We start from the raw sequence: 54,645 nt of genomic DNA on the forward strand, positions 1-54,645 counted from the left end.
ACCTCGGCGGCGGCGACGCCCTCGGGGTAGGGCAGGTCGGCCTCGACGACCAGCGCGCGGCGCAGGGGGATCGAGAACGCCACCCCCAGCCAGCCGCCGATCAGGCAGACGAGGCTCGTCTCCCAGAACGGGAAACCGTGCCAGTGGCCGATCAGCACGAGGCCGGGCAGCACCAGGATGACGTTGCACAGCGTGCCCGCCGCCGAGGCCTGGGTCTGGACGATGTTGGTCTCCAGGACCCCCGCCCCGCCCACCGCCCGCAGCGCCCCCATCGCGATCAGAGCCGCCGGGATCGAGGACGAGAACGTCATCCCCGTCTTCAGACCCATGTAGACGTTGGCCGCCATGAACACGACGGTGACCGCCGCCCCGAGAGCGATCCCGCGCGCGGTGATCTCCTGCCCCGCCCGGGAGCCGGTCCGGCCCGCGGCGACCTCGTTCCTCGCGTCCATCGCGTCCCCGTCACCCGATGATCCGCCGCCCGGCGAGCGGACGCCCCGTCGCGCCCGCAGGACACCACGTCCGGGCAAGCGCGACAATGCGGCGGCCGGACCACAGAGCGCGGCGGGTCTTGGCGCGGCGGGACTTCGCGCGGCGGGACTCGGCGCGGCCCCTGTACCATTTTCACGTGCATTCCGACCGGCACGGGCATCCCCTCGGGCGCCGCGCGCCCTAGCTCGGCTCACGAGGGCTCGCCGCGGGATCGGAGATCCGGGGGGCCAGAGATCCGGGAGCCGCCGATGTCCCGCGCCGCGCACACCAGCCTCGTCCTTCTGCTCACCCTGTTCGCCGGGGCCCCCGCCGCCCAGGCGGCGGGGGAGGGCACCCGCTACACCGCCACCCTCACCGCCGGCAGCGAGGTGCCACCCGCCGAGTCCAAGGGCACCGGCTCGGTGACAGCGACCTACGATCCCGCCAGCAAGCGGCTCTCCTGGACCGGCCGCTACGAGGGCCTCACCGGGCCGACGACCGCCGGCCACTTCCACGGCCCGGCCGCGGCCGGCGCGAACGCGGGCGTGCTGGTGCCGGCCGACGTGAAGGCCAGCCCGTTCTCGGGCGAGGCCACCCTCGACGACGCCAAGGCCGCCGATCTTCAAGCGGGGAAGATGTACTTCAACATCCACACCGCGGCGAACCCGAAGGGCGAGATCCGCGGGCAGGTGGAGGCGGCCCGCTGAGGCCCTCGACAGGCCGCGCGCGCGGTTGCAGGACGGGGCCTCCACCCGCGCGGGAACCCGACGACCGATGAAGCAGACCGAGGCCATCATCGCCTGGACCCCCGCGCGCTGGTCCGAGTTGCGGCCGGAGACGGCGGGGCAGGTCGCCGTGCTGCCGGTGGCGGAGGCCGAGGCGGCCAAGCGCTACATGATACGGTCGGGCGCGAGTTCCGCCGCGCTGCGGACGCTCCCCGAGGAGGCGCGCATCGCCCGCCTGTTCATCGACTTCCAGACGCTGGTGGTGCGCGACGGCATCGACCCGCAGGCCGCGCACCGGGCCTTCCTGCAGATCGACGAGTACCGCTACCGCATCGCCCCCGACACCGAGGGCGCGGAATTCGAGGATCCGCCCGAGGACGATTGAGACGCGTCCCATCCGACGCACCACCGGAGTGAGGCCATGCCCGTATCCAGACGCACCCTCCTCGCCGCGGCGGCCCTGGCGCCGCTCGGCGCCCGCGCGGCCCGCGCCGAGGAACCGCTGATCCGCCGGTCGATCCCGTCGAGCGGCGAGACCCTGCCCGCGATCGGCATCGGCACCTCGCGGCGCTACGAGGTGGCGCCGACGCCCGAGGCGGTCGCGCCGCTGAAGGCGGCGGTGGAGACCTTCGTGCGGCTCGGCGGCTCGGTGATCGACACCGCGCCGAGCTACGGCACCGCCGAGGACGTGCTCGGCGTGATATTCTCCGAGACCGGCCTGCGCGACCGGGTGTTCCTGGCGAGCAAGGTCGACACGCGGGGCCGCGCCGACACGCTGGCGCAGTTCGAGCGCTCGCTGAAGCGGCTGCGCACCGATCGCCTCGACCTCGTGGCCGTGCACAACCTGATCGACACGGCGGAGAATCTCGCCGTGCTGCGCGACCTCAAGGCCCAGAAAAAAACCCGATACGTCGGCGTGACAGTCTGGCGGGACGGGCAGCTCGACGACCTGGAGGCGACGATGCGCCGGGAGACGCTGGACTTCATCCAGGTGAACTACGCGATCGACAACCGGACGGCGGCGGAGCGGGTGCTGCCGCTGGCCGCCGACAAGGGGATCGCGGTGATGATCAACGTGCCGTTCGGGCGCGACCGGCTGTTCAAGGCGGTGCAGGGCAAGGACTTGCCGCCGGTGGCCAAGGAGATCGGCTGCGCGAGCTGGCCGCAGTTCTTCCTCAAGTACGTCCTCGGCAACCCGGCCGTGACCTGCCCGATCCCCGGCATGGCCAAGGTCTCATACGTCGAGGACAACGTCGCCGCCGCCCGCGGCAAGCTGCCGGATGCCGCGCAGCGCAAGCAGATGGAGGCCTTCATCGATGCGGTCTGATCTCTTTCCGACGACGCGCCGCGCGGCGCTCGCCTTGGCGGCCGGCCTCGTCCTCGCGAGCGCCCCGGCCCAGGCGCAGGAGGGTCCCAAAAAAATCCGGATCGGGGTGATCGGGGCCGGCAACATCGGCGGCACGCTGGGCACCCTCTGGGTGAAGGACGGGCACGAGGTGATGTTCGCCTCCCGCCACCCCGAGACGCTGAAGCCGCTGGTCGACGGGCTCGGGCCCAAAGCGAAGGCCGGCACGCCGGAGGAGGCGGTCCGGTTCGGGGATGCCGTGTTCCTGGCCGTGCCCTACAAGGCCTATCCCGAGCTGTCGAAGGAGATCGGCCCGGCGCTCAAGGGCAAGGTGGTGCTCGACGCCGGCAACGCGACGCAGCGCCGCGACGGCCCCCTCTACGACGAGGCCAAGGCCGACGGCATCGGCGCCACCACGGCCAAGTACTTCCCGGGCGCGCGGATCGTGCGCGCCTTCAACGCGGCGAACTACAAGGTGTTCGAGAAGGCGGGCGCCAACGGCGGGCGGGACCGCGCCGGGGGCCGGATGGGCATCCCGATCGCCGGCGACGACCCGGAGGCGCTGAAGGTCGCCGAGGGGCTGGTGCGCGACGCAGGGTTCGATCCCGTCGTGGTCGGCCCGCTCAAGGACGCGGACAAGTTCGCGATGGGCTCGCCCGGCTTCGGCCACGACGTCACAGCGCCGGAACTGCGCAAGACGCTCGGGCTCGCGCAGTGACCGGACGCGAGCGGGTGCCCGTTGCGCTCCCTCCCCCCTCTGCGGGCCACCGTGTCCACGGATCTGTCGATGACGGCTGCGACGCGCTCTCCTCCCCCCTGTGGGGAGGAGTCGGAGGTGGGGGTGGTTCCGGATCGAGCGGGGCGGCGCCTCCTGCACCACCCCCACCCCTGGCCCCTCCCCACAAGGGGGAGGGGAAGCGCGCCGCGGTTCGACGACAGATCCGGAGCCGATGGGTGAATCTGGTAGCCTCCGCGGGGGAGGGTCCCCTGCGCCGCAAGAGGGGAAGGGGATTTGCGGCGCTGGGCTTCACGGCGCGTGCCTGATCCCGCCCCCCCGCGCGGCCGCCTCGCCAGGCTGATCGACCTGCATCCCGGGGAGGGGCCGGCGCTCGCGTGGTCCTGGGCCTACATCTTCTCGATCCTGGCCGCCTACTACGTGCTGCGACCGATCCGCGACCAGATGGGCGTGGCCGGCGGCCTCGAGAACCTGCCCTGGCTGTTCACCGCGACGCTGGTGGGCATGCTGGCCCTCAACGTGCCGTTCGCGTGGCTGGTGAAGCGGATGCCGCGGGCGCGGTTCGTGCCGCTGACCTACCGGTTCTTCGCCGCCAACATCCTCGTCTTCGCGGGCCTGCTCTACGGCGCGCCGCCGGATTGGGACGTGTGGATCGGGCGGGGATTCTTCGTCTGGCTGTCGATCTTCAACCTGTTCGTGGTGTCGATCTTCTGGGCGACGATCGTTGACGTGTTCTCGAACGCGCAGGGCAAGCGCCTGTTCGGCTTCATCGCCGCGGGCGCGACGCTGGGCGCCATCGCCGGCTCGGCCACCACCGCCGGGCTCGCGCGGAACGTGCCGACCTGGGGGCTGATGCTCTGCGCGGTCGTGCTGCTCGAAGCGGCCGTGTTCTGCATGCGCGGGCTCGCCCGGCTGTCGCACCAGCTCCACGAGGTGCCGGGCGCCGCCGGGGAGCGGGGGGAGAGCACCATCGGCGGCAGCGTCTGGGCGGGCATCACCCGGACCCTGTCCTCGCCCTACCTCCTGAACATCGCGCTGTTCCTGCTTCTGTTCTCGGTCACCTCGACCTTCCTGTATTTCGAGCAGGCGGGCATCGCCAAGCGCAGCTTCCCCGACCGGGCATCGCAGACGGCGTTCTTCGCCTCCGTCGACCTCGCGGTGAACGTGCTGACGCTCGGCGTGCAGCTCTTCCTCACCGGCCGCATCGTCAACCGTCTCGGCGTGGGCGTCACGCTCGCCCTGCTGCCGGCCTTCAGCGTGCTGGGCTTCGCCGCGCTCGCGGTCACGCCGACGATCGCGGTGATCGTCGCCTTCCAGGTGCTGCGCCGGGCCGGCAACTTCGCCATCGCCCGGCCGATCCGCGAGGTGCTGTTCACGGTCGTGCCGCGGGAGGACCGCTACAAGTCCAAGGCGTTCATCGACACGGTGGTGTACCGGCTCGGCGATCAGGTCGGCGCGTGGTCGTTCACCGGCATCGGCGCGCTGGGCCTCGGCGCGGCGGGGGTGGCCGGGGCAGCGGTGCCGCTCTCGGTCCTGTGGCTCCTCAACAGCCTGTGGCTCGGGCGCGCGCAGGAACGGCGGCGGACGGCGCAGGAGGACGAGGCCGGGGCGGTCGATCCGCCGGCCGCGCGGCCTGAAGCGTCCCGGTAGGGCCGGTCAGCGGCGCCGACGGACCGGGACGGGAATCGGCTGGGGTGCGGGCCGGAACAGGGCGAAGAGCCCCGCCCGGACGGTCGGGATGCCGAGCGCCGCGCAGAGGGCGGCGAGCGGGCCGGCGGTCGCGAGGACCGTCGCGGTGAGATCCGTCATGGCTCTGGCCCTCCGAAAGGGTCGGTCCAGCCTGTGCGGCCAGGGTTAACGAAGCGTTACCGTCGATCGTTAACGGACGGTTTACCGGGCCGGTGCGAGGTCGGCGGACCCGCCCCGGGCCAGGGAGCCGCGCGATGACGTCAGACCGGCCTGCCCCCCGGATCCGCCCCTTCGGTCGCCCCCTTGGACTCCCCCTTGGCCGCCCCCTTGCCCGCCCTGCGGCGCTCGGTCTGCTGCTCGCCCTCGGTGCGCCGGCCGCGGCGCAGGAGGTGCTGGTCCTGCGGATCCGGCCACAGCCCGACCCGGTCGAGGCTGCGCGCGCCGCCCGCGAGGCGGTCTGGGCCCGCAGCCAAGCGCGCGCCCGGGCGGCGATCGCCTCGGTCTGCACCGGCTGCCTCGCGCCCTGGCAGCCGCCGGAGGCCGCGATCAAGCTGCGAGAGCCGGCACCCGAGGGCCGCGTCGCGGCACTCGCCGATCCTGCGCCGCGACCGCCGACGGGGCTTGAACCCGACCCCGACCTTGGGGCATCCGAGCCGACCTCCGAACCATCCAGCCGCGAGAGGCATCCATGACGCAAGCGCACCCGACCAGCGGCGCCGAGCCGGACGTCGACTGCCCCGTGACCCTGGAGACGCTCGGTGCGGTCTACCGCGCGGACGAGTACGACCTGCCCGAGATCCTGGCCCGGATCCCGGCGCTGAAGCGCGCGCAGCTCGCGGCCTACCTCTACGGCAAGAGCCACATGCACCAGCTCGGCCTCAAGGTCGCCCGCGCCTGCGAGCGCGAGGATCTGATCCGCGCGGCCGGCGAGATCGGCTCGGTGATCCACGGGCAGGCGCACATCAAGAAGACCCGGCCCGCGCCCGACCCGGCGGAGGCGCTGACCCGGCACAAGCCGATGCCCGGCCAGAAGAAGGTCAGCCTCGCCGGTGCGGCCGCCAAGCCGGCGATCAGCCTCGGCGGATCGGCCAAGGTGCGCAACTTCGACTGACGCGGCGGCGGCCCGGGACACCCCCGGGCCGGCCCGGAGCCGGGGCGCTTCAGGTCGTTGTTATCGCAGGGGGTTTCCCGGAACCCAGCTTCCCCTTTCCCCCATCTTGCTCTAAGCGCTCGGGATGAACACCGACCACGACAAGATCCTGATCGTCGACTTCGGCTCCCAGGTCACGCAGCTCATCGCGAGGCGCGTCCGGGAGGAGGGGGTCTACTGCGAGATCGTGCCCTTCACGAAGGCGGAGGCCGCCTTCCGCGAGCAGCGGCCGAAGGGCGTGATCCTGTCGGGCGGGCCCGAATCGGTCACCGTCGAGGCGAGCCCGCGGGCGCCGCAGCTCGTGTTCGACGCGGGCGTGCCGGTCTTCGGCATCTGCTACGGCCAGCAGACGATGGCGGCGCAGCTCGGCGGTGCGGTCGAGGGCGGGCACCACGCCGAGTTCGGACGGGCCGAGATCGAGGTCCTGGCCGAGTGCCCGCTGTTCAGCGGCGTCTGGCACACGGGCGAGCGCTATCCGGTCTGGATGAGCCACGGCGACCGGGTGACGAAGCTGCCGGAGGGCTTCACCACGGTGGCGATCTCGAAGAACGCCCCCTTCGCCGCGGTGGCGGACGAGGCGCGGGGCTACTACGCGGTGCAGTTCCACCCGGAGGTGGCGCACACGCCGCACGGCGCGCTGCTGATCCGCAACTTCGTGCGCGACATCGCCGGCTGCTCGGGCGACTGGACGATGGGCGCCTACCGCGAGGAGGCGATCCAGAAGATCCGCGAGCAGGTCGGCTCCGAGCGCGTGATCTGCGGCCTGTCGGGGGGCGTCGACTCGGCGGTGGCCGCGGTGCTGATCCACGAGGCGATCGGCGACCAGCTCACCTGCGTGTTCGTCGACCACGGCCTGCTGCGCCTCGGCGAGGCCGAGCAGGTCGTGGCCTTGTTCCGCGACCACTACAACATCCCGCTCGTCCACGTCGAAGCCTCGGGGATGTTCCTCTCGGCGCTCGAAGGCGTCAGCGACCCGGAAGTCAAACGGAAGACGATCGGCCGCCTGTTCATCGACGTGTTCGAGGCGGAGTCGAGGAAGATCGGCGGGGCGGCGTTCCTGGCGCAAGGCACGCTCTACCCGGACGTGATCGAGAGCGTGTCGTTCACCGGCGGTCCCTCCGTGACCATCAAGAGCCACCACAACGTCGGCGGCCTGCCCGAGCGGATGAACATGCGGCTCGTCGAGCCGCTGCGCGAGCTGTTCAAGGACGAGGTGCGGGTGCTCGGGCGCGAGCTCGGCCTGCCGGAGGGCTTCGTCGGCCGCCACCCGTTCCCCGGTCCCGGCCTCGCCATCCGCTGCCCCGGCACGATCACGGCCGAGAAGCTCGACGCGCTCCGGAAGGCCGACGCGATCTACCTCGACGAGATCCGGCAGGCCGGGCTCTACGACACGATCTGGCAGGCCTTCGCGGTGATCCTGCCGGTGAAGACCGTGGGCGTGATGGGCGACGGCCGCACCTACGACCACGTCTGCGCGCTGCGCGCCGTGACCTCGGTCGACGGCATGACCGCCGACTTCTACCCGTTCGACATGGCCTTCCTCGGCCGGGTGGCGACCCGGATCATCAACGAGGTGAAGGGCATCAACCGGGTGACCTACGACATCACGTCGAAGCCGCCGGGCACGATCGAGTGGGAGTAGACGACGGAGGCCGGCTCGATCCTCGCGGACGGGAACCGCTCCGCCCGCAGGGAGGAGCCGCCCTCATCGATCGGCGCGAAGTGGGTTGATCGCGGAGACCCCGGCGAAATCCTTCGCGTTGTCGGTGACGACGACACATCCGTTCGCCTCCGCGATGGCGGCGACGATCGTGTCGAGGGCGCTGCGGGGCTTCCCCGCCACCCTGCCATCGGCCATCAGGCGTGCCCAGATCAGCGCTGCCGCCTCGTCGAAGGGTAGGATTCGCCCCGCGAACAGGGCTTGGGGTCCTTCGGCGCCCTGGAACCACGTTTCCAGCGCGGAACGTTTCTTTCCGGCCGGCAGATCCAGAATGCCGCGGCGCAGCTCCGCGACCGTCAGCGCGCTGATGTAGAGGTCTTCGTCGTTCTGCTCGGCCATCCAGGTCAGCAGAGCTGCCGAAGGCGTGACCTTGGTGACGTTGCTGAGGATGTTGGTGTCGAGCAGGTAGCGCATCAGAGATCGACGCTTCGCCCGCTCCCCTCCGGGCGCGCGACGTCGAGGTCGGCTCCGACCAGCGGCGAACGGCGGAGCGCCGCCAGGATGCCGCCCTTGCGCGGCGGCTCGCCAGCGATCGATCGGCTCAGGACGTCGCGCAGGTGGACAGCCTCGGGCCCGTCCTCGGCCAAGCGGCGGGCCAGGGAACGGATCAGATCGCGATCCGCATCGCGGCCCATCACCTCGAACCGCGCGAGGCCGCGCGCGCCGAGGCGGGCACGATAGTTGGTGACGGCGCGCTTCTGCGACGTGCCCATCGCGGCCCCCGGTTCTCTCCAGGAATATGTCCGGTGATCGCGAGGCGTTCAAGCGCCGCGGCGCCGGATCCGTTCACCCGCATCGGCGAGGTCGCGGGGACCTACCCCCCGCACAGAGCCGGCTCCAGCGCCTTCATCGTCGGCCGGAACGCACCGAGATGCAGCCCGTCGCGCAACGCGCCGGGTTTGGCGAAGCCGGTGTCGCCATCGCGCAGATCCGCGAACGGATCGGCGAAGGTGCAGCCGAGCCGGCCGCACAGGGATTGGAGGCGCCGCGAGTAGTCGCCGACCGCGGCGGCGTCCATGAGTTTGCCGATCTCCCGCCCGACCGGGGGGAGGGCGGTGACGACGACCCGGCCGCTCACCGTCTGGAGGCCGCGCACGATTCGCTCGGCGGACGCCTCGAACCGCGCCGCGACCTCGGGAGAGCGCGGCGCGTTCTTGGCCAGGATGTCGTTGGTGCCGATGGTCAGCGAGGCCGCCCGCGGATGGACCCGGAAGGTCAGGCGCGCGAGGTCGTCGGCGTAGGCGGCGGCCGTGGCGCCGCTGACCCCGCCGTTGACGACCGGCCACCCGCAGGGTCGCTGGTCGCTCGGCTGAAGCTCGGTCTGCGAGTCGCCGGCCAGGAAGACGGCGTCCGGGGGCGCCTCGTCGAGGTGCACCTGCACGGTGATCAGCCGCATCCCGGCATAGGCGCGCGCGTCCACCGGCGGGCGGCGCAGGACCCAGACGAGCCCCCCGCCGACCGCGCCACCGAGCCCGACCAGAACCGAGCCGACGAGCCCGATCACGAGAAGGCGGGTCACGGCTCGGCCCCGGCCCGGTCGACACGGGCATCGGGCCGGGCGTCGGTGGAGGCGAAGTAGGGCTTGATGTCGAGGAGCGGCGTGCCGTCGAGGCAGTCGAGGCCGCGCACCCGCAGGGTGTCGCCGTCCCGGCCCAGCAGCTCGACTACCGACAGGGCGATGGGGTTCGGCCGGGCGGGGGAGCGCAGGGAGAAGGTGCCGCGCGGCCCGTCGGCGTGGCGGGGGCGCTGCACCACGAGGCCGCGGGTGGCGTGCGCCATCCAGTAGAGCAGGATCAGGTGGGTGCAGCCGGTGACGTTGCGCAGGGCCGGCGCGTAGGGCGGGTCGACCGCGACCGTGCAGACGGCGTCCGAGCCCAGGCCGTTCTTCGGGCACGCGGCGCGGTCGATCCACGGGGTGCGCAGGCGGCCGATGAAGTGGAGGCCGGCATCGAAGCGCTCCGGCAGTGCCGCCGCTTCCTCGCCGGGGCGCAGCCCGAACGTGTGGTCCCCGGCCATGCCGCCCCGCTCCGATCCCACGGGCGCTTTCGGCCATGCGGGGCGGATCTGCAAGTCTCGCCGCCTCGCGCCCGTCCCGCCATCGGTGTAGAGCCCGCGGGAACTGACCGGAGGGACCATGGTCGAGCGCGAATTGCGGCCGATGCAGGCGGTGCCGGACGTGGACACCGCGATCGAGCGCCTGATCGCGCTCTACGCCGAGGCGACCCGGGCCCTGCGGGAGGCCCTGGAGCGCTACCTCGACGGCGGCCCGCCGCCGGACGCGGCCGAGCGCCTCGCCTTCCGCTACCCCGAGCTGCGGGTGACCTACCGCCCGGAGGGACCGCTGCCGCTGCTGCGGCGGGCCACCGCCAAGCTCCAGGCCGGCGGCGCCTATGCCACCACCGTCACCCATCCGGAGGTCTTCCGCGACTACCTCGCCCGGCAGCTCGAACCGCTGGTGAGCGATTACGGCGTCGCGCTCGAAGTGGGCGTGAGCGCTCAGGAGATCCCGTACCCCTACGTGCTGGAGGCGGGGCTGGACCCGGGCGGGCGCCCCGTCGACGGCGCCGAACTCGCCACGTGGTTCCCGGTGCCGCTGCTCTCGGTGGTGGGCGACGAGATCGCCGACGGGTCCTTCCCCGTCGTCGAGGGCGAGCCGCGCCCGCTGGCGCTGTTCGACGCGGTGCGGGTCGACTACTCGCTGCGCCGCCTCGTGCACTACACCGGCTGCGACTGGCGCGACGTGCAGCCCTGGATCCTGCTGACGAACTACCACCGCTACGTCGATCAGTTCGTCCGGCACGGGCTGGAGCGGCTGGCCTCGGGTGAGGCGGGCTTCGAACGGCTGGTGCTGCCGGGCGGGATCGCCGTCACCCGGGCCGAGGCGGCCTCCGCCGACCCGGCGGCGGTGATCGCCGCCTCGCCCTGGCACCGGCACCAGATGCCGGCCTACCACCTCGTCGCCCGCGGGCCGGACGGGGCGATGCAGGGCACGAGCCTCGTCAACATCGGCGTCGGCCCCTCGAACGCCAAGACGATCACCGATCACCTCGCGGTGCTGCGCCCGGATTGCTGGCTGATGGTCGGCCATTGCGGGGGCCTGCGCCAGTCGCAGACGATCGGCGACTACGTGCTGGCCCACGCCTATTTCCGCCGCGACCGCATCCTCGACGAGCTGGTGCCGCCGGACGTGCCGGTGCCGGCGCTCGCCGAGGTACAGGTGGCGCTCCAGGCCGCGGCCGCCGCCGTGACCGGCGAGCGCGACGACGCCCTCAAGCGGCGCCTGCGCACCGGCACCGTGGTGACCTACGACGATCGGAACTGGGAGCTGCGCTTCACGCAGGAGCGGCGGCGCATCAATCAGTCCCGCGCCATCGCCGTCGACATGGAGAGCGGCACCGTGGCCGCGCAGGGTTACCGCTTGCGCGTGCCCTACGGCGCGCTGCTCTGCGTCTCCGACAAGCCGCTGCACGGCGAGATCAAGCTGCCCGGCGCGGCCAACGCCTTCTACGACCGGGCCGTGTCCGAGCACCTGCGGGTCGGCCTCGCCGCCCTCGACGCGCTGCGCGCCGACCGGCAGGGGTTGCACTCGCGCAAGCTGCGCAGCTTCGACGAGCCGCCGTTCCGGTGAGACGTCGCACAACCCTGCGGCGTAAAGGCCTGCTTATACCCGGGGATCATCGCGTCCGGTCGCGGAGTTGGACGGGGACTTTCCTCTCGCGACAACGGATTCAACCATGACGAAACGTCTGGCTCTCGCATCGACCGCGGTGCTGGCCGCACTCGCCTTCGCCCCGACCGGCGCCGACGCGCGCGGCCTCGGCGGCGGCTTCCATGGCGGCGGGTTTCACGGGGGCGGCTTCCACGGAGGCGGCTTCCGGGGCGCCGGTTTCCGCGGGGCCGGCTTCGGCGGCGGCTTCCGCAGCGGCGGGTTCGGCTACCGCGGCGTCGGCTTCGCCAATCGCGGCTACGGCCGCGGCTTCGCGGGCCGGGGCTTCGGCTACAACCGCGGCTTCGGCTACGGCCGGGGGTACGGCTACCGGCGCGGTGTCGGCTACGGGCTCGCCGGCGTCGGCCTGGGGCTCGGCCTCGGCTACGGCCTGAGCAACGTCGGCTACGGCGGCTACTACGGCGACGGGGTCTACGGCGCCGGCTACGACGGCGGCTGCGGCTATAGCTGGGGCGGGCCGGTCCCGGCCTATTGCGGCGGCGCCTACGGTTACCCGTACTGATCCTGCCTCGGGCCGCTCGGTGCCTGGGAACCCGGCCGCAGCGGCGGCCGGGTTCGCGCCTCACCCGGCGGCCGTCCGCCCCCCGCGGCCTTCGCCGTTCGCGAAGGCTGCGTGCGCGACTCCCGTCTTGCGAACCGTTCCAGTCCGCCCAGGATGCGCCGGTTCTTTCGGGGGTTGGAGAGCGTCATGGGCGGGGAGGCGGCGATCCTGGCGACGGCCGCCGTGCTCGTGCTCTGCATGGGTTTGTGGGCGAGCGCGCTCCTGCCGGAGATCGTCACCGCGCTCGCCTTCTTCGGCCTCGCGATGCTGCTGCGGCTCGGCAGCGCCGCCACCGTCTTCTCCGGCTTCTCGGCCTCGGCCTTCTGGCTGGTCCTGTCCGGCCTCGTCGTGGGCCAGGGCATGACGCGCACCGGCCTCGGCGCCCGGATCGCCCGGATGCTGGCGACGCGGCTGTCGGGCTCCTACGCCACCTTCATCGCCGGGCTGGTGGTCCTGAGCGTCCTGCTCGCCTTCGTGATGCCCTCCAACATGGGTCGGATCGCCCTGATGATCCCGGTGACGCTGGCCCTGTGCGACGCCTTCGGCCTCGCCGCGGGGCGGCCGGGGCGCGTCGGCGCGGTGCTGGCGGTGGGGGTCGCGACCCCGGTCCTGTCGGCCGCGATCCTGCCCGCCAACGTGCCGAACCTCGTGATGGCCGGCTCGGCGGAGACGCTGCTCGGCCTGCACCTCTCCTACCTGTCCTACTTCGTCCTGCACGCGCCGGTGCTCGCGGGCGTGAAGGGCGTGCTCCTCGTCGCCCTCGTCCTGCGCCTGTTTCCGGACCGGCTGGAGCCGGGCCACGACGCGCCGCCGGCCCTGCCGCCGCTGTCGGGGGCCGAGCGGCGGCTCGCCGTCGTGCTCGCTCTCACCCTCGCCCTGTGGATGACCGACAGCCTCCACGGGATCGCCCCGGCCTGGGTCGGGCTCGCCGCGGCAGTCATCTGCCTGCTGCCGCGCGTCGGCGTGCTGCCGCCCGAGGCGTTCGGGCAGGTGAACATGCGGGTCTGCTTCTACATCGCGGCGCTGCTCGGTCTCGTCGCGCTGGTGAACGAGACCGGGCTCGGCGCGCGCCTCGGCCACGTCCTGCTGGCGCTGGCGCCGCTCGCGCCGGGCGCGCCGGCCCAGAACTTCGCGACGCTCACCGGCATCAGCACGGCGCTGACCCTGCTCGTCACCGCGAATGGGGCGCCGGCCCTCTACACGGCGCTCGCGGGCGACATGATCGGCGCCAGCGGCCTGTCGCCGCTCGCCGTCGTCTCGGCGCAGGTGATCGGCTACTCGACCCTGTTCTTTCCCTATCAGGCACCGCCGATCGTGCTCGCGAGCGAACTCGGCGGGGTGCGCCTCGCGGAGGCGACCCGGCTGACGCTCGGCTTCGGCCTCGCCTCGCTGATCGTGGCCGCGCCGCTCGACTACGCGTGGTGGCGCCTGCTGGGAGCGCTCCAGTGACAGAAATCGAAAACCCTCACATCGCCGCTCTCTACCGCGCCGCGGCATGCCGCATTGCGGTTGGCCGGGGCACGCACTAGCGCTACCAGATTAGAGACGGTCCAGTTCGCACCTGCGAGGCACGAGAACCCGATGGCACCAACCGCCCGCCCGACAGTGGCCCAACCGCTCTCGCCCCATCTCCAGATCTACCGCTGGACCTGGACGATGGCGATGTCGGTCGTCCACCGGATCACCGGCACGGCGCTCTACGGCGGCACCGCCCTGGTGGCGATCTGGCTCGTGGCGCTCGCCGCCGGCCCGGCCGCCTACGGCTGGGTCGCGGGCTTCTTCGGGTCGTGGCTCGGGCGGCTCGTGCTGTTCGCCTACACCTGGGTGCTTCTGCACCACATGCTCGGCGGCATCCGCCACTTCGTCTGGGATGCCGGGGCCGGCTTCGACCGCGCCCAGCGCCTCAGCCTCGCCCGCCTGACGCTGATCGGCTCGGTGAGCCTCACCGTCGTGGTCTGGGCGGTCGCCCTCCTGGTCCGCTGAGGAGATCCGAGATGGCCAAGGAAGAGATCCGCCAGGACACCCGCGTCTCCATCCGCACGCCCCGCGCCCGGGTGCGCGGTCTCGGCGTCTCGCATCACGGGGCCGGGCACTGGTGGCTCCAGCGGCTCACCGCCGCCGCCAACGTGGTGCTGATGCTGGCCTTCGTGGTGATCGTCGCCCGCATGTCCGGTCGCGGCTTCGTCGAGGCGCGCGCGCTGGTGGGCAGCCCGTTCGTGTCGATCGTCCTGATCCTGGCGATCCTGTCGGTGACGATCCACATGCGTCTCGGCATGCAGGTGATCATCGAGGACTACGTCCACGCGCCGGCGACCAAGATCGCGGCGGTATTTGCAAACAATGTCTACGCGGTCGTCGTGGCCGTGGCCTGCCTGTACGCGGTCCTGCGCGTCGGCTTCGGCCAGCCCGTCTGAACCGCCAAACGTTTGTCATGACGCGCTCTCCCTCGCCGAACCGGCGTCCGCCTCGGCGGAGAGCGCTCTAGATCCAGGGGAAGCCGATCATGGCCGCCAACGGAACCAACGGCAGCGGGCCTGCCTACACCATCCACGACCACGCCTTCGACGTGGTGATCGTCGGCGCCGGCGGCGCCGGCCTGCGCGCCACGGTCGGCTGCTCCCAGGCGGGCCTGCGCACCGCCTGCATCACCAAGGTGTTCCCGACCCGCTCGCACACGGTGGCGGCGCAGGGCGGCATCTCCGCCTCGCTCGGCAACATGGGGCCGGACGACTGGCGCTGGCACATGTACGACACCGTCAAGGGCTCGGACTGGCTCGGCGACCAGGACGCGATCGAGTACCTCGTGCGCAACGCCCCCGCCGCCGTCTACGAGCTGGAGCACTGGGGCGTGCCCTTCTCGCGGACCGCGGAGGGCAAGATCTACCAGCGCCCGTTCGGCGGCATGACCACCGATTACGGCAAGGGCACCGCCCAGCGCACCTGCGCGGCGGCCGACCGGACCGGCCACGCCATGCTCCACACCCTCTACGGGCAGGCGGTGCGCAACAAGACCGACTTCTTCATCGAGTACTTCGCCCTCGACCTGATCATGGACGAGGAGGGCCGCTGCCGCGGCGTCATCGCCCTCGACCAGGCGACCGGCGAGATCCACCGCTTCCGCGCGCAGATGACGGTGCTGGCCACCGGCGGCTACGGCCGCGCCTACTTCTCGGCCACCTCCGCCCACACCTGCACCGGCGACGGCAACGCCATGGTGCTGCGCGCCGGCCTGCCGCTCCAGGACATGGAGTTCGTGCAGTTCCACCCCACCGGCATCTACGGCGCCGGCTGCCTGATCACGGAAGGCTCGCGCGGCGAGGGCGGCTATCTCACCAATTCCGAGGGCGAGCGCTTCATGGAGCGCTACGCGCCGTCGGCCAAGGACCTCGCCTCGCGCGACGTGGTCTCCCGCTCCATGACCATGGAGATCCGCGACGGCCGCGGCGTGGGCAAGAACAAGGACCACATCTACCTGCACCTCGACCACCTCGACCCGAAGATCCTCCACGAGCGCCTGCCCGGCATCTCGGAGAGCGCGAAGATCTTCGCGGGCGTGGACGTGACGAAGGAGCCGATCCCGGTCATCCCGACCGTGCACTACAACATGGGCGGCATCCCCACGAACTATCACGGCGAGGTGCTGACCCTGAAGGACGGCAACCCCGACACGGTGGTGCCCGGCCTGATGGCGATCGGCGAGGCCGCCTGCGTCTCGGTGCACGGGGCCAACCGCCTCGGCTCGAACTCGCTGATCGACCTCGTGGTGTTCGGCCGCGCCGCCGGCAACCGCTGTGCCGAGATCGTCGAGCCGAACGGCCGCGCCCAGGAACTGCCGAAGGGCGCCACCGACAAGGCGCTCGCCCGCCTCGACCGCTTCCGCTACGCCGACGGCGGCACGCCGACCGCGGCCCTGCGCGCCGAGATGCAGAAGACGATGCAGAACAACTGCGCCGTGTTCCGCACCGGCGAGGTGCTGGAGGAGGGTCGCGGCCTGATCCACAAGGTCTGGAACGCGGCCGCCGACGTGAAGGTGACCGACCGCTCGCTGGTGTGGAACACCGACCTCCTGGAGACCCTCGAGTTCGACAACCTGATCGGCCAGGCGGTGGTGACGATGGAATCGGCCGCCAACCGCACCGAATCCCGCGGCGCCCACGCCCGCGAGGATCACCCGGACCGCGACGACAAGCAGTGGATGAAGCACACGCTGAGTTGGCTCGGCGGCGACGGGCAGGTGTCGATCGACTACCGGCCGGTGCACACCTACACCATGTCGAACGAGATCCAGTACATCGAGCCGAAGGCGCGGGTGTACTAAGCCCGCCGAGGTGGCCCGCCACGAGGGTCGCCGCTGCGCGCCCGGGAGATCGCGATGATCACCATCGAGTCGGACGATGATGTCGCTGAGACGGCGAGAGATGTCTCACGCATCACACGCAGGGCCGGCGTGATGCAGGGCAAGGCCTGCATCCGCGGCATGAGGGTCACGGTCGGGATGATCCTGGGAAACCTCAGCGGTGGCGCGACGATCGAGGAACTTCTGAGGCTCTATCCCTACCTTGAGCGCGAAGACATCAGCCAAGCGCTCGCCTACGGCGCGTGGCTCGCTTCGGAGCGCGAGAACCAGCTCGACCCAGTCAGGTGAGGGTCATCATCGACATGAACCTGTCGCCGGAATGGGTGAACTACCTCGAAGATGCAGGCTACGAGGCCGTGCACTGGTCCAGGGTCGGACGGGAGAACGATCCCGACGAAGCGATCATGGCCTGGGCAACGGCCTATGACCACGTCGTGCTCACCGGCGACCTCGATTTCGGAGAAGCCTTGGCACGAACCGGACGAGCGCGTCCGAGCGTCATCCAGATTCGGTCGCGCGACACGCGCCCAGCCCTCATCGGAGCCGCCGTCATTGATGAGGTGCGCCAAGCCGAGATCGACCTCCGATCCGGAGCGCTCCTCACCATCGGCTCCAACCGCACCCGCCTCAAATCCCTTCCGCTGAAGACCTGACCATGGCCCAGTTCTCCCTCCCCAAGAACTCGCAGATCTCGCCCGGCAAGTCCTGGCCGGCGCCCGCGGGCGCGAAGAACCTCCAGACGTTCCGGATCTACCGCTGGAACCCGGATGACGGCCAGAATCCGCGGATCGACACCTATCAGGTCGATCGGGACGATTGCGGCCCGATGGTTCTCGACGCGCTGCTGTGGATCAAGAACACGGTCGACGCGACGCTCGTCTTCCGCCGCTCCTGCCGCGAGGGCATCTGCGGCTCCTGCGCGATGAACATCGAGGGCCAGAACGCGCTCGCCTGCACGATGGGCATCGACGAGTGCAAGAGCCCCGACAACGCCCTGCCGGTGCTCACCCGCAAGGACAAGGACGGGGCGATCCGGATCTACCCGCTGCCGCACATGCCGGTGCTGAAGGATCTGGTGCCCGACCTCACCAACTTCTACGCCCAGCACGCGGCGATCGAGCCGTGGCTCCAGACCGAGACCCCGGCCCCCGAGAAGGAGTGGCGTCAGACGCCCGAGGACCGCGCCCGGCTCGACGGCCTCTACGAGTGCATCCTGTGCGCGTGCTGCACCACGAGTTGCCCGAGTTACTGGTGGAACGGCGAGAAGTTCCTGGGGCCGGCGGCGCTGCTCCAGGCCTATCGCTGGCTGATCGACTCGCGCGACGAGAACACCGGCGAGCGGCTCGACAACCTGCACGATCCGTTCCGGCTCTACCGCTGCCACACGATCATGAACTGCGCCAACACCTGCCCGAAGAGCCTGAACCCGGCCAAGGCCATCGCCGAGATCAAGAAGATGATGGTCGAGCGCACGGTCTGATCCGTCGGCGCCGGTGAGGCTTCCCCGCCACACCGGACCGAAATGCCGCGCTCCGGCGGAGCGCGCCTTGCGGGCAGCGCATTTGGGACCGAGGCATCGAGGCGGGTGCGGGACCTGCGCCCGCCCACGCTGACCTGCAAGTGGACCGATGCCGCGCCCGAGCCTGTCGACCCTCGCCGTCCTCTGCCTGAGTGCCGCGCTCGGCGCCTGCGCCTCGGCCCGCACCGACCCTCCGCGCACCCGTGCGGCCGCGCCCCGCATCGACTACGACGCGCCGGTGGCGGCCGTGCCGTCGGGCACCGTGACGGCGGCGCCGCTCGCCCCACCGCCGGGCGTCGCGGCGAGCCCCGACACGCCGCCCCCCGGCCCGCAGGCGGCCCTGTCGCCCCCGGCACCGACGGTCGTGCCCGAGCCCGTCGTGGCGCCGCCGCCCGCGCCCCCCGTGGTGACGACCGGGCGCTCGGCGGTGGTCGGCACCTGGGACGCCAAGGACCCGACCGGCGCGAGTTGCAAGGTCACGCTGTCGAGCGCGCCGGCGCTCGACCTGTACAAGGCCTCCGCCGCGGGCTGCGCCAACCGCGACCTCGCCCGGGTCTCGGCCTGGGATTTCCGCGACGGCGAGGTCTACCTCTACCAGCCGGGCGGCACCGTCGCGGCGCGCCTGCGCCAGGGCGGCGGCTCCCTGGACGGGGCGCTGACCAAGTCGGGCGCCTCGCTCGCTCTGGTGCGGTAGCTCCGGGTTTCGGACGGGCGCGGAGCCCCGCGCCTCGACGCGCGGCCCGTTGAACACACCGTGCGCATGGCCGTGCGGCGTCGCGTGCGCTTGGCCGCCGGGGATCGACGCTTAGATCAGCGGCTCCCGGCCGGACACCCCCGCACACGATGTTCCTGAACTGGCTCGAGCGCCGCATCGACCCGTTCGCGCCCTTCGACGCGGGGCGGATGCCGCCGAAGACCGTGACCGGCTTCGCGTGGTTCTACCTGCGCCCGATCCGCGGCGCGCTGCTCGCCCTGTTCGTCATCGCGGTGATCGCCGGCACGGTGGAGGCCTCCCTCTACCTCGTGATGCGCTGGTTCATCGACCTGCTGGGCACGGCCGACCGCGCCACCCTGCTCGCCGACCACGGCGTCGGGATCGGCCTCGCCCTCGTCCTCGTGGCGGTGGTGCGCCCGGTGGCGATCTGGGCACACGAGGTGCTGTCGAACCAGCTCGTGGTGCCGCAGGCGACCAACCAGATCCGCTGGCGCGCCCACCTCTACACGCTGGGCCACGCGCTCTCGTACTTCCAGGGCGACTTCGCGGGCCGGCTCGCCAACCGGGTGGTGCAGGTCGGCACGGCGGTGCGGGAACTCGCCGTCGTGTTCATCGACACGCTGCTCTACGTGGCGATCTACGCCGTCACCGCGGTCGGGCTGTTCGGTACGATCTCGCCGTGGCTCGCCCTGCCGGTCGTGATCTGGATCGCCGCCTATGCCGGGCTGACCGCGTGGTTCGTGCCCCGCGCCCGCGCCCGCTCGCACGCCACCGCCGACACCCGCTCGGCGCTGATCGGCCGGGTGGTCGACAGCTACACCAACATCCTCACCGTCAAGCTCTTCGCACGCGACCGCGAGGAGCGCGCGGCGGTGCGCGACGCGGTCGAGACCCACACGAGCGCCTACCTCCACCAGTTCCGGCTCGTGACGCTCACCACCACCGTGCTCGGCGCGCTCAACAGCGCCCTGCTGATCGCGATGGCGGTCGCATGCCTCGTCCTGTGGCAGCGCGGCGGCATGACCACGGGGGAGGCCTCGGCCGGCCTCGCCCTGGTGCTGCGCCTGATCGCCATGTCGGGCTGGGTGATGCAGACCGTGCGCGGCGTGTTCGAGAACGTCGGCGTCATCCAGGAGAGCATGCAGACGATCGCCCGGCCGCACGCCCTCGTCGACGCCCCCGACGCCGAGCCCCTGCGGGTCACGGGCGGGGAGATCCGGTTCGAGCGGGTCGGCTTCCACTACGGGCGCGACGACGCCTCGATCATCGCCGACTTCTCGCTGACGGTGCGGGCCGGCGAGCGGGTCGGACTGGTGGGCGTCTCGGGGGCCGGCAAGTCGACGCTGGCCTCGCTGCTCCTGCGCCTGCACGACGTCGAGAGCGGCCGCATCCGCGTGGACGGGCAGGACATCGCGGGGGTGACGCAGGCCTCCTTGCGCGAGGCGATCGCGATGGTCAGCCAGGACACCTCGCTGCTGCACCGCTCGATCCGCGACAACATCGCCTACGGCCGGCCGGACGCGAGCCGGGAGGCGGTGGAGCGCGCGGCCCGCCTCGCCCACGCCGACGGGTTCATCGCCGACCTCGTCGACCACAAGGGCCGGCGCGGCTACGACGCCCATGTCGGCGAGCGCGGCGTGAAGCTCTCCGGCGGCCAGCGCCAGCGCATCGCCATCGCCCGGGTGATCCTCAAGGATGCGCCGGTGCTGATCCTCGACGAGGCGACCTCGGCGCTGGACAGCCAGGTCGAGGCCGCGATCCAGGATTCCCTCGACGCGCTGATGGCCGGCAAGACCGTGCTCGCCATCGCCCACCGCCTCTCGACCATCGCCGCCCTCGACCGCCTCGTGGTGATCGACGCGGGCCGGATCGTGGAGGAGGGCACCCACGCCGAGCTGGTCGCCCGCGGCGGCCTCTACGCCGGCCTGTGGGCGCGCCAATCCGGGGGCTTCCTGGGCGACGGGGCGCGCTACGAGGACGCGGCCGAGTAGGCGGTCCCGCCGCGGTGCGGGCGTGCAGAAACGTCACGCGCGCGCGCCGCGACCGAAACGGGCCGGCGGATGCCGGTGGACGCCCCCGGACCGGCTTGACTCCGAGCGACCGCCCGCCGCATTGCACAGTTTAGAACGATAGTGCTGTGCTCCCGCCGACCGCACCCGCGAAGTGCGCCTCGGACGGCCGCAGCCGCCCGCGTCTGGAGTGCAGAGACCTTGGCGAACACCTCCGCCGCCGCCCACGCCGCTGCCCCCGAAGGCAGCCGCCGCGACTTCCTGTTCCTCGCGACCGGCGCCGGACTGGCGGTCGGCGCCGCCGCCGTCGCGTGGCCGCTCGTCTCCTCGATGGCGCCGGACGCGGACGTCATCGCCGCGGGCGCCCCGATCGAGGTCGATCTGACGCCGATCCAGGATGGGCAGATCATCAACGTGTTCTGGCGCGGCAAGCTCATCTTCGTGCGCAAGCTGACGGGCAAGGAAGTGACCGACATGAAGGCGGTGCCGGTCTCGGCCCTGTCCGATCCGGCCGCGTTCGACACCCGCGTCAAGAACGGCCACGACCAGTGGCTCGTCGTCTACGGAAACTGCACGCATCTCGGCTGCGTGCCGATCGGTCACTCGGGCAATTTCGAGGGCTGGGCCTGCCCCTGCCACGGCTCGCAGTTCGACGCGGTCGGGCGTGTCCGACGCGGCCCGGCGCCGACCAACCTGCCGATCCCGCCCTACGCCTTCCAGACGGATGCCAAGATCCGGATCGGCGAGACCGGCGGCGGCAAGGCAGCGGCCTGAGGCAGAGGGAGTCAGGGAGACATGAGCGGAACCGCCAGCACCTACGTACCGAAGAGCCGCGTCGCCAAGTGGTTCGAGGCGCGGCTGCCGATCGCCGGACTCGTCCACTCGTCGTTCGTGGCCTATCCGGTCCCGCGCAACCTCAACTACTTCTGGACCTTCGGCGCGATCCTGTCGGCCTTCCTCGGCATCCAGATCATCACCGGTGTCTGGCTCGCGATGCACTACGAGCCGTCGGCGACGGGAGCGTTCAACTCCGTCGAGAAGATCATGCGCGACGTGAACTACGGTTGGCTGCTGCGCTACGCGCACGCCAACGGCGCGTCGATGTTCTTCGTCGCTGTGTACGTGCACATGTTCAGGGCGCTCTATTACGGGTCGTACAAGGCCCCGCGCGAGGTACTCTACATCCTCGGCGTCGTCATCTATCTGCTGATGATGGCCACCGCCTTCCTCGGCTACACCCTGCCGTGGGGCCAGATGAGCTTCTGGGGCGCCACCGTCATCACCAACATCCTCGCCGCGATCCCCGTGGTCGGCGACACCATCCAGACCCTGCTCTGGGGCGGGTACTCGGTCGGCAACCCCACCGTGAACCGGTTCTTCTCGCTGCACTACCTGCTGCCCTGGATGATCGCGGGCGTCGTCGTCCTGCACGTCTGGGCTCTGCACGTGACCGGCCAGAACAACCCCGCCGGCATCCCGATCAAGTCGGGCAAGGACGCGGTGCCGTTCACCCCTTACGCAACGGTGAAGGACGTGTTCGCCACCGTGGTGTTCATGATCCTGTTCGCGTGGTTCCTGTTCTACATGCCGAACTACCTCGGCCACGCCGATAACTACATCCAGGCGAACCCCGCGGTGACGCCCGCGCACATCGTGCCGGAATGGTACTTCCTGCCGTTCTACGCGATCCTGCGCGCGGTGCCCTCGAAGCTCGGCGGCGTCATCCTGATGTTCGCGGCGGTGATCATCCTCGCCTTCGCGCCCTGGCTCGACACGTCGCGGATCCGCTCGTGCAACTACAGGCCGATCTACCGGCAGTTCATGTGGGTGTTCCTGGGCGTGTGCCTGCTGCTCGGCTGGCTCGGCTCGCAGCCGCCGGACGGGGGCTACGTCCTCGCCGCCCAGGTCTGCACGGTCTACTACTTCGCCCACTTCCTGGTTGTGATGCCGCTCTGCGGGCTGTTCGAGACGCCGAAGCCGCTGCCGGGTTCGATCCTGGAGAGCGTGACCGGGCCCGGCAAGCAGGTCGGGGGTGCCGGGGTGCCGATGGGCGCGGCGGCCGCGCCGACGACCAAGGGTTGAGGCGGGACGCGTTCGGATGACCATGACCCTCACCCGCTCGACCCTCCTCGCCGCCGGCATGGCGGCCCTGCTCCTCGGCGGCGCCCCGGCCTCGGCCGAGGACGCCCACGGCGGCCCGATCCCGGAGCGCGTCAAGTGGAGCTTCGCCGGCGTGTTCGGCCGGTTCGACACGGCGCAGCTCCAGCGCGGCTTCCAGGTCTACAAGGAGGTCTGCTCCTCCTGCCACTCGATGAAGCTCGTCTCGTTCCGCAACCTCGGGCAGGAGGGCGGGCCGAACTTCTCCGCGCCGCAGGTGAAGGCGCTCGCCGCCACCTATCAGGTCAAGGACGGCCCGAACGACGCGGGCGACATGTTCGAGCGTCCGGGCCGCCCGGCCGACACCATCCCGCCGCCCTTCCCGAACGACCAGGCGGCGGCGGCGGCCAACGGCGGCAAGGCGCCCCCGGACTTCTCGGTGATCGCCAAGGCGCGGACCTTCTCGCGCGGCAACCTGACCTTCCTGTACGACTGGCTGCCCATCGTCGGCTATTCCGAGCAGGGGCCGGACTACATCCACGCGCTGCTCAAGGGCTACACCGAGCCGCCGAAGGGCTTCGAGATGCCCGAGGGTGGCCACTACAACGCGTATTTCCCGGGCCACATCATCGCGATGCCGCCGCCGATCTCGGACGGGCAGGTCACCTACGCCAAGAACGACAAGGGCGAGCCGGTGGTGCCCGAGACGATCGATCAGTACTCCAAGGACGTCTCAGCCTTCCTGATGTGGGCCGCCGAGCCGCACATGATGGACCGCAAGGCTCTGGGCTTCCGGGTGATCCTGTTCCTGATCGTGCTCTCGGGGCTGCTCTACTACGTGAAGAAGAAGATCTGGTCGGACGTGGGCGGCGAGGTCCACGGCTTGCAGCCGGAGCTGCACAAGACCTACTGATCCGGGCACAGGACCGATCGGCATCCGGGCCTCCCTCGCGGGAGGCCCGTCTTTTTTGGGTCTGTGCCGCGTGCTACCGCGGGACCGGTGCGCGGCTCAGGCGAGCGCGCGGAGGCGGAAAGAGTTCGGCATGACCGCAGCGGTGCTCGGGGTGATGGGCGGCTCCGGCGTCTACGATCTGCCGGGGTTGGAGGACGTGCACGAGGAGCGCGTCGCGTCCCCCTGGGGCGAGCCCTCGGACGCCCTGCGGATCGGCCGGATCGGCGGGACGAACGTGGTGTTCCTCGCCCGGCACGGGCGCGGGCACCGCTTCTCGCCGTCGGGCATCAACTACCGCGCCAATATCGACGCCATGAAGCGGATGGGCGTCACCGACCTCGTGGCGCTCTCGGCCTGCGGCTCGTTCCGGGACGAGTTGCCGCCCGGCCTGTTCGTGCTGATCGACCAGTTCGTGGACCGCACCCACGGCCGCGCCTCCTCCTTCTTCGGCGACGGCTGCGTGGCGCACGTGTCGCTGGCCCATCCGGTCGGCCCGGGCCTCCAGAAGCGCATCGGCGCCGCGGCCGCGGCCGAGGACATCCCGGTGCACCGGGGCGGCACCTACGTCTGCATGGAGGGGCCGCAATTCTCGTCGCTGGCCGAGTCCCGGGCCTACAAGGCGCAGGGCTTCGACGTGATCGGCATGACCAACATGCCCGAGGCCAAGCTCGCCCGCGAGGCGGAGATCACCTACGCGACGATCGCGATGGTGACCGACTACGATTGCTGGCACCCGGGCCACGACGCGGTCGACGTGGCGGCGGTGGTGGCCGTGGCCCGGGCCAACGCCGACAAGGCCGCCCGCCTCGTGGCGCGGCTCGCCCGAGACTTCCCCGCCGAGCGCGAGCCGTGCCCGGCGGGCTCGCACCGGGCCCTCGACGGCGCGATCATGACCGCCCCCGCCGCCCGCGACCCGGCGCTGCTGGCCAAGCTCGACGCCGTCGCGGGACGCGTCCTCGGCGCCTGACCTGGACGCGCACTGCGGGGGCGGACCGGCTTCCACTTCGCCGGCCCGCGCTCTAGAAGGCACGCGCCCCCGGCCGCAAACCACGCGAAGTCCAGAGAAAAATGCGCAGCGCCAGCATCAGCCGGAAGACCGCCGAGACCGACGTCAGCGTCTCGATCTCGCTCGACGGCACCGGCACGGCGGCGGTCGCCACCGGGATCGGCTTCCTCGATCACATGCTGGAGCTGTTCGCCCGCCACGGCCTGTTCGACGTGGAGGTGAAGGTGGACGGCGACCTGCACGTCGACCAGCACCATTCCGCCGAGGATTGCGGCATCGCTCTGGGGCAGGCCTTCGCCCGGGCGCTCGGCGACAAGCGCGGCGTGACGCGCTACGCGGACATCCACCTGCCGATGGACGAGGCGCTGACGCGCGTCTGCGTCGACATCTCCGGGCGGCCGTTCCTCGTGTTCCGCACGCAGTTCCGCGTGGAGAAGATCGGCGGGTTCGACACGGAGCTGGTCCGGGAGTGGTTCCAGGCCTTCGCGATGAATGCCGGGCTGACGCTCCACGTCGAGACGCTCTACGGAGACAACGCCCACCACGTCGCCGAGAGCTGCTTCAAGGGGCTGGCCCGCGCCTTGCGGACGGCCGTCGCCGTCGATCCCCGGGAGGAGGGCCGCGTGCCCTCGACCAAGGGCACGCTGTAAGGGAGCGGCCGCCATGCGGACACGGATGCGCAGCTACACGCTCCACATGCCCGCCGAGTCCCGGCCGGGCGACGCGCACGGGCTCGACCGGGCGATCCTCGTGCCGGACGGCTTCGTGTGGCCGGCCTTCGCCTTCAGCGTGTTCTGGTTCCTCTATCATCGCCTCTGGGTCGCGGCGCTGATCGTCCTCGCCGGGCTCGCGGCGCTGGCGTCGGCCGGCTACGCGCTCGGGCTGCCCACGGTCGCGGGCGCGGCGGTCAGCCTGCTGGCCGCGTGGCTGATCGGGCTGGAGGCGTCGAGCCTGCGGCGCTGGACTCTGGCCCGGCGCGGCCGCCCGGCCCGCGACGCGGTGGTCGCCGCCAACGCCGAGGAGGCCGAGGCCCGCGCCATCACCCGCTGGCTCGCCGGCGCCGCCGCGGTGCCGGACCCGCGCCCGCCCGCCTTCCCGAGCGGCCCGACCCGGGGGATGGAGCCGGTGGTCGGCCTGTTCCCGGCCCGCGAGGGCGGCCGCTGATGACCTCGCAGACCGTCGCGATCATCGATTACGGCTCTGGCAACCTGCACTCGGCGGTGAAGGCGTTCGAGCGCGCGGCGCGCGAGGCCGGGCTCGACGGCACCCGCATCCGCCTGACCGCAGACCCGGAGGTGGTGGCCGCCGCCGACCGGATCGTGCTGCCGGGCGTCGGCGCCTACGCCGATTGCCGGGCGGGCCTCGACGCGGTGCCGGGCATGGTCGAGGCGATGGAGAGGGCCGTGCACGGGGCCGGCCGGCCGTTCCTCGGCATCTGCGTCGGGATGCAGCTCCTCGCCACCCGCGGCCTCGAATACGTCGAGACCCCGGGCCTCGGCTGGATCCCCGGCGATGTCGGCCCGATCCGCCCCAGCGACCCGGCCCTCAAGATCCCGCATATGGGCTGGAACACCCTGTACCCGGTCCGCAGCCACGCGCTGTTCGCCGGCATCCCCGTGGGGGAGGGCGGGCTGCACGCCTACTTCGTCCACAGCTACGCGCTGGATCCGGCCCGACCCGACGACGCGGTGATGCGCGCCGAGTACGGCGGCCCGGTCACGGCGGCGGTTGCCCGCGACAACGTCGCCGGCACGCAGTTCCACCCGGAGAAGAGCCAGCGGCTCGGCCTCGCCCTCATCGCCAACTTCCTCCACTGGCGTCCGTGACCGGCCCCGCGGCCCACGAACACGAAAGACGACCCGCGTGATCCTGTATCCGGCGATCGACCTGAAGGAGGGCCGCTGCGTCCGCCTCGTCCAGGGGGACATGGACCGGGCCACGGTGTTCGGCGACGATCCGGCGGCGCAGGGCGCGACCTTCGAGGGGCAGGGCTTCCCCTGGCTGCACGTGGTCGACCTCGACGGCGCCTTCGCCGGGGCGCCGCGCAACGCCGAGGCGGTCGAGGCCATCCTTGCCCGGGTCGGCATCCCGGTGCAGCTCGGCGGCGGCATCCGCGACATGAAGACCCTCGACGGCTGGCTCGCCAAGGGCGTAGCCCGGGTGGTCATCGGAACCGCGGCGGTGCGCGACCCCGGCTTCGTGCGCGAGGCCGCCCGGCGCCACCCCGGCCAGGTCGCGGTCGGCATCGACGCCAAGGACGGGCGCGTGGCGGTGGAGGGCTGGGCGCAGACCTCCAGCATGACCGCGGAGGAGCTGGGCCGCCGCTTCGAGGACGCGGGGGTGGCCGCGATCGTCTACACCGACATCGCCCGCGACGGCATCCTCAAGGGCCTCAACGTCGAGATGACGCTGGCGCTCGCCCAGGCCGTGTCGATCCCGGTGATCGCCTCGGGTGGGCTGGCCTCGATCGACGACGTGCACCGCCTGCTCCAGCCGGACTGCGCGCTGATCGCCGGCGCCATCACCGGCCGCGCGCTCTACGACGGCCGCATCGACCCGCGGGCGGCCCTGGCCGCGATCGCGGCGGCGCAGCGCCCGGCCCCGTGATAGGATCGCGGCGGCGAGAGAAGCGCCGCGGGAGGCTGCGATGAGCGCGAAGGCAGCGGTCCGGCCGGAACCGGCCCCGACGGCCTACGAGGACGACTTCTACACCTGGACGCAGGAGCAGGGCGCGCGCCTGCGGACGGGGGATTTCGCGAGCCTCGATCTCGAGAACCTCGCCGAGGAGATCGAGAGCTTGGGCAAGGGCCAGTTCGCGAGCCTCGCGAGCGCGCTGCGGATCGTGCTTCTGCACATGCTGAAGTTCGATCATCAGCCGGCGCGGCGGACACGAAGCTGGGCGGTCTCGATCGCCACGCACCGCAAGCATATCGTCGCGGAGCTCAAGGATAGCCCCGGCTTGAAGAGCCGTATCGCCGAAGCGGTCGAGCGCGCCTACGACAGAGCCCGCATCGAGGCTGCCGGCGAGACAAAGCTTCCGTTGAAGCGCTTCCCCGAGATCTGTCCCTACACGACCGAGGAGATCATGAACCGGCCGTTCGCGATCGATCCCGACGCCTGAGCGAGAGGCTCGACCCGTGCTCAAGACCCGCATCATCCCCTGCCTCGACGTGAAGGACGGCCGCGTCGTCAAGGGCGTGCGCTTCGAGGCCCTGCGCGACGCGGGCGATCCGGTCGAGGCGGCCAAGGCCTACGACGCGGCCGGCGCCGACGAATTGTGCTTCCTCGACATCACCGCGAGCCGCGAGGCCCGCGGCACCCTGCTCGACGTGGTGAGCCGCACGGCGGAGGCCTGCTTCATGCCGCTCACCGTCGGCGGCGGCGTGCGGGGCGTCGAGGACGTGCGCGCCCTCCTGCTCGCGGGCGCCGACAAGGTCGCGATCAACACCGCCGCGGTGAAGGACCCGGACCTCGTCGCCCGGGCGGCGGAGAAGTTTGGGGCGCAGTGCATCGTCGTGGCGATCGACGCCAAGCGCGTCTCGGGCCCCGGCGAGCCGGCGCGGTGGGAGATCTTCACCCACGGCGGCCGGGACCCGACCGGCACCGACGCCGTCGCCTTCGCCCGGCTGGTGGCGGAGAAGGGCGCGGGCGAGTTGCTCGTCACCTCCATGGACCGGGACGGCACCCGCTCCGGCTACGACCTCGGCCTGACCCGGGCGATCTCGGACGCGGTCGCCGTGCCGGTGATCGCCTCGGGCGGGGTCGGCGGCCTCGACGACCTCGTGGCCGGCGTCGCCGAGGGGGGCGCGAGCGCGGTGCTCGCCGCCTCGATCTTCCATTTCGGGCAGGCCAGCATCGCGCAGGCCAAGGCCCACATGGCCGAAGCGGGGCTGGCGATGCGCCTCGACGGCGCGGGGGGAGCGCGCGCGTGACCGATTTTTTTCTCACCAACGCGGCGCTGCTCGATCCCGCCACGGCCCGCGAGGCCCCCGGCGCACTGCTGGTCCGCGACGGTCTGATCGCCGACGTCGCCTGGACCGGCGACCCCGGGACGCCGGCAAACGCAAAAGAAATCGATTGCGGCGGGCGGGTGCTCGCGCCGGGGCTGATCGACATGCGCGCCTTCGTCGGCGAGCCGGGGGCGGAGCACCGCGAGACCCTGGCCTCCGCGAGCGCGGCGGCCGCCTCCGGCGGCGTCACCACGCTGGTCTGCATGCCCGACACCAACCCGGTCATGGACGGGCCGGCGATCGTCGATTTCGTGCTGCGCCGCGCCCGCGACACCGCGAGCGTGACCGTGCTGCCGGCCGCCGCCGTCACCAAGGGGCTCGCCGGCAAGGAGATGACCGAGTTCGGCCTGCTCCAGGAGGCCGGGGCGGTCGCCTTCACCGACGGCCTGCGCGCGGTGGCCAACGCCCAGGTGATGCGCCGGGCGCTCACCTACGCTCGCGATTTCGGCGCCCTGATCATGCAGCACGTCGAGGAGCCGACGCTTGCGGCCGAGGGCGTGATGAACGAGGGCGAGCTCGCCTCCCGCCTCGGGCTGATGGGCATCCCCCGCGAGGCCGAGACGGTGATGCTGGAGCGCGACATCCGCCTCGTGCGGCTGACCGGCGCCCGCTACCACGCGGCGATGATCTCCTGCGCCGACTCGGTCGAGATCGTGCGGCGGGCCAAGGCGGACGGCCTGCCCGTGACCTGCGGCGTCTCGATCAACAACCTCGTGCTCAACGAGGGCGATATCGGCCACTACCGCACCTTCTGCCGCCTCTCGCCGCCCTTGCGCGACGAGGCCGACCGCCACGCGGTGGTCGCGGCGCTGAACGAGGGCGTGATCGACGCGGTGGTCTCCGACCACAACCCGCAGGACGTGGAGACCAAGCGCCTGCCGTTCGCCGAGGCCGCCGACGGGGCGCTCGGGATCGAGACCCTGCTCGGCGCCGCCCTGCGGCTCGTCCACACCGGCGACATCGCCCTGCCGCGGCTGCTGGCCGCGATGACCGCGAACCCCGCGCGGATCCTGGGCCGGGCGGCCGGCCGCCTCGCGCCAGGCGCCCCCGCCGACCTCGTGCTGATCGACCCCGACCTGCCCTACGTCCTCGACAAGCGCCGGCTGAAGTCCCGCTCGAAGAACTCGCCCTTCGACGAGGCGCGGCTCCAGGGCGCGGCGGTGCTGACGCTGGTGGGCGGGCGGATCGTCCACGCGGCCGACGACGTGGCGAAGGCGGCCTGACGGCGCCTTTCCGGGCGCGGATTCCCGACGCCCCGCATTACGGCTAAGGTGGAGGCGCGTCAGTCCGGGGCCGCGCAGTGGAACCCGGGGTGACGGGGCGGGGGCAGCGGCGGAACGATCGGCCGGCCATCCGCGCGTCCCGAGCCCGAGGCCCCGATGACACCCGCCGACCTCCTGACGCCCGCTGCCCTCGGCGGCCTCGTGCTGGGCTACCTCCTGGGGTCGATCCCGTTCGGGCTGATCCTGACCCGGTACGCCGGGCTCGGCGACGTGCGCGCCATCGGCTCGGGCAATATCGGCGCCACCAACGTCCTGCGCACCGGCCGGAAGGGCCTGGCCGCGGCGACGCTGCTGGGCGACGCCCTCAAGGGCACGGTCGCGGTGCTGGTCGCCCGGCAGCTCGGCGAGGGGCCGGCGCTGGCCGCCGGGCTCGGGGCCTTCCTCGGCCATCTCTTCCCGGTCTGGCTCGGGTTCAAGGGCGGCAAGGGGGTCGCGACCTTCATCGGCGTGCTGCTCGCCTTCAGCCCCCTCGCGCTCGTGGCCTTCGCCGCGATCTGGCTCGGGCTCGCCTTCGCCCTGCGCTACTCGTCGCTCGCCGCGCTCGCGGCCTCCGCGGCGACGCCGGCGGTGCTCTGGGCGCTGGGCGCCCCCGACAAGGCGCTGCTCTTCCTCGTGCTCGGCGCGCTGCTCTGGTGGAAGCACGCCCCCAACATCCGCCGGCTCGCCGCGGGCACCGAGGGGCGGATCGGCCAGAAGGGATAGGGCGACCGATGCCGGCGCCGTCCGCCCCCATGCGGCTCACCGAATCCCAGCGCCTGGACTGGCTGCGGCTGATCCGCACCGAGGGCGTCGGCCCGCGCACCTTCCGCGGGCTGATCAACCGCTTCGGGGGCGCGGCCGCCGCCCTCGACGCCCTGCCGGGCCTGACCCGCCGCCAGGGCCGGTCCGTGACCCCGCCGAGTCGGGCGCAGGCCGAGGACGAGATGGCGGCGCTCGCCCGCCTCGGCGGCCGCTTCCTGGCGATGGGGGAGGGCGACTACCCGCACCTGCTGCGGATGACCGACGCCGCCCCGCCGCTCATCGCCCTGCGCGGCGAGGCGGCGGGGCTCGCCCGGCCCGCGGTCGCGATCGTCGGCTCGCGCAACGCCTCGGCGAACGGCCTCGCCTTCACCGAGCGGCTGGCCCGGGGCCTCGGCGAGGCCGGGCTCACGATCGTCTCCGGCCTCGCCCGCGGCATCGATGCCCGCGCCCACAAGGCGAGCCTGACCACCGGCACCGTCGCGGTGATGGCCGGCGGCCAGGACCGGATCTACCCGGCCAACCACGCCGCCCTGGTCGACGCGATCCTCGACGCGGGGGGCGCCGTGCTCGCCGAGATGCCGATGGGCTGGGAGCCGCGCGGGCGCGATTTCCCCCGCCGCAACCGGATCATCTCCGGCCTCGCCTACGGCACGATCGTGGTCGAGGCGGCGCGCCGCTCGGGCTCGCTGATCACCGCCCGCTACGCGCTGGAGCAGGGGCGGGAGGTCTTCGCCGTGCCGGGCTCGCCCCTCGACCCGCGGGCGGAGGGGACGAACGACCTGATCCGCCAGGGCGCGACCCTGGTGGCGGAGGTCGCCCACATCCTCGACGCGGTCGGCCCGCTCATCGAGCGCGGACCGGATGCCGAGGCCGCCCCCGCCCGGGACCGGCCGGACTTCGCCGACCAGCCCGATTTCTGGGACGAACTCGACCTCGACGGCGGTGCCGCACCCGCGCCCGCCGCCGACTCCGCCGAGCCTGAACCGGAAGCACAGGACGACCGCGCCCGGGTGCTCGCCCTGCTCGGTCCGAGCCCGATCGGCACCGACGAGCTGGCCCGCACCGCCGCGGTGAGCGTGCGCGTGGTGCAGACCCTGCTGCTGGAGCTGGAACTCGACGGCCGGATCGAGCGGCACGGCAGCGGCGCCGTCTCCCTCGTGGCCCGCTGAGCGGCCCTCACGCCGGGTCGTCGTCCCCGTCGCCCAGGTTGCGCATCACGTCGAGGCAGCCCTGGAGGATGTAGGCGGCGGCGAGCTTGTCCACGAGTTCGCCGCGGCGGGCGCGGGAGGCGTCGGCCTCGATCAGCGCCCGCGTCACCACCGCCGTCGACAGCCGCTCGTCGAAGAACGTCACCGGCAGCGGCAGGATCGGGGCGAGGTTGCGCACGAAGGCGCGGGTCGACTGCACCCGCGGCCCCTCGCTGCCGTCCATGTTGAGCGGCAGGCCGAACACGAGGCCGCCGACCGCGTGCGTCCGGCACAGGGCGGCGAGGCGGGCGGCGTCGGGGGTGAACTTCACCCGCCGGATCGTCTCCAGCGGGCTCGCGATCTGGCGGCCGAGATCGGACAGGGCGAGGCCGATCGTCTTGGTGCCGAGATCGACCCCGATCAGGCGGGCGCCGCCCCGCGAGGCGGCGGCGAAGGCGCGGATCTCGTCCCTGTTCATCGCGCCCCGCCTACGCGAGGCCGGCCCGGCGCGCCAGCAGTCCACAGGGTTAACCACATCCGCACGCGGCCTCGGCTGCCGCGGGAGCCGAAAGTGGCTAGGCTGGTTAACGTTTCGTTAAAGCCCGCTCCGGGGACTGTCGTGCCGGCTGTTTTCCAGACCGCTAACCGTGCCGCGACCGCGCGCGACCGGGCCAGGGCCCGCAGGCAGCGCTGGATGCTGCTCCTGGCTTTCGAGATCCTGGTGTTCGGCTTCGCCCAGGCCGCGTTCCAGCCGGTGCGTCGGCCCGGGATCACCGTGGAGCAGACGGTGACGCCGAACCACGTCGTCACCTGAGTGCCCGCGTTGCGGCGCCTCGGAGCGCGGTGCTATAGCCCGGCCGGCCGCGGGAGGTGGTTCCGCGCCGGGACGAATGGGACGGCATGTCGGTCGACGAGAAGACAGTCCGGCGGATCGCGCACCTCGCGCGGATCGCGGTCACCGACGAGGAGGTCGGGCCGCTCGGAGCCGAGCTGAACGCGATCCTCGCCTTCGTCGAGCAGCTCGACGCGGTCGACGTGTCCGGCGTCGAGCCGATGACATCGGTCCTGCCGATGGCGATGAAGAAGCGCGAGGACGTCGTCACCGACGGCGGCCGGGCCGACGACGTGGTCGCCAACGCGCCCGAGACCGAGGACAACTATTTCCTGGTGCCGAAGGTCGTCGAGTAGGCGGCCCGGTCCGGCCCCCGATCGGGGCCTTTCGCAGGCAGGCGCGCGAGCGCGCGGGGACTTTGAGAAGCGTGAGCAGCCCGAACGAACTCACCCTGGCCGAGGCGCGCGACGCCCTGAAGGCCAAGCGGCTCTCGGCCCGCGAGCTGACGCAGGCGCATCTCGACGCGATGGCGAAGGCGCGGGCACTCAACGCCTACGTCCTGGAGACGCCGGACCGGGCGCTCGCGATGGCCGGCGCCTCGGACGGCAAGATCGCCGCGGGCGAGGCGCGCCCGCTGGAGGGCCTGCCGCTCGGCATCAAGGACCTGTTCTGCACCCACGGGGTGACGACCACGGCCGGCTCGAAGATCCTGGAGACCTTCGAGCCGCACTACGAATCGGCCGTCTCCGCGAATCTCTGGCGCGACGGCGCGGTGATGCTGGGCAAGCTCAACCTCGACGAGTTCGCCATGGGCTCGTCGAACGAGACGAGCGCCTACGGTGACGTGGTCTCGCCCTGGCGGCGCAACGGTTCGGACGCCAGGCTCGTCCCCGGCGGCTCGTCCGGCGGCTCGGCGGCGGCGGTCGCGGCGCGGCTGTGCCTCGGCGCCACCGCCACCGACACCGGCGGCTCGATCCGCCAGCCCGCCGCCTTCACCGGCACGGTCGGCATCAAGCCGACCTACGGCCGCTGCTCGCGCTGGGGCACGGTGGCCTTCGCCTCCTCGCTCGATCAGGCCGGCCCGATCGCCCGCACGGTCCGCGACTGCGCGATCCTGCTCGGCTCGATGTCCGGGCCGGACCCGCGCGACACCACCTGCGCCGACCTGCCCGTGCCCGACTTCGAGGCGGCGGTCGGCCGCGGCGTGAAGGGCCTGACCATCGGCATCCCGCGGGAGTACCGGGTCGACGGCATGCCGACCGAGATCCAGGCGCTGTGGGACCAGGGCGCCGCGTGGCTCAAGGAGGCCGGCGCGACCATCAAGGACATCTCGCTGCCGCACACGGCCTACGCGCTGCCGGCCTACTACATCGTCGCCCCGGCCGAGGCGTCCTCGAACCTCGCCCGCTACGACGGCGTGCGCTACGGCCTGCGCGTGCCCGGCGCCAACATCGCCGACATGTACGAGAAGACCCGCGCGGCGGGCTTCGGCCGCGAGGTGAAGCGGCGGATCATGATCGGCACCTACGTGCTGTCGGCAGGCTACTACGACGCCTACTACGTGCGCGCCCAGAAGATCCGCACGCTGATCCGGCGCGACTTCGAGGCCGCCTACGCGGACGGGGTCGACGCGATCCTCACCCCCGCCACCCCGTCCTCGGCCTTCGGCATCGGCGAGAAGGCGTCCGCCGACCCGGTGGAGATGTACCTCAACGACGTGTTCACGGTGACCGTGAACATGGCCGGCCTGCCCGGGATCAGCGTGCCGGCCGGCCTCGACGGGCAGGGGCTGCCGCTCGGACTCCAGCTCATCGGCCGGCCCTTCGACGAGGAGACGCTGTTCGCCACGGCGCAGACCATCGAGGCGGCGGCCGGGCGGATCGCATTGCCCGGAGCGTGGTGGGCATGACCGTCCCGTTCTATCCCTGGACCGTCTGGATCTGGGCGGCCTTCGACCCCGCCCTGATCGTGGTGGCGCTCTATCTCGGCTGGACGGCGAGCCAGTTCGGCAAGACGTTCATCGCGGCGATCGCTGCCTTCGCCATCGCCGTGCTGTTCTCCTACGTGGTGACGGCGGCGGGTATCCCCTGGCCGGCACCGATCACCCATGACGGGCCGACCTTCTTCTCCGTCCGGGCGGTGGCGGCGCTGCTCTGGGCGATGCTGGGCTTCGGGGCCCGGCGGGTCGTGCGGCGCCGCGCTTGACCCCCGCGGGCGGCGGCTCCTAACTGAACGCCGCGACAGCGCCCGATCCCACCCACCGCCTCATCCTGAGGTGCCCGCGTCAGCGGGCCTCGAAGGAGGGCTCCAGGGATCGCGGCGGCTTCTGGAGGCCTCTTATCGAGGCGGCGCGCGCCGCGCCTCGGGATGAGGCGGTGGACTGGACCCATCGGAAAGAGCCGGCCCGGACGACCATGAACGCATCTGTCGACCCCAAGAAGCTGATCAAGGGCGGCCTGCACGACTGGGAGGTGATCGTCGGCATGGAGATCCATGCCCAGGTGACCAGCCGGGCGAAGCTGTTCTCCGGCGCCTCGACCGCCTTCGGGGCCGAGCCGAACGATCACGTCTCCCTCGTCGACGCGGCGATGCCGGGCATGCTGCCGGTGATCAACGCCGAGTGCGTGTCGCAGGCGGTGCGGACCGGCCTCGGCCTCAAGGCCCAGATCAACCTGCGGTCAGTGTTCGATCGGAAGAACTACTTCTACCCGGATCTGCCGCAGGGCTACCAGATCTCGCAGTACAAGGACCCGATCGTCGGTGAGGGCGAGGTGACCGTCGACATGGCCGACGGCACGACGATCACCGTCGGGATCGAGCGGCTGCACCTGGAGCAGGACGCCGGCAAGTCGCTCCACGACCAGGACCCGACCCGCAGCTTCGTCGACCTCAACCGGTCCGGCGTCGCGCTGATGGAGATCGTGTCGCGGCCGGACCTGCGCTCGTCGGAGGAGGCCAAGGCCTACGTGACCAAGCTGCGCACCATCCTGCGCTATCTGGGCACCTGCGACGGCGACATGGAGAAGGGCAACCTGCGCGCCGACGTGAACGTCTCGGTGCGCCGCCCCGGCGACCCGCTCGGCACCCGCTGCGAGATCAAGAACGTCAACTCGATCCGCTTCATCGGGCAGGCGATCGAGACCGAGGCGCGCCGCCAGATCGCCATCCTGGAGGACGGGGGGTCGATCCAGCAGGAGACCCGCCTGTTCGACCCGGGCAAGGGCGAGACGCGCTCGATGCGCTCCAAGGAGGAGGCGCACGATTACCGCTACTTCCCCGATCCGGACCTGCTGCCGCTCGAATTCGATCAGGCGTACGTCGACGCCCTCGCCGCCGGGCTGCCGGAGCTGCCGGACGCCAAGAAGGCCCGCTTCGTGGGCGATTTCGGCCTCAGCGCCTACGACGCGGGCGTGCTCGTGGCCGAGCGGGCGTCGGCCGACTACTACGAGGCCGTGGCGCGCGGGCGCGACGGCAAGGCCGCGGCGAACTGGGTGATCAACGAGCTGTTCGGCCGCCTCAACAAGGAGGGGCTGACGATCGAGGCGACCCCGGTCTCGGCCGATCAGCTCGGTGCCATCGTCGACCTGATCGGCGAGGGGGTGATCTCCGGCAAGATCGCCAAGGACCTGTTCGAGATCGTCTGGACGGAGGGCGGCGACCCGCGCGCCCTCGTCGAGGCGCGCGGCATGAAGCAGGTGACCGACACCGGCGCCATCGAGGCGGCGGTGGACGCGATCATCGCCGCCAACCCCGACAAGGTCGAGCAGGCCAAGGCGAAGCCGACGCTGCTCGGCTGGTTCGTCGGCCAGACGATGAAGGCGACCGGCGGCAAGGCCAACCCGGCGGCGGTCAACGCGCTGCTGAAGGAGAAGCTGGGGATCGAGGGATGAAAGCGCCCGGCCGTCGCTTACCTTGTTGGCGACGCACGCCCATCCTATCGTCGCGCAGCGTGCGCCTGACGCAGGCTCGGAACCGCCGATGTCTCACATCCAGTTGATCGAGAAGGCCGTCCTCCCGACGTCCCTGTGGCTGACGTTCTGGGACCTCGGTGAGCAGAGCCAGATCTCGATGGAGATCGCCGCGCCGACCGAGATCTACGAGGTTGGTGCGGTCTTCAGCCTCGACCGGGATGCCAAGTTCGAGCGGCTGGCATTGAGGCCGGTGTCCGACGGCGACGTGTCGGCGTCACTGCGCCAGCATCTCCTGATCCCGTTGCCGGCGCGTGTGCCGCGCCAGGATCATCCGATTGTGCAGAAGTCCGTGTCCATCCGCGAAACGAGCGATGCCACGACGCGCGTCCACGCAGGGCTGATCAGCTTGATCGGCTGAACGCCGGTGATCGAAACACCGATCAATCGAGCCCAGGCTGCGCAGTGCCGTCCGTCTCCGGGAAGTCTCGGCGCGCTCTTCACACTCTGCGCCGTCAGTTTCGAAGGACGAACGTTCTCGCTGAACGTCGCCGATATCCGAGCCGGGGATGTCATCATCCAGAGCCGGCCGTCGATCGACCAACTGAATCCTGTTTACCGCTATCAGCGTCTGCTGTTTGGCGCAGACGTGGCTCGGTGGACGCATTGCGGGATCATCGACGAGAATCTTACGGTCTGGGATGCGATGCCCGGCGCCCATGTCAGGTCGCGTCCACTCCGTGTACTCCTGAGCGAGTCTCACAGACTCAAGATCGTGCGGCCCGTTATTCCGCCAGCGCCGGTCGGGTTGCGAACGTCTCTCCTGCAATTTTCCAATCACCAGTACAGCGTCTTCAGCGTCGAAACCGTCGGCCGGCTGGGTGCACGGCTCGCGCGCGCCGGACCTTGGCCGAACCCCGCCACGAACGACGGAACGGTCATGTGCTCACTGTTCGTCTCCGACGTCCTGCGCCGATCGACACGGCATGGGTTTTTCCGGCAACTGCCTATCGCAGTTCCGGCCGACTTCGCGACGGATGCTGATTTTACCGACGTACCACTTCACTGGTGCGCCGCAGAGCCTTGAAGAAACGCGGCGGGAGCGGTCTGAGGTGGGGCATTTCGCGTGTTCGAAGTCGTACCGTGTCGGTCGCTTCTGCGCCCCTGGGACCGCTCTCGTCCCGCTGTCCGTACCGTGCCGCTGGGTTCCAGGCCGAACGTGTCCCGGCGCCGTCTAGGCGGCCTTCTGCTGCGGTGGAGTCATTCCTGTCTCCTCCAACCCTGCCGGCCAGTAACGACCCTGCGATCCGCAGACGATCGAGTTCTCCGGCCGATCCGTGCCCGCATCTGCGAAGCACAGGATCAGACTGCGCCCGTCGAAGTCTGCGGTCAATACGAAAAATGCGGCCGCGCTTGATCTCCATCGTCTTGCCGCCGCGATCCCGCAGCGCGTGCGAGGCGGATCAGAGGGTTAGCGCGGGGAGACCGGCACCGCAAAAGATCGCCCAGGTCAGCGGCCCGCACCCATGTTGTTCTCGACGAGGAAGCGGACCGCCCGGTCGAAGGACTCGTCGGTGTTGCCGCGCAGGTCCACGCTGTAGGCCCGCTCCGGCCCGGTGCCGTCGAGGGGTTTGACGTAGACGTTGAGGTTCAGGATCAGGTTGGAGACCTTCTGCACCTCGCCGGTGATCGCCACGTCGGCGCCGAGCTTGCGCGCCAGCGCGTCGGCGCAGCCGTTGCAGCGGCGCAGTTCGGGGCCCTTGGCGACCTCGTCCCGGACCGGGTCGGTCGAGACCACCGTGAACAGCCCCTTGTCCCGCAGAAGGTCGCGCAGTTCGGCGCTGGTGCGCTTCAGGCGCTCGTGCTCGGCCGCGTCGGTCGGGACCGGCGAGAGGTTCGAGTACTGGAGATCGAACACCGCGGCCTTCTTCGACGCGGCCAGCGCCGGGCCGGCGATCCAGGGGACGGTCGCCAGAACGGTGGCGAAGAGGGCGGCGGCGATGCGGGCCATGGGGCTCTCCCGGTGCGGCACCGCCCGGATCCTGCCCGCCCTCCGACAGGGAACGGCGGTCAGGAGCGATCGAGATGCGAGCGTTGCGCGCCTTCGGACAACGCCCGGATGCAGAGGCGGTGCGGTGACGGGCGGTGCGCTCAGCGCCGCTCCGCCTCGGCCCGCGGCCCGGCCGCCGGCGTGCCCCAGCCCGCGACCCGGTCGCGCAGGTTCATGAACCATGCGGGCGGCGGCGCGCGACCGTCGCCCACCACCACCGTGGCGGTCATGCCGGCCACCAGCGGCACGTCCGGCGGCACGTGGTCGATGCGCACCCGCACCGGCACGCGCTGGGCGAGCCGCACCCAGGTGTAGACCGGGTTCACGTCCGGCAGGCCCTGCGTGCTCGGGGCGGCGTTCGCGGTGGAGATGCCGAGGGTGATGCTCTCCACGGTGCCCTTGAGGTGCGGGGCGTAGCCCATCAGCGCGATGTCGGCCGGGTCGCCGACGTGGATGGCCGCCATCTTCGTCTCTTCGAAGTAGCCGTCGATCCAGAAGGAATCGGTGTCGATGACGCTGATGTTCGAGGTCCCGGTCCGGGCATAGTCGCCGACCCGCATCAGCAGGTTGGTCACTCGGCCGTTGACCGTCGAGGTCACCCGCGTGCGGGCGAGATTGACCTGAGCCTGCCGCAGCCGCGCCTGGGCCCCCTCGACCGCCGCGGCGGCGATCTTGGCGTTGCCGGCATAGATCTGCTTCTCCTCCACCGAGGTCGAGACCGTGGTCAGGGCCTCGCGGCGGGCGGATTGCGCGCTCTTGACCGAGAGATCGGCCTCGCGGTTCTTCACCTCGGCGTCGGCGGTGGTCACCGAGACCTCGAAGTCCACCGGATCGATGACGTAGAGCACGTCGCCCTTGCGCACCGCCTGGTTGTCGACGACCCGCACTTCGACGATCTGGCCGGCGACCTGGGGGGCGATGTTGGCGACCTGGACCCGCACCCGCCCGTCGCGGGTCCACGGCGCTGCCACGTAGAACTCCCACATGAAGGCCGCGGCCACGCAGGCGGCCGCCAGGATCACGGCGGTGGCGGCCAGCCGGAACAGTGTCGCCGCCCGGCCGCGCCGGGCCACGAGCGGGCGCGGCGCGGTGATCGGCGGCGGCTCCTCGCGAGGCTGCTCGCGAGATTGCTCGGAAGGGGCGGACGGATTCGGGTCGTCCTGCGGGTCGTCCGCGTCGGCGCTCGTGCGGTCCATGGCGTCAACGTGTGCGAGGGCGGTGGATCATGATGTTTCCCGCCTAGAGGAACGCGAGCAGGAGGGCGAGGACGCAGACGTAGATGCCGGCCTCGGCCAGCGGCGCGTTGGCGACGTAGCGGCTGAGGCGGATCCAGGCGAACACCCGGCGGAGCAGCAGGAAGATCGCCAGCGCGCCGAGCGCGTAGGCGACGAAGGAGGAGATCAGCACCCCGCCGATATGGATGTCGCGATACATGGAGCCTCCCCGCCTCAGAACGGCGCGATGGCGAGGCGGCGCAGGACCCGCCGGTGCCGGCCGATGGTGCGCGCCGCGATCATCAGGTCGCTGACCGCGCGCGCGGCGGCGAGACGCACCGCCCGGCCCTGCCCCGACGCGGCGGCGACGAGGTCGCCGGCCGCCCGCTCCAGCCCCCGGTCGTCGCCGGTCGCGAGCGCCGCGCGGGCCCCCGGGATCGGGCCCCGCATCGCCTCGGTGCTCCAGAGCCGGCGCAGCTCGGCGTGGCCCCGCGCCGCGGCCGCCTCCAGCCGGGCCAGCGCCAGGGCGTGCGACAGGCTCAGCCGCCGGACCACGCCGCTGCCGGAGCTGTAGCCCGCGAACTGGAACAGGCGGTCGGCGTTCAGGCTGGTGCGCGTCGTGGCATCGCCGCCCTCGCCGATCAGCGCGTCGGCGAGGCTGCGGCGGGCGGAGCCGAGGGCGAAGGCGCGCTGCTGCCCCGGCGTGACCGGCAGGATGATCCGCACGAGGACCGAGAGAATGATCGCCGAGGCCACCACGAGGAATGCGTTCAGGAGAAAGGCCTGGGCGTCGTAGGTCTGCGGGTTGGACGGTCCGAGCAGGACCGGGAAGAACACGATCACGATGAAGCCGATGCCGAAAGTCTTCGGGTTGAGCGACAGGAAGCAGCCGAAGAAGATCACCGGCGCCATCACCATCGCCAGGATCGGGAAACCCTGGACGCCGGTGAGAAACACGAACCGGGCGATCCCGGCGCAGGTGGCGGCGATGCACATCCCGATCAGCACGCCGTTGGCGAACTTCTTCGGATCGGGTGCCACCGAGGACAGCGTTGCGGTGGCCGCGACCTGGACCAGGGCGAAGGAGGCCTGCGGCAGGCCGAGCGCCACGAACAGCGCGGCGGTCACTCCGAAGCCGATCGCCACCCGCAGCGCTCCGCGGAAGGCGACGGGAAAATCCCGGTGGGTCGGCAGGCGGGCGTCGCGCAGGGGCCGGTGCCCGTCGGCCAGCGCGCGCAACCCGTCCTGCGCGAAGGTCGCGGCGCAGACGACGTCGAGGGCGCGCTGGAGCGCGACCACCTCGTCGGCGGGACGGCGGTCCCGGACCGCCGCGTCGACGAGGTCGCGCAGCCGTGCGTCGTGCCGGTCGAGATTCTCGTCCTCCGGCGCCTCGGCGACGCGGCGGCAGATCGCCAGCGCCTCGTCCACCGCCGGGCTCGGGCGGCGCAGGTGGGACGCGGCCGCGGCGGCGGTGCGGACCGCGGCGGCCATCGCGTAGAGGGCGGCGATGCAACTGCGCGCGCCCGCCGCCCGGTTGGCGCCGTCGTCGAGTTCCCCCGCCACGGCGCTCGCGTCCGCCCGCATCGGCGCGATGCTGCGCAGGAGCGCGGCGAGGCGCGCCGCTCCGAGATCGCCGCGCGCCAGCGTCTCCCGGGCGTAGGCGCGCGTCGCCTCCCAGGCGTCCGTCATCTGCGGCAGCAGCGCCCGCCACGTGCTCGGCGAGGCGAGCGCGTCGTTGATGAAGGTGATGGCGATGATGCCGAGCACGATCACCGCGACGCGCGACACGGCGGCGTCGAACACGCCCTGCGGGGCGTCGATCTGCGACAGCGCGATGATCGCCACGGTGTAGCCCGACAGCATGGCCCCGTAGGCGCGGGTGTCCTGCAGGTACTGGGCGACGAACACGCACAGGCCGAGCCACAGGGTGAAGCTGACGAGCAGCAGCACCCGGTCCTGCCCGAACAGGGCCACCAGCACGATCGCCACCGCGGCGCCGATGATCGTGCCGAGGAAGCGGTACAGCGCTTTCGACAGGGCCTGCCCGCGCTTGGGCTGGGCGAGGATGGCGACGCAGACGGCCGCCGAGGAGGCGCTGTCGAGCTGGAGCCAGAAGGCGGCGGCGAGCGCCAGCATCATGGCCGTCCAGATGCGCAGGGCGAACGCCCAGGCCGGAAGCTTCGGCACCCAGGTGTCGAGGCGGTCGATCAGGCGATCGACCCGCGAGGCCGCCGCACCCGCCTCAGCCAAGGCGGGCCGTCCCGTCCGCCCCACGCGCCCGCCGCATCATCTCGCCTCGCACGTCGCAGGGGGTCGCCCGGCACTGCCAACGCTCGGCCGCCGGGGCGGTTCGCGCGCTCAGGCCTTGTCGCTGCCCTTGAGGCGCTTGTTGCACTTGCTCCAGAACTGCGGCCACTTCGGCCCCTGCGCGGTCTTCTGCGCGTCGGTGAGCCCGCGCCACTCGGCGCCGCACTTCTTCTGCCGGTCTCGCGCCGCCGCCTGCCCGGGGCTCGGCTCCCTGGCCGTGTCCTTGCCGGTTTCCTTGGCGGCCGGTGCCGGAGAGGCGGGCGCCGCGGCGGCCGGCGCCTTCGGCGTCTCCCGGGCGAGTGCGGGCTGCGCGAGGGCCAGCGGCGCGCACAGGGCCGCGATCCTGGCGAGACGGTCGATCATCCGGGCATCCTCACGTGGTCGCCGCTCGGGCGGGCGGTCATCACAGCCGGCCCGGCGGCCCCGGACAAGGGGCGCCCGGGCACCGTCGACAAGCGGGCCGCCATGCTCTCGCAATCGTGAGTGCCATGTCCCGGCGCGCTTGAGGCGGCCCGGGAAATCGTCTTCACTGGCGCGGTCGTCCGAGGGCCGCCGGCGCCGGACCGTCGAGGAACCGTCGAGGAGCAGCAGGATATGGCAGCGGTGACGGGCGCCCCGATCGACGTCCACACCTGGAGCACGCCCAACGGCTGGAAGATCCCGATCATGCTGGAGGAGTGCGGGCTGCCCTACCGGGTGGTGCCGGTCAACATCGGCAAGAACGAGCAGTTCGCCCCCGACTTCCTGGCGATCTCGCCCAACAACAAGATCCCGGCGATCGTCGATCCCGACGGACCCGGCGGCCAGCCGATCGCGGTGTTCGAGTCGGGGGCGATTCTCCAGTATCTCGGTCGCAAGACCGGGCTGCTCTACCCGGCGGACGAGCGGGCGCGGGTCGAGGTCGACGCGTGGCTGTTCTGGCAGGTCGGCGGATTCGGGCCGATGCTCGGCCAGACCCACCACTTCACGATCTACGCGAAGGAGAAGGTGCCCTACGCCATCGACCGCTTCACGAGCGAGGCCAAGCGCCTCTACGGGGTGCTGGAGCGGCGGCTGGAGGGGCGCGAGTACATCGCCGGCGACTACTCCGTCGCCGACATCGCGACGCTGACCTGGGCCAAGCTCAACTACAAGCAGGGGGTGGACATCGCCGCCCTGCCCAACGTGAAGCGCTGGCTGGACACGGTGCTGGCGAGACCCGCGGTGCAGCGGGGCCTCGCCGCGATCTGACCCGGGTCAGTGCTTGTTGGCCGCCTGCTGGTTCACATCCGGCACCTTGGTCCAGGTCTGCGAGCCGCACAGGATCTTGAGCAAGCAGCCGGACACGGCGAGTTCGGACTCGTTCTCGCGCGCCACGCTCACCGCGTAGGTCTTGCCCTCCTCGATGTTGTAGATCTCGCCGGAGAACTTGTCGTCGTCGGGCTTCAGCCCGTCGATGAGCTGGAGGCCGAGCACCGGGCGGGCCCGCTTCTTCGGGTCGGGGTTCTTGGTGTCGGTGCGCGGCGCGCCGCCGTCGGTGGTCGGGACCTTGAGCCAGACCACCTTGCCGCAGACGAGCCGCTGGGACGGGCCGCAGCGGTCGATCCGGATCTTGGCGCGGCCGTCGCCGGTGAGCCACGTGCCGGACGGGTCCTTCGGCGCGTCGGCCGAGGCGGCCGAGAGGCCGGCGAGCAGCAGGGCGGAGCTGAGGGCGAGGCGCATGGTCGTCTCCGGTTGGGGCGCCGTCTCCGGCGCCGGGCGGCGGGTTGCGGCGATTGAGCCGATGCAATCGGGCGATTTTTCGGCCGTGTTGCGGCCGCGCCACGGCCGAGCTTGCGCCGGGCCCTCCGCGCCGCGGGTTGAGGCGGGGAGGGGGGCCGTCTATAAGCCGGCCGCCGCAGCGCAATGCGCCGCACGCGACCGCGCTCCCGCGCGCCTCGCAACGCGCACCCCTCACCCTTCAACAGACCGGACCGACCATGGCCAGCGAGCGCACCTTCTCGATCCTCAAGCCCGACGCCACCCGGCGCAACCTCACCGGCGCCGTCAACGCGGTGATCGAGGAGGCCGGCCTGCGCATCGTCGGCCAGCGCCGGATCCGCATGACCCGGGCGCAGGCGGAGACGTTCTACGAAGTCCACAAGGAGCGGCCGTTCTACGGCGAGCTCGTGGAGTTCATGACCTCGGGTCCCGTCGTCGTGCAGGTGCTGGAGGGCGAGAACGCCGTGGCCAAGTACCGCGAGGTGATGGGCGCCACCAACCCGGCCCAGGCCGCCGAGGGCACGATCCGCAAGAAGTTCGCCGAGTCGGTCGGCGAGAACACCGTCCACGGCTCGGACAGCCCGGAGAACGCCAAGGCCGAGATCGCCCAGTTCTTCCAAGATTCCGACATCGCCGCCTGATCCCGGGTGGCCGGCCGGGCACACCGGCCGGCCGTCTCCTTGGAGCCGTTCCCGGTCGCGCTGCAATCGTGCACGGCTGTAAGTCTTTGTTTCGACGCGCTCTCTTTCGCCGAACCGGCATCCACTTCGGCGGAGAGCGCTCTAGGCAGCGACGCGATCGATCGCGGGTGTGTCCGCCCCGTCATTGACGGGATGCGGGGTGCGGGAGTCCAACGGCCGAGCTTGTTTCCCAGACCCCGGACCGCACCCCGATGACGACCCGCCGCCTGCCCCTGCTGATCGCGACCGGCCTGCTCGCGCTCGGCGCCACCGCCGCCCTCGCCGGGGGCTCCTCGGCCCCGTTCGAGCAGTACCAGCCCGACCCGGCGCTCAAGACGGCCTCGAAGACCAACCTCGAAGGCCGCGTGCGCCACGCCTGCGCCGTGGTCCAGGCGCGCATGACCAACGCGCCCGAGGCCTCCCTGGAGCGCCCCTGCGGCTGCTACGCCCGCCAGACCCTGCGCAGCCTCGACGAATCCGAGATCGAGGCCTACCGCACCACCGGCTACTTCAACGATTCCGCCCGGGCCAAGGCGCTGTCGGCGCTGGATAGCTGCAAGCTCCAGCGGCCGGTTTGAGGAATCCCGGGGCGCTGCCCCGGACCCCGCCCCCCGTTACAGGCTCAGGAGTGCGCCGTCCGGCGGCGCGCCGGCGATGACGACGCGGCCGCCGTCCAGGCGGGCGCGGCCGCCCGCCACCAGGGCCAAAGCTGCCGGATAGAGGCGGTGCTCCTGCACGATGATCCGCGCCGCGAGGCTGTCCGGATCGTCGCCCTCGTGCACCGGCACCGCGGCCTGGGCCACGATCGGCCCGGAATCGAGTTCCGGCACCACGAAGTGCACCGTGCAGCCGTGCAGCCGCACCCCGGCGGCCAGCGCCTGCGCGTGGGTGTGCGTGCCCTTGAACAGCGGCAGCAGCGAGGGGTGGATGTTGATCATCCGCCCCGCCCACGCCTCGACGAAGCCGGGGGTCAGGATCCGCATGAAGCCCGCGAGGCAGACGAGGTCGATCCCGGCCTCGCGCAACGCGGCATCGAGCGCCGCGTCGAACGCCGCCCGGTCCGGATAGCGGCGGTGGTCGATCGCCCGGGCCGGGATCCCGGCCTCGGCCGCGCGGGCGAGGCCCGCCGCGTCGGGTCGGTTGGACAGGACCAGGGCGATCTCGGCCGGGTAGGCCGGATCCCGCGCCGCAGCGATCAGCGAGGTCATGTTCGAGCCGCGCCCCGAGATCAGGATCGCGACGCGGGCCTTGGTGCGGGGTGCCGTCAAAGCGCGAGGCGCCCGGTGAAGGTCACGGGCTCCGGGCCCCGCGCGGTGATCCGCCCGAGGCGCACCGGCGCCTCGCCGGCCCGGGTCAGGGCCTCGTCCACGTCGTCCACCGCGTCGGCGGCGGCGATCACCACCATGCCGATGCCGCAGTTGAACGTGCGCAGCATCTCCGCCTCGGCGACGCCGCCCTCCCGCGCCAGCCAGCCGAACACCGGCGGCGGGCCGAGGTTGTCGAGGTCGATGGCGATGCCGACGTCGTCCGGCAGCACGCGGGGCAGGTTGTCGGGGAAGCCGCCGCCGGTGATGTGGGCGAGCGCCCGGATGCCCTCGGTCGCCCCCAAAGCGGCGAGCAGCGGCTTCACGTAGATCCGCGTCGGTTCGAGCAGCGCCTCGCCGAGGCTGCGGCCGGGGGCGAACGGCGCCGGCGCGTCCCAGGGCAGCCCGGCCTTCGCCACGATCCGGCGCACCAGGGAGTAGCCGTTGGAGTGGACGCCCGAGGAGGGCAGGCCGAGCACCGCGTCGCCGGGCCGGATGCCGGGCCGCGGCAGCAGCGTGCCGCGCTCGGCCGCGCCCACCGCGAAGCCGGCGAGGTCGTAGTCCGCGCCGTCGTAGAGGCCGGGCATCTCGGCGGTCTCGCCGCCGATCAGCGCGCAGCCCGCCTGCCGGCAGCCCTCAGCGATGCCGCGGACGATGTCGGCGCCGATGCCGGGCACCAGCTTGCCCGTGGCGTAGTAGTCGAGGAAGAACAGCGGCTCGGCGCCCTGGACCACGAGGTCGTTCACGCACATCGCCACGAGGTCGATGCCGATCGTGTCGTGCCGGCCGGTCTCGATGGCGATCTTGACTTTGGTGCCGACCCCGTCGTTGGCCGCCACCAGGATCGGGTCGATGAACCCCGCCGCCTTGAGGTCGAACAATCCGCCGAAGCCGCCGATCTCCGCGTCCGCCCCCGGTCGGCGGGTGGCGCGCACCAGCGGCTTGATCGCATCGACCAGCGCGTTGCCGGCGTCGATGTCGACGCCCGCCGCCGCGTAGGTCAGCCCCTTCTCAGTCCCGGCCGTCATGGAATGCGCCTTCCCGGTCCTCGTCGGGCCCCGCTCTAGAGCGCCCGCCCGCGGAGGGGAAGCCGGTTCGCCGCAAGCGGTCTGCCCGCCGCCCCGAGATCGGGGGCAACCGGAGGGACGCGGTCAGTGGGCCAGCTTCAGCGTGATGACACCCCCGACGATAAGCGCGACGCCGGCGAAGCGCGCGATCGACGACGGGTCGCCGTAGACGGCGATGCCGACCAGAAACGTGCCGGCCGCTCCGATACCCGTCCAGATCGCGTAGGCGGTCCCGATCGGGATCTCGCGCTGGGCGAGCCAGAGCAGGAGGCCGCTGCCCGCCATGAAGGCGATCGCGACGGCGATCCCGCTCCATCGGCTGTTCGGCTCCTGGGCCATCTTCAGGCCGACCGGCCAGCCGATTTCCAGCAGGCCCGCGAGGATGAGGTAGATCCAGCTCATGATACGATTTACATACGATCGTATTACAACGTTGGCAAGGGTGCGCGCATGGGAAGGCCCCGCAGCGTCGATCGCGAACACCTGCTCGACACGGCCGAGACGCTCGTCTCGGCGTCGGGGGCCGCGGGCCTGTCGTTCGGCGGCATAGCGGCCGCGGCCGGCGTGCCGAAGGCCAGCGTCCAGTCTGCGTTCGGGACCAAGGAGGCGCTGATCGAGGCCATGCTGGAGCGGTGGATCGGGCGGGAGCAGGAGCGCTTCGCCCGCGCCGCCGGCCCGGACCCCGACCCCCGCGCGCGGATCCAGGCCCATCTCCGGACGCTCTGCGAGGAGCCGGCCGACGAGAGCAGCCGCGTCGCGACCCTGCTCGCGGCCATGGCCGGGTCCGGGGAGCAGATCGCCAGTGCCGCCCGCTGGTACGCGGCGCGCGTCGGCGACCTCTCCGCGCGGACCCCGGAGGCGCGGCGGCTGCGCATCGCCTTCCTCGCCGCCGAGGGCGCGTACTACATCCGCCACCTCGTCGGCTTCGACCTCAGCGACGCGGTGTGGCGAGAGATCTTCGCGGACCTCGAACGCATGGCCGACGATCCCGGGATCGACCGGCCCGCCTGATGTCCGGGGCCGGAAAGGCGGCGACCCGGCGGCCGGCGATCCCCAGGGGGCGGCCCGACGATCGATCGCGATCCCGGGGGCGCGGCCTTGATCGGGCCGGCCCGGGCGCCCACTGTCCGCCCGGGAAAGTGTGACCAGGGGGGCGGCGGTGTTGCGCACGCGGGCCGTGATCGGATTGGGGGCGCTCGTCGCGTTCGGGATCCTCGTCTACCTCCTGCGCGAGGTGATACTGCCCTTCGTGGCCGGGATCACGCTGGCCTACCTGCTCGACCCGCTCGCCGACCGGCTTGAGCGCCTCGGCCTCGGCCGGCTCACGGCCAGCCTCCTGATCCTGGCGCTGTTCGTCGTCGCGCTGATCGTCTGCCTGCTGATCCTCGTCCCGCTGACCGCCAATCAGGTCGTGGCGCTGATCAACGCCCTGCCGGGGATGGTGTCGCGCCTCCAGGGCATCATCGCCGACCGGGCGGGGACGCTCCTGAACCGGATCGGGGGCGAGAACGTCATCGGCGAGTTGCAGAGTTCGGTCGGCACGCTGGCCACCCAGGGCGGGGCGTGGCTCCTCGCCTTCCTCAAGTCGCTCTGGTCGGGCAGCCAGGCGCTGATCTCGATCGCCTCGCTGCTCGTCGTGACCCCGGTGGTGGCCTTCTACATCCTCGTCGACTGGGACCGGATGATCGCCGCCATCGATTCCTGGGTGCCGCCGCGCCACCGCGCCACCGTGCGCGACCTCGCCCGGCAGATCGACACCGCGATCACCGGCTTCATCCGCGGCCAGACGCTGGTCTGCCTGATCCTCGGCAGCTTCTACGCGGTCGGCCTCTGGCTGGTCGGGCTGAACTTCGGCGTGCTGATCGGTCTGATCGCCGGCTTCCTCACCTTCATTCCCTACGTCGGCACGCTCACCGGCTTCATGCTCTCGGTGGGCGTCGCCCTGGTGCAGTATTGGCCGAACTCGGACTGGCTGCATCTCGGGCTGACGGTCGGCGTGTTCCTCGTCGGCCAGTTCATGGAGGGCAACGTCATCAGCCCCAAGCTCGTGGGGGACTCGACCGGCCTGCACCCGGTCTGGCTGATGTTCGCGCTGCTGGCCTTCGGCGCCCTGTTCGGCTTCCTCGGGCTCCTGCTCGCGGTGCCGATCGCCGCCTCGATCGGCGTGCTCGTGCGGTTCGGCCTGACCCGCTACCTCCAGAGCCGGCTCTATCACGCCGAGCAGCCGGTGCTGATCGACGTGAGCGGCAAGCCTTGACCTGAGGCGGACGAGGCTCAACCTCTGCCCCGCATGCGCGACGACGCCCCACCCCGGCAACTGGCCTTCGACCTGCCGCTCGATCCCCGCTACGGCCGCGAGGATTTCCTGGTCGGCCCGGCCAACGAAGCGGCCTACGCGCTGGTCGAGGCGTGGCCCGACTGGCCCGACAGCGTGCTGATGCTCACCGGCCCGCCCGGCAGCGGCAAGAGCCACCTCGCGGCGATCTGGGCCGAGCGCGCCCACGCCTGGACGATCCCCGCCGCCGAGGTGCGTGCCGAGGGCGTCGGCCATCTCGTCTCCAACGGCGCCCTCGTGGTGGAGGACATCCACCGGCCCGAGGGCCGCGACGAGGCGGCCCTGTTCCATCTCCTGAACGTGGCCCGCGAGCGCGCCGCGCCCGTGCTGTTGACGAGCGCCGCCGGCATCGACGCCCTCGGCCTCGCCACGCCGGACCTGCGCTCGCGCCTGCGCCTCGCCCCCGGCGTCGGGATCGAGGCGCCGGACGACGCGCTCCTGCGGGCGGTCCTCGTCAAGCTGTTCGTCGACCGGCAGCTCGTGGTCGATCTCGGGGTGATCGAGGCGGTGGCCCTGCGCATCGACCGCTCGCTGGGGCTCGCCCGGGACGTGGTGACGGAACTCGACCGCGACGCGCTCGGCCGCGGCCGCCGCATCAGCCGGCCGCTGGCACTCGCGGTCCTGCGGCGCCTGGGGCTCGACGGCGAGGCGGACGGGTAGGGTGGGGTTGCGCCCCGCGGACCGCTGTCACGGAACCGTCGTGAAGGCGGCGGGTGGGCGGTGGTAAGGGGCGCCGGGACAGGCGCGAGACACAGGGACCGGAGATGGATTCGACAGCCAAGCCCCTCGATCGCGACCCGGCCGAGTCCAAGGCGGCGGAGTCTGGGGCAGCAGCGTCCGGGGCGGCAGCGTCCGGGGCGCCGGAATCCGGGATCGCGGAGTCCGGGTCGGCCGAGACCCGCGGGCGCCCGGCCGCCCGCCGCCCGGCCGCGCCGCGTCGGCAAGCGGGGGACAAGCCGGCCGCCGCGGCGCCCGACGGCGCGGCCCCGCCCGCACCGCCGTCGACCGCCACCGCCGACGCGGGCGACGAGTGGCCCGCCGCGCCCGAGCCGGTCGCCGCCCCGGCCGCGCCCGCGGACGCCGCCCGCGAGCCGGTTCTGGAGGCCGGCCGCTCGCTGCGCCACGCCCCCGAGCGTTTCGTGAACCGCGAGCTCTCGTGGCTTCAGTTCAACCGGCGCGTGCTGGAGGAGGCCTCGAACCCCAACCACCCGCTGCTGGAGCGCCTGCGCTTCCTGTCGATCTCGGCCAACAACCTCGACGAATTCTTCATGGTCCGCGTCGCCGGCCTGCACGATCAGGTCCGGGCCGGCATCACCGTGCCCTCGCAGGACGGCCTGAGCCCCTCCGAGCAGCTCGCCCGCATCGGCATCGAGGTCGGCCGCCTCGCCGTCGATCAGCAGGCGCGCTGGCGGGAGCTGCGGGGCGAGCTGCACGCCGCCGAGATCGACCTCGTCGAGCCCGCCGACCTCGCCCCCGCGCACGCCGCGTGGCTGGAGGAGTACTTCCTCACCCTCGTCTTCCCAGTGCTGACGCCGCTCGCGATCGACCCGGCCCACCCGTTCCCGTTCATCCCGAACCTCGGCACCACCCTGGCCCTGCTGCTGGTGCGGCCCCGGGACGGGCGGGTGCTGCGCGCCCTGATCCGCCTGCCCGGCGTCCTCGACCGCTTCGTGCGCCTGCCGGCGCTCGACGGCGATACGCATGCCCGGTTCATCGCCATCGAGGAGGTGATCGGCCTGTTCACGGGCCGGCTGTTCCCCGGCTACCTCGTCAAGGGTCGCGGCGCCTTCCGGGTGGTGCGCGACTCAGACCTCGAGATCGAGGAGGAGGCCGAGGATCTCGTCCTCCACTTCGAGACGGCGCTGAAGCAGCGCCGCCGCGGCGTCGTCATCCGCCTGGAGGTCGAGGCCGGGATGCTGGAGGAGCTGCGGACCTTCGTCACCGAGGAGCTGGAGATCTCGACCGAGGCGGTCTTCCTCGTCGAGGGGATGCTGGCGCTCAACGAGCTGTCGCAGATCGTCGGCATCGACCGGCCGGACCTGAAGTTCAAGCCCTACGCCCCGCGCTTCCCGGAGCGGATCCGCGAGTCGGGCGGCGACGTGTTCGCCGCGATCCGCCAGAAAGACTTCATCGTCCACCACCCCTACGAATCGTTCGACGCGGTGGTGCAGTTCCTGGCGCAGGCGGCCCGCGACCCGAACGTGGTGGCGATCAAGCAGACGCTCTACCGCACCTCGTCCAACTCGCCGATCGTCGCGGCGCTCGCCGAGGCGGCCGAGGCCGGCAAGTCGGTCACCGCCCTCGTCGAGCTGAAGGCGCGCTTCGACGAGGAGGCCAACATCCGCTGGGCCCGCAATTTGGAAAAGGCCGGCGCGCAGGTGGTGTTCGGCTTCGTCGAGCTGAAGACCCACGCCAAGCTGTCGATGGTCGTCCGCCGCGAGGGCGACCGGCTCGTCACCTACTGCCACGTCGGCACCGGCAACTACCACCCGATCACCGCGCGGATCTACACCGACCTGTCGTTCTTCACCGCCGACCCGGCCATCGCCCGCGACGTGAGCCGGATCTTCAACTTCATCACCGGCTACGCCGAGCCGGCGGAGCTGGAGCGGATGGCGGTCTCGCCGCTCACCCTCAAGCCCCGGCTCCTGGAGCACATCGAGGCCGAGATCGCCCACGCGAGGGCCGGGCGGCCGGCGGCGATCTGGATCAAGTGCAACTCGCTGGTCGACGGCCAGATCATCGACGCGCTCTACGACGCCTCGGCGGCCGGCGTGCAGATCGACTGCGTGGTGCGCGGCATCTGCTGCCTTCGGCCGGGCGTGCCGGGGCTGTCCGAGACGATCCGCGTCAAGTCGATCGTCGGCCGCTTCCTGGAGCACGGGCGCATCTACGCCTTCGGCAACGGCGTCGGCCTGCCCCACCCGAAGGCGACGGTCTACATCTCCTCCGCCGACCTGATGAGCCGCAACCTCGACCGCCGGGTCGAGGCGCTGATGCCGGTCACCAACCCGACCGTCCATCAACAGGTTCTCGACCAGATCATGCTGGCCAACCTGCTCGACAACCGGCAGAGCTGGCGCGTTCTGGCGTCCGGCGGCTGCGAGCGCGTCCAGCCGGCCGAGGGCGAGGAGCCGTTCAACGCCCACAAGTACTTCATGACCAACCCGAGCCTGTCCGGGCGCGGCAAGTCCTCGAAGAAGTCCAGCCCCCGGGCGCTCAGCCGGCGCGCCCAGCGTCCCTGACCCCTCGCCGGGCGCGCGGGGAGGCCTACACTGTCCCGCGGCGCGGCCCGGCGCGCCCGACCGACCAGGAGCCGCAGCGTTTGGCCAGCCCACGCGCCAACCTCACCCTCGCGCACGCCGCCGACGCGCCGCTGGGCGACCCGTGCCGGCCGGTGGCGATCATCGACATCGGCTCGAACTCGGTCCGGCTCGTCGCCTACGACGGGCTCACCCGGGCGCCGACGCCGCTCTACAACGAGAAGGTTCTGTGCGGGCTCGGCCGCAATGTCCTGACCACGGGGCGGCTGAACGAGGAGGCGGTGGCGCGCGCGCTCGCGGCGCTCGGCCGGTTCCGCATCCTGTGCGAGACGATGCGGGTGGGCAGCGTCCACGTGCTGGCCACCGCCGCCGCCCGCGACGCCTCGAACGGGCCCGACTTCCTGCGCGCGGCGCAGGCCGCCTGCGGGCAGGAGATCCAGCTCCTGTCCGGCCGGCGGGAGGCCGAGCTGTCGGCGCTCGGCGTCGTCTCGGGCTTCCACGCGCCGGACGGGGTGGTCGGCGACATGGGCGGCGGCTCGCTGGAGCTGGTCGACGTGCGCGGCACCGTGGTGGGGCAGGGGGTGACCATGCCGCTCGGCGGGCTCGCCCTCCAGGATCTCTCAGGCGGCTCGATCAAGAAGGCCGGCAAGATCGTGCGCGAGCACATGCGCAAGGCCGCCCCGCAGCTCGAGACGCTCAACGGACGGACCTTCTATGCGGTCGGCGGCACGTGGCGGGCCATCGCCCGGCTGCACCAGGCGGCGCGCGGCTATCCCGTCCACGTGATGCACGGCTACACGGTCGATCCGACCGACGAGTTGAGCTTCCTCCAGATCGTCGAGCAGACCGACGTGTCGCAGCTCGGCGACATCGACGCGATCTCCGAGGCGCGCCGGCCGCTGCTCGCCTACGGCGCCGTGGTTCTCGAAGAAATCATCCGCGTCGGCCGCCCCCGGGCGGTGGCGGTGTCGGCCTCCGGCGTGCGCGAGGGCCTGCTGTTCGAGCAGCTCGACCGCGAGACCCGGCTCCTCGACCCGCTGCTCGCCTCGGCGGCCGAGTTCAACGCCCTGCGCGCCCGCTCGCCCCGCCACGGCGAGGAGCTGATCGGCTGGACCGACGCGTTCGTGGCCTCCCTCGACGGGCACGAGACCGCCGACGAGCGCCGCCTGCGCCACGCCGCCTGCCTTCTCTCGGACGTGGGCTGGCGCGCCCATCCCGACTATCGCGGCGACCAGAGCATCGCGGTGATCCAGAATGCCGCCTTCGTCGGCGTCGACCACCCGGGACGGGCCTACCTCGCCCTGTCCGTGTCCCTGCGCCACAGCGGCGTCGCGCCGGAGAAGGCCAACCCGCTGCTCCGGGGCCTCGCCGGCCCGCGCCTGTTCGAGCGGGCCCGCCTGCTCGGGGCGCTGCTGCGCGTCGCCTTCCCGATCTCGGCCGGCATCGACGGGGCGCTGGGCCGCGCCCCGATCGCGGTGGAGGGCGGACGCGCGGTTCTGCGGCTGCCGCCGGACTGGGCCGACCTCGGCAGCGAGCGGCTGCTGAACCGGGTGCGGGGCCTCGGCCGCGTGCTCGGACTCGATGCCCGGATCGAGATCGGCTGAGGCGAAGTCCGGGTTTCGAAAGGCTCGCGCTCTCGCACGTGCAGGGTGGCCCCCTGTGATGCCGGGGCCTCGCCCCGGCGTCCCACCGAAGGGCGCGCCCTTTGGCAACCTGGGACTTCAGCTCAGGCGGGCTCCAGCCCGAGGAGCCGGCTGTTCGGCCGGACCACGTCGATGTGGCGGGCGCGGAACTGCCAGTACAGCATGACGCTGATCAGGGCCGCGTAGAGGCACCAGACCGAGGTGAAGGCGTAGCCCTTCACCGCCAGCGTCACGGCCACGCCCGCGAGGTTGAGCCAGCCGAACCAGCGCACCACCCGGTGGCTCGACGCCACCAGCGCGCCGCAGGTGGCGATCACGTAGA

General features: G+C 71.9%; 63 protein-coding genes (1 of these 63 only partly in view). 45 read left to right on the top strand and 18 right to left on the bottom strand.

Features of this window, described 5'->3' with window-relative positions:
- The coding region (locus Q8W71_RS06090) for an OPT family oligopeptide transporter (protein ID WP_305524445.1) at positions 1-452 on the bottom strand (452 nt) is incomplete at its 3' end.
- 288 nt (positions 453-740) lie between these two features.
- On the opposite strand from Q8W71_RS06090, the gene Q8W71_RS06095 reads away from it, so the two are divergent.
- The 5 genes from Q8W71_RS06095 (at position 741) to Q8W71_RS06115 (ending at position 4,927) form a co-directional block, all read left to right on the top strand.
- Positions 741-1,178 (top strand): CHRD domain-containing protein, encoded by a 438-nt coding sequence (locus Q8W71_RS06095; RefSeq protein ID WP_305524446.1) that lies wholly within the window; start codon positions 741-743, stop codon positions 1,176-1,178.
- A 67-nt stretch (positions 1,179-1,245) separates the two neighbouring features.
- Complete coding sequence (locus Q8W71_RS06100; protein WP_305524447.1) at positions 1,246-1,581, top strand: hypothetical protein; 336 nt, start codon at positions 1,246-1,248, stop codon at positions 1,579-1,581.
- 36 nt (positions 1,582-1,617) lie between these two features.
- Positions 1,618-2,523 (top strand): aldo/keto reductase, encoded by a 906-nt coding sequence (locus tag Q8W71_RS06105; protein WP_305524448.1) that lies wholly within the window; start codon positions 1,618-1,620, stop codon positions 2,521-2,523.
- Positions 2,513-3,259, top strand: a complete 747-nt coding sequence (locus tag Q8W71_RS06110) for an NADPH-dependent F420 reductase (RefSeq protein ID WP_305524449.1) — start codon at positions 2,513-2,515, stop codon at positions 3,257-3,259. The genes Q8W71_RS06105 and Q8W71_RS06110 overlap by 11 nt, the downstream gene beginning before the upstream one ends.
- Before the next feature lie 318 nt (positions 3,260-3,577).
- Positions 3,578-4,927 (top strand): NTP/NDP exchange transporter, encoded by a 1,350-nt coding sequence (locus Q8W71_RS06115; protein ID WP_305524450.1) that lies wholly within the window; start codon positions 3,578-3,580, stop codon positions 4,925-4,927.
- 6 nt (positions 4,928-4,933) lie between these two features.
- On the opposite strand, the gene Q8W71_RS06120 is transcribed toward Q8W71_RS06115, so the two are convergent.
- Positions 4,934-5,086, bottom strand: a complete 153-nt coding sequence (locus Q8W71_RS06120) for a hypothetical protein (protein ID WP_305524451.1) — start codon at positions 5,084-5,086, stop codon at positions 4,934-4,936.
- A 140-nt stretch (positions 5,087-5,226) separates the two neighbouring features.
- Positions 5,227-5,439 (bottom strand): hypothetical protein, encoded by a 213-nt coding sequence (locus Q8W71_RS06125; protein WP_305524452.1) that lies wholly within the window; start codon positions 5,437-5,439, stop codon positions 5,227-5,229.
- 215 nt (positions 5,440-5,654) lie between these two features.
- On the opposite strand from Q8W71_RS06125, the gene Q8W71_RS06130 reads away from it, so the two are divergent.
- Together Q8W71_RS06130 and guaA are read left to right on the top strand one after the other, a co-directional pair.
- On the top strand, positions 5,655-6,077 hold the full coding sequence (locus Q8W71_RS06130) for a hypothetical protein (protein ID WP_305524453.1): 423 nt from the start codon (positions 5,655-5,657) through the stop codon (positions 6,075-6,077).
- 124 nt (positions 6,078-6,201) lie between these two features.
- Positions 6,202-7,758 (top strand): glutamine-hydrolyzing GMP synthase, encoded by a 1,557-nt coding sequence (gene guaA, locus Q8W71_RS06135; protein ID WP_305524454.1) that lies wholly within the window; start codon positions 6,202-6,204, stop codon positions 7,756-7,758.
- 63 nt (positions 7,759-7,821) lie between these two features.
- On the opposite strand, the gene Q8W71_RS06140 is transcribed toward guaA, so the two are convergent.
- From Q8W71_RS06140 to tsaA, 4 genes are all read right to left on the bottom strand, one after another.
- Entirely contained in the window at positions 7,822-8,250 is a 429-nt protein-coding gene (locus Q8W71_RS06140) for a type II toxin-antitoxin system VapC family toxin (RefSeq protein WP_305524455.1), read from the bottom strand.
- On the bottom strand, positions 8,250-8,549 hold the full coding sequence (locus Q8W71_RS06145; RefSeq protein WP_305524456.1) for a hypothetical protein: 300 nt from the start codon (positions 8,547-8,549) through the stop codon (positions 8,250-8,252). Before Q8W71_RS06145 ends, Q8W71_RS06140 begins: the two co-directional genes overlap by 1 nt.
- 101 nt (positions 8,550-8,650) lie before the next feature.
- Positions 8,651-9,355 carry an SGNH/GDSL hydrolase family protein gene (locus Q8W71_RS06150; RefSeq protein ID WP_305524457.1) on the bottom strand — a complete coding sequence of 235 codons (705 nt, stop codon included), beginning with the start codon at positions 9,353-9,355 and terminating at the stop codon, positions 8,651-8,653.
- A complete protein-coding gene (gene tsaA, locus Q8W71_RS06155; RefSeq protein ID WP_305524458.1) occupies positions 9,352-9,852 on the bottom strand; it encodes a tRNA (N6-threonylcarbamoyladenosine(37)-N6)-methyltransferase TrmO in 501 nt (166 codons plus the stop codon). Before tsaA ends, Q8W71_RS06150 begins: the two co-directional genes overlap by 4 nt.
- Before the next feature lie 118 nt (positions 9,853-9,970).
- Between tsaA and Q8W71_RS06160 the strand changes: the two genes are divergently transcribed.
- The 24 genes from Q8W71_RS06160 to dprA all read left to right on the top strand — a co-directional run bounded on the left by Q8W71_RS06160 (position 9,971) and on the right by dprA (position 31,962).
- Positions 9,971-11,464 carry an AMP nucleosidase gene (locus Q8W71_RS06160; protein ID WP_305524459.1) on the top strand — a complete coding sequence of 498 codons (1,494 nt, stop codon included), beginning with the start codon at positions 9,971-9,973 and terminating at the stop codon, positions 11,462-11,464.
- A 106-nt stretch (positions 11,465-11,570) separates the two neighbouring features.
- On the top strand, positions 11,571-12,065 hold the full coding sequence (locus Q8W71_RS06165) for a hypothetical protein (RefSeq protein WP_305524460.1): 495 nt from the start codon (positions 11,571-11,573) through the stop codon (positions 12,063-12,065).
- 186 nt (positions 12,066-12,251) lie between these two features.
- Positions 12,252-13,553: an SLC13 family permease gene (locus Q8W71_RS06170; RefSeq protein WP_305524461.1), complete on the top strand. Its 1,302-nt coding sequence runs from the start codon at positions 12,252-12,254 to the stop codon at positions 13,551-13,553.
- A gap of 132 nt (positions 13,554-13,685) precedes the next feature.
- Positions 13,686-14,087 (top strand): succinate dehydrogenase, cytochrome b556 subunit, encoded by a 402-nt coding sequence (gene sdhC, locus Q8W71_RS06175; protein ID WP_305524462.1) that lies wholly within the window; start codon positions 13,686-13,688, stop codon positions 14,085-14,087.
- Positions 14,088-14,098: 11 nt separating this feature from the next.
- Entirely contained in the window at positions 14,099-14,518 is a 420-nt protein-coding gene (gene sdhD / locus Q8W71_RS06180) for a succinate dehydrogenase, hydrophobic membrane anchor protein (protein ID WP_305524463.1), read from the top strand.
- An 89-nt stretch (positions 14,519-14,607) separates the two neighbouring features.
- Complete coding sequence (sdhA, locus tag Q8W71_RS06185) at positions 14,608-16,422, top strand: succinate dehydrogenase flavoprotein subunit (RefSeq protein ID WP_305524464.1); 1,815 nt, start codon at positions 14,608-14,610, stop codon at positions 16,420-16,422.
- Positions 16,423-16,476: 54 nt separating this feature from the next.
- Positions 16,477-16,749: a DUF433 domain-containing protein gene (locus Q8W71_RS06190; protein ID WP_305524465.1), complete on the top strand. Its 273-nt coding sequence runs from the start codon at positions 16,477-16,479 to the stop codon at positions 16,747-16,749.
- Positions 16,746-17,114: a DUF5615 family PIN-like protein gene (locus Q8W71_RS06195; RefSeq protein ID WP_305524466.1), complete on the top strand. Its 369-nt coding sequence runs from the start codon at positions 16,746-16,748 to the stop codon at positions 17,112-17,114. Before Q8W71_RS06190 ends, Q8W71_RS06195 begins: the two co-directional genes overlap by 4 nt.
- A 2-nt stretch (positions 17,115-17,116) precedes the next feature.
- Positions 17,117-17,941 carry a succinate dehydrogenase iron-sulfur subunit gene (locus tag Q8W71_RS06200; protein WP_305524467.1) on the top strand — a complete coding sequence of 275 codons (825 nt, stop codon included), beginning with the start codon at positions 17,117-17,119 and terminating at the stop codon, positions 17,939-17,941.
- 148 nt (positions 17,942-18,089) lie between these two features.
- Positions 18,090-18,674: an AprI/Inh family metalloprotease inhibitor gene (locus Q8W71_RS06205; RefSeq protein ID WP_305524468.1), complete on the top strand. Its 585-nt coding sequence runs from the start codon at positions 18,090-18,092 to the stop codon at positions 18,672-18,674.
- A 149-nt stretch (positions 18,675-18,823) separates the two neighbouring features.
- On the top strand, positions 18,824-20,686 hold the full coding sequence (locus Q8W71_RS06210; protein WP_305524469.1) for an ABC transporter ATP-binding protein: 1,863 nt from the start codon (positions 18,824-18,826) through the stop codon (positions 20,684-20,686).
- Between the two features lie 219 nt (positions 20,687-20,905).
- Entirely contained in the window at positions 20,906-21,478 is a 573-nt protein-coding gene (gene petA / locus Q8W71_RS06215) for a ubiquinol-cytochrome c reductase iron-sulfur subunit (protein ID WP_305524470.1), read from the top strand.
- Between the two features lie 21 nt (positions 21,479-21,499).
- Complete coding sequence (locus Q8W71_RS06220) at positions 21,500-22,786, top strand: cytochrome b (protein WP_305524471.1); 1,287 nt, start codon at positions 21,500-21,502, stop codon at positions 22,784-22,786.
- A gap of 58 nt (positions 22,787-22,844) precedes the next feature.
- Positions 22,845-23,714, top strand: a complete 870-nt coding sequence (locus Q8W71_RS06225) for a cytochrome c1 (RefSeq protein ID WP_305524642.1) — start codon at positions 22,845-22,847, stop codon at positions 23,712-23,714.
- Positions 23,715-23,844: 130 nt separating this feature from the next.
- Positions 23,845-24,720: an S-methyl-5'-thioadenosine phosphorylase gene (locus Q8W71_RS06230; RefSeq protein ID WP_305524472.1), complete on the top strand. Its 876-nt coding sequence runs from the start codon at positions 23,845-23,847 to the stop codon at positions 24,718-24,720.
- Between the two features lie 101 nt (positions 24,721-24,821).
- Positions 24,822-25,409 carry an imidazoleglycerol-phosphate dehydratase HisB gene (gene hisB, locus Q8W71_RS06235; protein WP_305524473.1) on the top strand — a complete coding sequence of 196 codons (588 nt, stop codon included), beginning with the start codon at positions 24,822-24,824 and terminating at the stop codon, positions 25,407-25,409.
- Between the two features lie 25 nt (positions 25,410-25,434).
- Positions 25,435-25,923, top strand: a complete 489-nt coding sequence (locus tag Q8W71_RS06240; RefSeq protein ID WP_305524643.1) for a DUF2628 domain-containing protein — start codon at positions 25,435-25,437, stop codon at positions 25,921-25,923.
- Positions 25,923-26,585, top strand: coding sequence for an imidazole glycerol phosphate synthase subunit HisH (gene hisH / locus Q8W71_RS06245; RefSeq protein ID WP_305524474.1), 663 nt, complete (start codon positions 25,923-25,925; stop codon positions 26,583-26,585). Before Q8W71_RS06240 ends, hisH begins: the two co-directional genes overlap by 1 nt.
- A gap of 37 nt (positions 26,586-26,622) precedes the next feature.
- On the top strand, positions 26,623-27,366 hold the full coding sequence (hisA, locus tag Q8W71_RS06250; protein ID WP_305524475.1) for a 1-(5-phosphoribosyl)-5-[(5-phosphoribosylamino)methylideneamino]imidazole-4-carboxamide isomerase: 744 nt from the start codon (positions 26,623-26,625) through the stop codon (positions 27,364-27,366).
- Between the two features lie 40 nt (positions 27,367-27,406).
- The gene (locus Q8W71_RS06255; RefSeq protein WP_305524476.1) at positions 27,407-27,880 is read left to right on the top strand and encodes a DUF29 domain-containing protein; all 474 of its coding nucleotides are present in this window, start codon (positions 27,407-27,409) and stop codon (positions 27,878-27,880) included.
- A gap of 16 nt (positions 27,881-27,896) precedes the next feature.
- The gene (gene hisF / locus Q8W71_RS06260; RefSeq protein WP_305524477.1) at positions 27,897-28,691 is read left to right on the top strand and encodes an imidazole glycerol phosphate synthase subunit HisF; all 795 of its coding nucleotides are present in this window, start codon (positions 27,897-27,899) and stop codon (positions 28,689-28,691) included.
- Positions 28,688-29,992: a dihydroorotase gene (locus Q8W71_RS06265; protein ID WP_305524478.1), complete on the top strand. Its 1,305-nt coding sequence runs from the start codon at positions 28,688-28,690 to the stop codon at positions 29,990-29,992. The genes hisF and Q8W71_RS06265 overlap by 4 nt, the downstream gene beginning before the upstream one ends.
- Before the next feature lie 156 nt (positions 29,993-30,148).
- A complete protein-coding gene (gene plsY / locus Q8W71_RS06270; RefSeq protein WP_305524479.1) occupies positions 30,149-30,754 on the top strand; it encodes a glycerol-3-phosphate 1-O-acyltransferase PlsY in 606 nt (201 codons plus the stop codon).
- A 29-nt stretch (positions 30,755-30,783) separates the two neighbouring features.
- Entirely contained in the window at positions 30,784-31,962 is a 1,179-nt protein-coding gene (gene dprA, locus Q8W71_RS06275) for a DNA-processing protein DprA (RefSeq protein ID WP_305524644.1), read from the top strand.
- Positions 31,963-31,969: 7 nt separating this feature from the next.
- Here dprA and ruvX read toward each other — a convergent pair whose 3' ends face one another.
- A complete protein-coding gene (ruvX, locus tag Q8W71_RS06280) occupies positions 31,970-32,458 on the bottom strand; it encodes a Holliday junction resolvase RuvX (protein WP_305524480.1) in 489 nt (162 codons plus the stop codon).
- A 422-nt stretch (positions 32,459-32,880) separates the two neighbouring features.
- Between ruvX and gatC the strand changes: the two genes are divergently transcribed.
- The 6 genes from gatC (at position 32,881) to Q8W71_RS06310 (ending at position 37,807) form a co-directional block, all read left to right on the top strand.
- On the top strand, positions 32,881-33,168 hold the full coding sequence (gatC, locus tag Q8W71_RS06285) for an Asp-tRNA(Asn)/Glu-tRNA(Gln) amidotransferase subunit GatC (RefSeq protein WP_305524481.1): 288 nt from the start codon (positions 32,881-32,883) through the stop codon (positions 33,166-33,168).
- A gap of 71 nt (positions 33,169-33,239) precedes the next feature.
- Positions 33,240-34,721, top strand: coding sequence for an Asp-tRNA(Asn)/Glu-tRNA(Gln) amidotransferase subunit GatA (gene gatA, locus Q8W71_RS06290; protein ID WP_305524482.1), 1,482 nt, complete (start codon positions 33,240-33,242; stop codon positions 34,719-34,721).
- Entirely contained in the window at positions 34,718-35,017 is a 300-nt protein-coding gene (locus Q8W71_RS06295; protein ID WP_305524483.1) for a hypothetical protein, read from the top strand. The genes gatA and Q8W71_RS06295 overlap by 4 nt, the downstream gene beginning before the upstream one ends.
- 209 nt (positions 35,018-35,226) lie before the next feature.
- Complete coding sequence (gatB, locus tag Q8W71_RS06300) at positions 35,227-36,702, top strand: Asp-tRNA(Asn)/Glu-tRNA(Gln) amidotransferase subunit GatB (protein ID WP_305524484.1); 1,476 nt, start codon at positions 35,227-35,229, stop codon at positions 36,700-36,702.
- A gap of 88 nt (positions 36,703-36,790) precedes the next feature.
- A complete protein-coding gene (locus Q8W71_RS06305; RefSeq protein WP_305524485.1) occupies positions 36,791-37,141 on the top strand; it encodes a hypothetical protein in 351 nt (116 codons plus the stop codon).
- Between the two features lie 6 nt (positions 37,142-37,147).
- A complete protein-coding gene (locus Q8W71_RS06310) occupies positions 37,148-37,807 on the top strand; it encodes a hypothetical protein (protein ID WP_305524486.1) in 660 nt (219 codons plus the stop codon).
- Positions 37,808-38,230: 423 nt separating this feature from the next.
- Here the strand turns inward: Q8W71_RS06310 and Q8W71_RS06315 are convergent, their stop codons facing one another.
- From Q8W71_RS06315 to Q8W71_RS06335, 5 genes are all read right to left on the bottom strand, one after another.
- Positions 38,231-38,731 carry a DUF3280 domain-containing protein gene (locus Q8W71_RS06315; protein WP_305524487.1) on the bottom strand — a complete coding sequence of 167 codons (501 nt, stop codon included), beginning with the start codon at positions 38,729-38,731 and terminating at the stop codon, positions 38,231-38,233.
- Positions 38,732-38,871: 140 nt separating this feature from the next.
- On the bottom strand, positions 38,872-39,966 hold the full coding sequence (locus tag Q8W71_RS06320; protein WP_305524488.1) for a biotin/lipoyl-binding protein: 1,095 nt from the start codon (positions 39,964-39,966) through the stop codon (positions 38,872-38,874).
- Between the two features lie 43 nt (positions 39,967-40,009).
- Positions 40,010-40,204, bottom strand: coding sequence for a DUF1656 domain-containing protein (locus Q8W71_RS06325; protein WP_305524489.1), 195 nt, complete (start codon positions 40,202-40,204; stop codon positions 40,010-40,012).
- A gap of 14 nt (positions 40,205-40,218) precedes the next feature.
- Positions 40,219-42,234: an FUSC family protein gene (locus Q8W71_RS06330; protein WP_305524490.1), complete on the bottom strand. Its 2,016-nt coding sequence runs from the start codon at positions 42,232-42,234 to the stop codon at positions 40,219-40,221.
- Positions 42,235-42,342: 108 nt separating this feature from the next.
- Positions 42,343-42,654, bottom strand: a complete 312-nt coding sequence (locus tag Q8W71_RS06335) for a hypothetical protein (protein ID WP_305524491.1) — start codon at positions 42,652-42,654, stop codon at positions 42,343-42,345.
- 231 nt (positions 42,655-42,885) lie between these two features.
- Between Q8W71_RS06335 and Q8W71_RS06340 the strand changes: the two genes are divergently transcribed.
- The gene (locus Q8W71_RS06340; RefSeq protein ID WP_305524492.1) at positions 42,886-43,521 is read left to right on the top strand and encodes a glutathione S-transferase N-terminal domain-containing protein; all 636 of its coding nucleotides are present in this window, start codon (positions 42,886-42,888) and stop codon (positions 43,519-43,521) included.
- 6 nt (positions 43,522-43,527) lie between these two features.
- Here the strand turns inward: Q8W71_RS06340 and Q8W71_RS06345 are convergent, their stop codons facing one another.
- Positions 43,528-43,992, bottom strand: a complete 465-nt coding sequence (locus tag Q8W71_RS06345; protein WP_305524493.1) for a DUF2147 domain-containing protein — start codon at positions 43,990-43,992, stop codon at positions 43,528-43,530.
- A 257-nt stretch (positions 43,993-44,249) separates the two neighbouring features.
- Between Q8W71_RS06345 and ndk the strand changes: the two genes are divergently transcribed.
- Entirely contained in the window at positions 44,250-44,672 is a 423-nt protein-coding gene (gene ndk / locus Q8W71_RS06350) for a nucleoside-diphosphate kinase (RefSeq protein ID WP_305524494.1), read from the top strand.
- A 251-nt stretch (positions 44,673-44,923) separates the two neighbouring features.
- Complete coding sequence (locus Q8W71_RS06355; RefSeq protein WP_305524495.1) at positions 44,924-45,289, top strand: hypothetical protein; 366 nt, start codon at positions 44,924-44,926, stop codon at positions 45,287-45,289.
- A gap of 36 nt (positions 45,290-45,325) precedes the next feature.
- Here Q8W71_RS06355 and purN read toward each other — a convergent pair whose 3' ends face one another.
- The 3 genes from purN to Q8W71_RS06370 form a co-directional block, all read right to left on the bottom strand.
- A complete protein-coding gene (gene purN / locus Q8W71_RS06360) occupies positions 45,326-45,979 on the bottom strand; it encodes a phosphoribosylglycinamide formyltransferase (protein WP_305524496.1) in 654 nt (217 codons plus the stop codon).
- Positions 45,976-47,043, bottom strand: coding sequence for a phosphoribosylformylglycinamidine cyclo-ligase (gene purM / locus Q8W71_RS06365; RefSeq protein WP_305524497.1), 1,068 nt, complete (start codon positions 47,041-47,043; stop codon positions 45,976-45,978). Before purM ends, purN begins: the two co-directional genes overlap by 4 nt.
- Before the next feature lie 123 nt (positions 47,044-47,166).
- The gene (locus Q8W71_RS06370) at positions 47,167-47,484 is read right to left on the bottom strand and encodes a DMT family transporter (RefSeq protein ID WP_305524498.1); all 318 of its coding nucleotides are present in this window, start codon (positions 47,482-47,484) and stop codon (positions 47,167-47,169) included.
- A gap of 48 nt (positions 47,485-47,532) precedes the next feature.
- On the opposite strand from Q8W71_RS06370, the gene Q8W71_RS06375 reads away from it, so the two are divergent.
- The 5 genes from Q8W71_RS06375 to ppx all read left to right on the top strand — a co-directional run bounded on the left by Q8W71_RS06375 (position 47,533) and on the right by ppx (position 54,284).
- On the top strand, positions 47,533-48,093 hold the full coding sequence (locus tag Q8W71_RS06375; protein ID WP_305524499.1) for a TetR/AcrR family transcriptional regulator: 561 nt from the start codon (positions 47,533-47,535) through the stop codon (positions 48,091-48,093).
- A 151-nt stretch (positions 48,094-48,244) separates the two neighbouring features.
- The gene (locus Q8W71_RS06380) at positions 48,245-49,339 is read left to right on the top strand and encodes an AI-2E family transporter (protein WP_305524645.1); all 1,095 of its coding nucleotides are present in this window, start codon (positions 48,245-48,247) and stop codon (positions 49,337-49,339) included.
- Positions 49,340-49,372: 33 nt separating this feature from the next.
- Positions 49,373-50,077 carry a P-loop NTPase family protein gene (locus Q8W71_RS06385; RefSeq protein WP_305524500.1) on the top strand — a complete coding sequence of 235 codons (705 nt, stop codon included), beginning with the start codon at positions 49,373-49,375 and terminating at the stop codon, positions 50,075-50,077.
- 104 nt (positions 50,078-50,181) lie between these two features.
- Positions 50,182-52,662, top strand: coding sequence for an RNA degradosome polyphosphate kinase (locus tag Q8W71_RS06390; RefSeq protein ID WP_305524501.1), 2,481 nt, complete (start codon positions 50,182-50,184; stop codon positions 52,660-52,662).
- 80 nt (positions 52,663-52,742) lie between these two features.
- A complete protein-coding gene (gene ppx, locus Q8W71_RS06395; protein ID WP_305524502.1) occupies positions 52,743-54,284 on the top strand; it encodes an exopolyphosphatase in 1,542 nt (513 codons plus the stop codon).
- Positions 54,285-54,406: 122 nt separating this feature from the next.
- Here ppx and Q8W71_RS06400 read toward each other — a convergent pair whose 3' ends face one another.
- Positions 54,407-54,645: the 3' end of a DUF6629 family protein gene (locus Q8W71_RS06400; RefSeq protein ID WP_305524503.1), read on the bottom strand. Its footprint extends 439 nt past the window's final position; the window shows 239 of its 678 coding nt (coding positions 440-678); its start codon lies beyond the right edge, outside the window — the gene reads right to left on this strand; its stop codon occupies positions 54,407-54,409.

The sequence above is a fragment of the Methylobacterium amylolyticum genome (assembly GCF_030700245.1).
GTDB lineage: Bacteria > Pseudomonadota > Alphaproteobacteria > Rhizobiales > Beijerinckiaceae > Methylobacterium.

Bases quoted from the DNA above. Each gene is read 5' to 3' on its own strand.
- Q8W71_RS06295 (WP_305524483.1), top strand. From the start codon at position 34,718: ATGACCGTCCCGTTCTATCCCTGGACCGTCTGGATCTGGGCGGCCTTC.
- Q8W71_RS06210 (WP_305524469.1), top strand. From the start codon at position 18,824: ATGTTCCTGAACTGGCTCGAGCGCCGCATCGACCCGTTCGCGCCCTTC.
- Q8W71_RS06375 (WP_305524499.1), top strand. From the start codon at position 47,533: ATGGGAAGGCCCCGCAGCGTCGATCGCGAACACCTGCTCGACACGGCC.
- sdhC (WP_305524462.1), top strand. From the start codon at position 13,686: ATGGCACCAACCGCCCGCCCGACAGTGGCCCAACCGCTCTCGCCCCAT.
- purM (WP_305524497.1), bottom strand. From the start codon at position 47,043: ATGACGGCCGGGACTGAGAAGGGGCTGACCTACGCGGCGGCGGGCGTC.
- Q8W71_RS06120 (WP_305524451.1), bottom strand. From the start codon at position 5,086: ATGACGGATCTCACCGCGACGGTCCTCGCGACCGCCGGCCCGCTCGCC.
- Q8W71_RS06170 (WP_305524461.1), top strand. From the start codon at position 12,252: ATGGGCGGGGAGGCGGCGATCCTGGCGACGGCCGCCGTGCTCGTGCTC.
- Q8W71_RS06320 (WP_305524488.1), bottom strand. From the start codon at position 39,966: ATGGACCGCACGAGCGCCGACGCGGACGACCCGCAGGACGACCCGAAT.
- Q8W71_RS06370 (WP_305524498.1), bottom strand. From the start codon at position 47,484: ATGAGCTGGATCTACCTCATCCTCGCGGGCCTGCTGGAAATCGGCTGG.
- Q8W71_RS06305 (WP_305524485.1), top strand. From the start codon at position 36,791: ATGTCTCACATCCAGTTGATCGAGAAGGCCGTCCTCCCGACGTCCCTG.
- gatB (WP_305524484.1), top strand. From the start codon at position 35,227: ATGAACGCATCTGTCGACCCCAAGAAGCTGATCAAGGGCGGCCTGCAC.
- sdhD (WP_305524463.1), top strand. From the start codon at position 14,099: ATGGCCAAGGAAGAGATCCGCCAGGACACCCGCGTCTCCATCCGCACG.
- Q8W71_RS06140 (WP_305524455.1), bottom strand. From the start codon at position 8,250: ATGCGCTACCTGCTCGACACCAACATCCTCAGCAACGTCACCAAGGTC.
- Q8W71_RS06110 (WP_305524449.1), top strand. From the start codon at position 2,513: ATGCGGTCTGATCTCTTTCCGACGACGCGCCGCGCGGCGCTCGCCTTG.
- ndk (WP_305524494.1), top strand. From the start codon at position 44,250: ATGGCCAGCGAGCGCACCTTCTCGATCCTCAAGCCCGACGCCACCCGG.
- Q8W71_RS06240 (WP_305524643.1), top strand. From the start codon at position 25,435: ATGCGCAGCTACACGCTCCACATGCCCGCCGAGTCCCGGCCGGGCGAC.
- Q8W71_RS06335 (WP_305524491.1), bottom strand. From the start codon at position 42,654: ATGATCGACCGTCTCGCCAGGATCGCGGCCCTGTGCGCGCCGCTGGCC.
- Q8W71_RS06165 (WP_305524460.1), top strand. From the start codon at position 11,571: ATGACGAAACGTCTGGCTCTCGCATCGACCGCGGTGCTGGCCGCACTC.
- plsY (WP_305524479.1), top strand. From the start codon at position 30,149: ATGACACCCGCCGACCTCCTGACGCCCGCTGCCCTCGGCGGCCTCGTG.
- Q8W71_RS06105 (WP_305524448.1), top strand. From the start codon at position 1,618: ATGCCCGTATCCAGACGCACCCTCCTCGCCGCGGCGGCCCTGGCGCCG.
- dprA (WP_305524644.1), top strand. From the start codon at position 30,784: ATGCGGCTCACCGAATCCCAGCGCCTGGACTGGCTGCGGCTGATCCGC.
- Q8W71_RS06100 (WP_305524447.1), top strand. From the start codon at position 1,246: ATGAAGCAGACCGAGGCCATCATCGCCTGGACCCCCGCGCGCTGGTCC.
- Q8W71_RS06225 (WP_305524642.1), top strand. From the start codon at position 22,845: ATGGCGGCCCTGCTCCTCGGCGGCGCCCCGGCCTCGGCCGAGGACGCC.
- Q8W71_RS06145 (WP_305524456.1), bottom strand. From the start codon at position 8,549: ATGGGCACGTCGCAGAAGCGCGCCGTCACCAACTATCGTGCCCGCCTC.
- Q8W71_RS06340 (WP_305524492.1), top strand. From the start codon at position 42,886: ATGGCAGCGGTGACGGGCGCCCCGATCGACGTCCACACCTGGAGCACG.
- Q8W71_RS06355 (WP_305524495.1), top strand. From the start codon at position 44,924: ATGACGACCCGCCGCCTGCCCCTGCTGATCGCGACCGGCCTGCTCGCG.
- Q8W71_RS06325 (WP_305524489.1), bottom strand. From the start codon at position 40,204: ATGTATCGCGACATCCATATCGGCGGGGTGCTGATCTCCTCCTTCGTC.
- Q8W71_RS06095 (WP_305524446.1), top strand. From the start codon at position 741: ATGTCCCGCGCCGCGCACACCAGCCTCGTCCTTCTGCTCACCCTGTTC.
- Q8W71_RS06315 (WP_305524487.1), bottom strand. From the start codon at position 38,731: ATGGCCCGCATCGCCGCCGCCCTCTTCGCCACCGTTCTGGCGACCGTC.
- Q8W71_RS06390 (WP_305524501.1), top strand. From the start codon at position 50,182: ATGGATTCGACAGCCAAGCCCCTCGATCGCGACCCGGCCGAGTCCAAG.
- Q8W71_RS06200 (WP_305524467.1), top strand. From the start codon at position 17,117: ATGGCCCAGTTCTCCCTCCCCAAGAACTCGCAGATCTCGCCCGGCAAG.
- Q8W71_RS06205 (WP_305524468.1), top strand. From the start codon at position 18,090: ATGCCGCGCCCGAGCCTGTCGACCCTCGCCGTCCTCTGCCTGAGTGCC.
- Q8W71_RS06130 (WP_305524453.1), top strand. From the start codon at position 5,655: ATGACGCAAGCGCACCCGACCAGCGGCGCCGAGCCGGACGTCGACTGC.
- hisH (WP_305524474.1), top strand. From the start codon at position 25,923: ATGACCTCGCAGACCGTCGCGATCATCGATTACGGCTCTGGCAACCTG.
- sdhA (WP_305524464.1), top strand. From the start codon at position 14,608: ATGGCCGCCAACGGAACCAACGGCAGCGGGCCTGCCTACACCATCCAC.
- Q8W71_RS06345 (WP_305524493.1), bottom strand. From the start codon at position 43,992: ATGCGCCTCGCCCTCAGCTCCGCCCTGCTGCTCGCCGGCCTCTCGGCC.
- guaA (WP_305524454.1), top strand. From the start codon at position 6,202: ATGAACACCGACCACGACAAGATCCTGATCGTCGACTTCGGCTCCCAG.
- tsaA (WP_305524458.1), bottom strand. From the start codon at position 9,852: ATGGCCGGGGACCACACGTTCGGGCTGCGCCCCGGCGAGGAAGCGGCG.
- Q8W71_RS06160 (WP_305524459.1), top strand. From the start codon at position 9,971: ATGGTCGAGCGCGAATTGCGGCCGATGCAGGCGGTGCCGGACGTGGAC.
- gatC (WP_305524481.1), top strand. From the start codon at position 32,881: ATGTCGGTCGACGAGAAGACAGTCCGGCGGATCGCGCACCTCGCGCGG.
- Q8W71_RS06255 (WP_305524476.1), top strand. From the start codon at position 27,407: ATGAGCGCGAAGGCAGCGGTCCGGCCGGAACCGGCCCCGACGGCCTAC.
- Q8W71_RS06220 (WP_305524471.1), top strand. From the start codon at position 21,500: ATGAGCGGAACCGCCAGCACCTACGTACCGAAGAGCCGCGTCGCCAAG.
- ruvX (WP_305524480.1), bottom strand. From the start codon at position 32,458: ATGAACAGGGACGAGATCCGCGCCTTCGCCGCCGCCTCGCGGGGCGGC.
- Q8W71_RS06385 (WP_305524500.1), top strand. From the start codon at position 49,373: ATGCGCGACGACGCCCCACCCCGGCAACTGGCCTTCGACCTGCCGCTC.
- hisB (WP_305524473.1), top strand. From the start codon at position 24,822: ATGCGCAGCGCCAGCATCAGCCGGAAGACCGCCGAGACCGACGTCAGC.
- Q8W71_RS06230 (WP_305524472.1), top strand. From the start codon at position 23,845: ATGACCGCAGCGGTGCTCGGGGTGATGGGCGGCTCCGGCGTCTACGAT.
- Q8W71_RS06190 (WP_305524465.1), top strand. From the start codon at position 16,477: ATGATCACCATCGAGTCGGACGATGATGTCGCTGAGACGGCGAGAGAT.